At 44.6% G+C, this 57,352-nt stretch carries 51 protein-coding genes, 5 tRNA genes and 2 rRNA genes (1 of these 58 cut by a window edge); 39 read left to right on the forward strand and 19 right to left on the reverse strand.

Annotated features, from left to right (window positions below; translation table 11 throughout):
- The 3 genes from ACYQ4O_RS07955 to ACYQ4O_RS07965 form a co-directional block, all read left to right on the forward strand.
- Window positions 1-82 (forward strand): 23S ribosomal RNA (locus tag ACYQ4O_RS07955); the annotation flags it as partial.
- Window positions 83-203: 121 nt separating this feature from the next.
- A 5S ribosomal RNA gene (gene rrf, locus ACYQ4O_RS07960) occupies window positions 204-318 on the forward strand.
- A gap of 11 nt (window positions 319-329) precedes the next feature.
- Window positions 330-406, forward strand: a tRNA-Arg gene (locus tag ACYQ4O_RS07965).
- A 454-nt stretch (window positions 407-860) separates the two neighbouring features.
- Here ACYQ4O_RS07965 and ACYQ4O_RS07970 read toward each other — a convergent pair.
- Entirely contained in the window at window positions 861-2,525 is a 1,665-nt protein-coding gene (locus ACYQ4O_RS07970) for a carbon starvation CstA family protein (protein WP_460175263.1), read from the reverse strand.
- A gap of 15 nt (window positions 2,526-2,540) precedes the next feature.
- Complete coding sequence (locus ACYQ4O_RS07975; protein WP_460175264.1) at window positions 2,541-3,038, reverse strand: hypothetical protein; 498 nt, start codon at window positions 3,036-3,038, stop codon at window positions 2,541-2,543.
- A gap of 262 nt (window positions 3,039-3,300) precedes the next feature.
- On the opposite strand from ACYQ4O_RS07975, the gene ACYQ4O_RS07980 reads away from it, so the two are divergent.
- The 4 genes from ACYQ4O_RS07980 to ACYQ4O_RS07995 all read left to right on the forward strand — a co-directional run bounded on the left by ACYQ4O_RS07980 (window position 3,301) and on the right by ACYQ4O_RS07995 (window position 7,971).
- Window positions 3,301-4,764, forward strand: a complete 1,464-nt coding sequence (locus ACYQ4O_RS07980) for a helicase HerA-like domain-containing protein (RefSeq protein ID WP_460175297.1) — start codon at window positions 3,301-3,303, stop codon at window positions 4,762-4,764.
- 276 nt (window positions 4,765-5,040) lie between these two features.
- Window positions 5,041-5,349, forward strand: a complete 309-nt coding sequence (locus ACYQ4O_RS07985) for a hypothetical protein (protein ID WP_308514927.1) — start codon at window positions 5,041-5,043, stop codon at window positions 5,347-5,349.
- A gap of 38 nt (window positions 5,350-5,387) precedes the next feature.
- A complete protein-coding gene (locus ACYQ4O_RS07990) occupies window positions 5,388-7,484 on the forward strand; it encodes a heavy metal translocating P-type ATPase (RefSeq protein ID WP_460175265.1) in 2,097 nt (698 codons plus the stop codon).
- Window positions 7,485-7,503: 19 nt separating this feature from the next.
- Window positions 7,504-7,971 (forward strand): HMA2 domain-containing protein, encoded by a 468-nt coding sequence (locus ACYQ4O_RS07995; RefSeq protein ID WP_460175266.1) that lies wholly within the window; start codon window positions 7,504-7,506, stop codon window positions 7,969-7,971.
- 96 nt (window positions 7,972-8,067) lie between these two features.
- Here ACYQ4O_RS07995 and ACYQ4O_RS08000 read toward each other — a convergent pair whose 3' ends face one another.
- A complete protein-coding gene (locus ACYQ4O_RS08000) occupies window positions 8,068-9,174 on the reverse strand; it encodes a porin (protein ID WP_308514921.1) in 1,107 nt (368 codons plus the stop codon).
- Between the two features lie 276 nt (window positions 9,175-9,450).
- On the opposite strand from ACYQ4O_RS08000, the gene ACYQ4O_RS08005 reads away from it, so the two are divergent.
- The 4 genes from ACYQ4O_RS08005 to ACYQ4O_RS08020 all read left to right on the forward strand — a co-directional run bounded on the left by ACYQ4O_RS08005 (window position 9,451) and on the right by ACYQ4O_RS08020 (window position 14,043).
- The gene (locus ACYQ4O_RS08005; RefSeq protein ID WP_460175267.1) at window positions 9,451-9,696 is read left to right on the forward strand and encodes a FeoA family protein; all 246 of its coding nucleotides are present in this window, start codon (window positions 9,451-9,453) and stop codon (window positions 9,694-9,696) included.
- Between the two features lie 14 nt (window positions 9,697-9,710).
- Window positions 9,711-9,938 carry a FeoA family protein gene (locus ACYQ4O_RS08010; protein WP_066593054.1) on the forward strand — a complete coding sequence of 76 codons (228 nt, stop codon included), beginning with the start codon at window positions 9,711-9,713 and terminating at the stop codon, window positions 9,936-9,938.
- A gap of 8 nt (window positions 9,939-9,946) precedes the next feature.
- Window positions 9,947-12,322, forward strand: coding sequence for a Fe(2+) transporter permease subunit FeoB (gene feoB, locus ACYQ4O_RS08015; RefSeq protein WP_308514917.1), 2,376 nt, complete (start codon window positions 9,947-9,949; stop codon window positions 12,320-12,322).
- Between the two features lie 209 nt (window positions 12,323-12,531).
- Window positions 12,532-14,043: an FAD-dependent oxidoreductase gene (locus ACYQ4O_RS08020; RefSeq protein WP_460175268.1), complete on the forward strand. Its 1,512-nt coding sequence runs from the start codon at window positions 12,532-12,534 to the stop codon at window positions 14,041-14,043.
- A gap of 54 nt (window positions 14,044-14,097) precedes the next feature.
- Here ACYQ4O_RS08020 and ACYQ4O_RS08025 read toward each other — a convergent pair whose 3' ends face one another.
- From ACYQ4O_RS08025 to ACYQ4O_RS08045, 5 genes are all read right to left on the reverse strand, one after another.
- Window positions 14,098-14,520 carry a nitrous oxide-stimulated promoter family protein gene (locus ACYQ4O_RS08025; RefSeq protein ID WP_460175269.1) on the reverse strand — a complete coding sequence of 141 codons (423 nt, stop codon included), beginning with the start codon at window positions 14,518-14,520 and terminating at the stop codon, window positions 14,098-14,100.
- 315 nt (window positions 14,521-14,835) lie between these two features.
- A tRNA-Gly gene (locus ACYQ4O_RS08030) sits at window positions 14,836-14,911 on the reverse strand.
- Window positions 14,912-14,938: 27 nt separating this feature from the next.
- Window positions 14,939-15,014: transfer RNA gene (locus tag ACYQ4O_RS08035), tRNA-Gly, on the reverse strand.
- A gap of 2 nt (window positions 15,015-15,016) precedes the next feature.
- Window positions 15,017-15,090, reverse strand: a tRNA-Cys gene (locus ACYQ4O_RS08040).
- A gap of 38 nt (window positions 15,091-15,128) precedes the next feature.
- Window positions 15,129-15,204 (reverse strand) — tRNA-Gly (locus ACYQ4O_RS08045).
- A 541-nt stretch (window positions 15,205-15,745) separates the two neighbouring features.
- Between ACYQ4O_RS08045 and ACYQ4O_RS08050 the strand changes: the two genes are divergently transcribed.
- Complete coding sequence (locus ACYQ4O_RS08050; RefSeq protein WP_460175270.1) at window positions 15,746-16,174, forward strand: DUF1178 family protein; 429 nt, start codon at window positions 15,746-15,748, stop codon at window positions 16,172-16,174.
- Window positions 16,175-16,184: 10 nt separating this feature from the next.
- Here the strand turns inward: ACYQ4O_RS08050 and abc-f are convergent, their stop codons facing one another.
- From abc-f to queF, 6 genes are read right to left on the reverse strand one after another with little or no spacing between them, the layout of a single operon-like run.
- Complete coding sequence (gene abc-f, locus ACYQ4O_RS08055; RefSeq protein ID WP_460175271.1) at window positions 16,185-18,086, reverse strand: ribosomal protection-like ABC-F family protein; 1,902 nt, start codon at window positions 18,084-18,086, stop codon at window positions 16,185-16,187.
- Window positions 18,086-18,979 (reverse strand): 50S ribosomal protein L3 N(5)-glutamine methyltransferase, encoded by an 894-nt coding sequence (gene prmB, locus ACYQ4O_RS08060; protein ID WP_460175272.1) that lies wholly within the window; start codon window positions 18,977-18,979, stop codon window positions 18,086-18,088. The genes abc-f and prmB overlap by 1 nt, the downstream gene beginning before the upstream one ends.
- Window positions 18,976-20,124: a succinyl-diaminopimelate desuccinylase gene (gene dapE / locus ACYQ4O_RS08065; RefSeq protein WP_460175273.1), complete on the reverse strand. Its 1,149-nt coding sequence runs from the start codon at window positions 20,122-20,124 to the stop codon at window positions 18,976-18,978. The genes prmB and dapE overlap by 4 nt, the downstream gene beginning before the upstream one ends.
- Before the next feature lie 2 nt (window positions 20,125-20,126).
- Complete coding sequence (gene dapD, locus ACYQ4O_RS08070) at window positions 20,127-20,933, reverse strand: 2,3,4,5-tetrahydropyridine-2,6-dicarboxylate N-succinyltransferase (RefSeq protein ID WP_066593028.1); 807 nt, start codon at window positions 20,931-20,933, stop codon at window positions 20,127-20,129.
- Window positions 20,934-20,941: 8 nt separating this feature from the next.
- Window positions 20,942-22,129 (reverse strand): succinyldiaminopimelate transaminase, encoded by a 1,188-nt coding sequence (gene dapC / locus ACYQ4O_RS08075; RefSeq protein WP_460175274.1) that lies wholly within the window; start codon window positions 22,127-22,129, stop codon window positions 20,942-20,944.
- 27 nt (window positions 22,130-22,156) lie between these two features.
- On the reverse strand, window positions 22,157-22,576 hold the full coding sequence (gene queF / locus ACYQ4O_RS08080; protein ID WP_066593018.1) for a preQ(1) synthase: 420 nt from the start codon (window positions 22,574-22,576) through the stop codon (window positions 22,157-22,159).
- A gap of 434 nt (window positions 22,577-23,010) precedes the next feature.
- Here queF and ACYQ4O_RS08085 point away from each other — a divergent pair, with 434 nt between their 5' ends.
- The 3 genes from ACYQ4O_RS08085 (at window position 23,011) to ACYQ4O_RS08095 (ending at window position 27,226) form a co-directional block, all read left to right on the forward strand.
- The gene (locus tag ACYQ4O_RS08085) at window positions 23,011-24,330 is read left to right on the forward strand and encodes a hypothetical protein (protein WP_308513124.1); all 1,320 of its coding nucleotides are present in this window, start codon (window positions 23,011-23,013) and stop codon (window positions 24,328-24,330) included.
- Between the two features lie 95 nt (window positions 24,331-24,425).
- Window positions 24,426-26,480: an NAD-dependent DNA ligase LigA gene (gene ligA, locus ACYQ4O_RS08090; protein ID WP_460175275.1), complete on the forward strand. Its 2,055-nt coding sequence runs from the start codon at window positions 24,426-24,428 to the stop codon at window positions 26,478-26,480.
- 11 nt (window positions 26,481-26,491) lie between these two features.
- Entirely contained in the window at window positions 26,492-27,226 is a 735-nt protein-coding gene (locus tag ACYQ4O_RS08095) for an S-methyl-5'-thioinosine phosphorylase (RefSeq protein ID WP_460175276.1), read from the forward strand.
- 78 nt (window positions 27,227-27,304) lie between these two features.
- Here ACYQ4O_RS08095 and glnD read toward each other — a convergent pair whose 3' ends face one another.
- From glnD to map, 3 genes are all read right to left on the reverse strand, one after another.
- Window positions 27,305-29,863 (reverse strand): [protein-PII] uridylyltransferase, encoded by a 2,559-nt coding sequence (glnD, locus tag ACYQ4O_RS08100; RefSeq protein ID WP_308513121.1) that lies wholly within the window; start codon window positions 29,861-29,863, stop codon window positions 27,305-27,307.
- A 230-nt stretch (window positions 29,864-30,093) separates the two neighbouring features.
- Complete coding sequence (locus ACYQ4O_RS08105) at window positions 30,094-31,059, reverse strand: AEC family transporter (protein WP_460175277.1); 966 nt, start codon at window positions 31,057-31,059, stop codon at window positions 30,094-30,096.
- 143 nt (window positions 31,060-31,202) lie between these two features.
- Entirely contained in the window at window positions 31,203-32,012 is an 810-nt protein-coding gene (gene map, locus ACYQ4O_RS08110) for a type I methionyl aminopeptidase (RefSeq protein WP_460175278.1), read from the reverse strand.
- Window positions 32,013-32,364: 352 nt separating this feature from the next.
- On the opposite strand from map, the gene rpsB reads away from it, so the two are divergent.
- From rpsB to ACYQ4O_RS08190, 16 genes are all read left to right on the forward strand, one after another.
- Entirely contained in the window at window positions 32,365-33,129 is a 765-nt protein-coding gene (rpsB, locus tag ACYQ4O_RS08115; protein WP_066592994.1) for a 30S ribosomal protein S2, read from the forward strand.
- Between the two features lie 77 nt (window positions 33,130-33,206).
- Window positions 33,207-34,094 carry a translation elongation factor Ts gene (gene tsf, locus ACYQ4O_RS08120; RefSeq protein WP_066592992.1) on the forward strand — a complete coding sequence of 296 codons (888 nt, stop codon included), beginning with the start codon at window positions 33,207-33,209 and terminating at the stop codon, window positions 34,092-34,094.
- Window positions 34,095-34,110: 16 nt separating this feature from the next.
- A complete protein-coding gene (gene pyrH, locus ACYQ4O_RS08125; protein WP_066592990.1) occupies window positions 34,111-34,836 on the forward strand; it encodes a UMP kinase in 726 nt (241 codons plus the stop codon).
- Window positions 34,837-35,178: 342 nt separating this feature from the next.
- The gene (gene frr, locus ACYQ4O_RS08130; protein WP_308513118.1) at window positions 35,179-35,739 is read left to right on the forward strand and encodes a ribosome recycling factor; all 561 of its coding nucleotides are present in this window, start codon (window positions 35,179-35,181) and stop codon (window positions 35,737-35,739) included.
- 12 nt (window positions 35,740-35,751) lie between these two features.
- Window positions 35,752-36,504, forward strand: coding sequence for a polyprenyl diphosphate synthase (uppS, locus tag ACYQ4O_RS08135; RefSeq protein WP_308513117.1), 753 nt, complete (start codon window positions 35,752-35,754; stop codon window positions 36,502-36,504).
- A gap of 11 nt (window positions 36,505-36,515) precedes the next feature.
- The gene (locus ACYQ4O_RS08140) at window positions 36,516-37,370 is read left to right on the forward strand and encodes a phosphatidate cytidylyltransferase (RefSeq protein ID WP_460175279.1); all 855 of its coding nucleotides are present in this window, start codon (window positions 36,516-36,518) and stop codon (window positions 37,368-37,370) included.
- Window positions 37,371-37,374: 4 nt separating this feature from the next.
- The gene (locus tag ACYQ4O_RS08145) at window positions 37,375-38,544 is read left to right on the forward strand and encodes a 1-deoxy-D-xylulose-5-phosphate reductoisomerase (protein WP_460175280.1); all 1,170 of its coding nucleotides are present in this window, start codon (window positions 37,375-37,377) and stop codon (window positions 38,542-38,544) included.
- Between the two features lie 3 nt (window positions 38,545-38,547).
- Entirely contained in the window at window positions 38,548-39,909 is a 1,362-nt protein-coding gene (rseP, locus tag ACYQ4O_RS08150; RefSeq protein ID WP_460175281.1) for an RIP metalloprotease RseP, read from the forward strand.
- 36 nt (window positions 39,910-39,945) lie between these two features.
- A complete protein-coding gene (gene bamA / locus ACYQ4O_RS08155) occupies window positions 39,946-42,273 on the forward strand; it encodes an outer membrane protein assembly factor BamA (protein ID WP_460175282.1) in 2,328 nt (775 codons plus the stop codon).
- A gap of 42 nt (window positions 42,274-42,315) precedes the next feature.
- On the forward strand, window positions 42,316-42,816 hold the full coding sequence (locus ACYQ4O_RS08160; protein ID WP_066592972.1) for an OmpH/Skp family outer membrane protein: 501 nt from the start codon (window positions 42,316-42,318) through the stop codon (window positions 42,814-42,816).
- Window positions 42,817-42,959: 143 nt separating this feature from the next.
- Window positions 42,960-44,051: a UDP-3-O-(3-hydroxymyristoyl)glucosamine N-acyltransferase gene (gene lpxD, locus ACYQ4O_RS08165; protein ID WP_277037611.1), complete on the forward strand. Its 1,092-nt coding sequence runs from the start codon at window positions 42,960-42,962 to the stop codon at window positions 44,049-44,051.
- Window positions 44,052-44,054: 3 nt separating this feature from the next.
- Window positions 44,055-44,495, forward strand: coding sequence for a 3-hydroxyacyl-ACP dehydratase FabZ (fabZ, locus tag ACYQ4O_RS08170; protein ID WP_066592968.1), 441 nt, complete (start codon window positions 44,055-44,057; stop codon window positions 44,493-44,495).
- Between the two features lie 17 nt (window positions 44,496-44,512).
- Window positions 44,513-45,307: an acyl-ACP--UDP-N-acetylglucosamine O-acyltransferase gene (gene lpxA, locus ACYQ4O_RS08175; RefSeq protein WP_308513112.1), complete on the forward strand. Its 795-nt coding sequence runs from the start codon at window positions 44,513-44,515 to the stop codon at window positions 45,305-45,307.
- The gene (lpxB, locus tag ACYQ4O_RS08180) at window positions 45,307-46,461 is read left to right on the forward strand and encodes a lipid-A-disaccharide synthase (RefSeq protein ID WP_460175283.1); all 1,155 of its coding nucleotides are present in this window, start codon (window positions 45,307-45,309) and stop codon (window positions 46,459-46,461) included. The genes lpxA and lpxB overlap by 1 nt, the downstream gene beginning before the upstream one ends.
- The gene (gene rnhB, locus ACYQ4O_RS08185) at window positions 46,461-47,084 is read left to right on the forward strand and encodes a ribonuclease HII (protein WP_460175284.1); all 624 of its coding nucleotides are present in this window, start codon (window positions 46,461-46,463) and stop codon (window positions 47,082-47,084) included. The genes lpxB and rnhB overlap by 1 nt, the downstream gene beginning before the upstream one ends.
- A complete protein-coding gene (locus ACYQ4O_RS08190) occupies window positions 47,075-47,866 on the forward strand; it encodes a TrmH family RNA methyltransferase (RefSeq protein ID WP_460175285.1) in 792 nt (263 codons plus the stop codon). The genes rnhB and ACYQ4O_RS08190 overlap by 10 nt, the downstream gene beginning before the upstream one ends.
- A gap of 56 nt (window positions 47,867-47,922) precedes the next feature.
- On the opposite strand, the gene ppsR is transcribed toward ACYQ4O_RS08190, so the two are convergent.
- Window positions 47,923-48,789, reverse strand: a complete 867-nt coding sequence (ppsR, locus tag ACYQ4O_RS08195) for a posphoenolpyruvate synthetase regulatory kinase/phosphorylase PpsR (RefSeq protein WP_066592953.1) — start codon at window positions 48,787-48,789, stop codon at window positions 47,923-47,925.
- Window positions 48,790-48,883: 94 nt separating this feature from the next.
- On the opposite strand from ppsR, the gene ppsA reads away from it, so the two are divergent.
- From ppsA to ACYQ4O_RS08220, 5 genes are all read left to right on the forward strand, one after another.
- Entirely contained in the window at window positions 48,884-51,262 is a 2,379-nt protein-coding gene (ppsA, locus tag ACYQ4O_RS08200; protein ID WP_460175286.1) for a phosphoenolpyruvate synthase, read from the forward strand.
- An 83-nt stretch (window positions 51,263-51,345) separates the two neighbouring features.
- Window positions 51,346-51,771, forward strand: coding sequence for an NfeD family protein (locus tag ACYQ4O_RS08205; protein WP_066592946.1), 426 nt, complete (start codon window positions 51,346-51,348; stop codon window positions 51,769-51,771).
- A gap of 2 nt (window positions 51,772-51,773) precedes the next feature.
- Window positions 51,774-52,250 carry a hypothetical protein gene (locus tag ACYQ4O_RS08210; RefSeq protein WP_289640103.1) on the forward strand — a complete coding sequence of 159 codons (477 nt, stop codon included), beginning with the start codon at window positions 51,774-51,776 and terminating at the stop codon, window positions 52,248-52,250.
- Window positions 52,251-52,760 carry a hypothetical protein gene (locus tag ACYQ4O_RS08215; protein ID WP_308513107.1) on the forward strand — a complete coding sequence of 170 codons (510 nt, stop codon included), beginning with the start codon at window positions 52,251-52,253 and terminating at the stop codon, window positions 52,758-52,760.
- Between the two features lie 17 nt (window positions 52,761-52,777).
- A complete protein-coding gene (locus ACYQ4O_RS08220) occupies window positions 52,778-53,944 on the forward strand; it encodes an iron-containing alcohol dehydrogenase (RefSeq protein WP_460175287.1) in 1,167 nt (388 codons plus the stop codon).
- Between the two features lie 49 nt (window positions 53,945-53,993).
- Here the strand turns inward: ACYQ4O_RS08220 and smpB are convergent, their stop codons facing one another.
- Window positions 53,994-54,446: an SsrA-binding protein SmpB gene (smpB, locus tag ACYQ4O_RS08225; protein ID WP_308513105.1), complete on the reverse strand. Its 453-nt coding sequence runs from the start codon at window positions 54,444-54,446 to the stop codon at window positions 53,994-53,996.
- 347 nt (window positions 54,447-54,793) lie between these two features.
- Between smpB and ACYQ4O_RS08230 the strand changes: the two genes are divergently transcribed.
- The 3 genes from ACYQ4O_RS08230 to guaA form a co-directional block, all read left to right on the forward strand.
- Window positions 54,794-55,093 carry an RnfH family protein gene (locus ACYQ4O_RS08230; RefSeq protein ID WP_460175288.1) on the forward strand — a complete coding sequence of 100 codons (300 nt, stop codon included), beginning with the start codon at window positions 54,794-54,796 and terminating at the stop codon, window positions 55,091-55,093.
- A 74-nt stretch (window positions 55,094-55,167) separates the two neighbouring features.
- Window positions 55,168-56,634 carry an IMP dehydrogenase gene (gene guaB / locus ACYQ4O_RS08235; RefSeq protein WP_066592932.1) on the forward strand — a complete coding sequence of 489 codons (1,467 nt, stop codon included), beginning with the start codon at window positions 55,168-55,170 and terminating at the stop codon, window positions 56,632-56,634.
- 74 nt (window positions 56,635-56,708) lie between these two features.
- A protein-coding gene (gene guaA / locus ACYQ4O_RS08240; protein WP_460175289.1) for a glutamine-hydrolyzing GMP synthase crosses the window boundary here: on the forward strand, window positions 56,709-57,352 show its 5' end (the start). It continues 922 nt past the right edge of the window; only the first 644 of its 1,566 coding nucleotides appear in the window; its start codon is at window positions 56,709-56,711; its stop codon lies beyond the right edge, outside the window.

Genomic DNA, 57,352 nt, shown 5'->3' on the forward strand with positions numbered 1-57,352 from the left:
ACCAGGACGTCGATAGGTCAGGTGTGTAAGTGCTGTAAGGCATTGAGCTAACTGATACTAATTGCTCGTGAGGCTTGATCCTATAACCGTGAAGCTTAAAGCCTACGTTGGTTGTAGCAAGTAAAGTTAACAAAGCAGAGCTTAAATGCTCGTCAAGATTGATAAGAATTTCCGAGCATCGAAAGATGCAGAACAAGTTAAAGCCCGGAGGCCATAGCAGGGTGGAACCACTCCTTCCCATCCCGAACAGGACAGTGAAACGCCTCCACGCCGATGATAGTGAGTTGTATTTCTTGCGAAAGTAGGTAGCCTCCGGGCTCACATATATTGCGCCAGTAGCTCAGTTGGATAGAGTACTTGGCTACGAACCAAGGGGTCGTGGGTTCGAATCCTGCCTGGCGCGCCATAAAACAAAGTCTGAGAATCGTAAAATGGTTCTCAGACTTTTCTCATTTTTGAATCTTTTAATTCTTTCCCGGATTCAAACTCAAACATAGAAATTTCATCCTCCGTCACAATAACCATCACAAATTGTTCTGGCGTTCTAACATAATTTTTCTATCCAAGCGGCTGGAAAAAAATTTCGAATTTTGTGAGAACTTTAGAACAATGCCAAATTAATTTTTTCGGCGACTCTAGAAGGATTCTTATAACTAATCCTTCCTCGGTGTCCATCCTTTGGCATCGCCCAAATTATTTATTCTCTTTTATATGGCTAAATTCGGCTGATTTCACTTCTATGAGTGACCTCTCCGGCTCTTTCAGCTTTATTAATCAAAAATAAACGCCTCTAAAGGAGGCGTCTATCACTGTATAGAGAAGAAGGTTCTTTTACCATTCTTCTCTATGTAAGAATTAAGTTATTCCTGGCTTTGGCTTTGAAGGCCTTCTGCCTGGGAAGCTTCTTTCTTGTCATCACTGAAAACACGGAATGCTTCAACTGCCAGGGCGAGAGAAAGAACCGTCAGAAGAGCAGATACACCGACGATTAGCCAGTTTTTGCCTAAGTTGGAATAGATCAGTTGTCCAAGAGAAGTGAAAGTCACGGCGAACATGAAATACATTGGAATTGTGATCATGTATGTATCTCTACCTTCTTTCTTGAGCCAAGCGGTAATTGCCAACAAGGCGAGGGCAGCCAGCATCTGGTTTGCAGTACCGAAAATCGGCCAAATAGTCAGATAGGAGCCGGAAGCCATGTACCAGGCGGCAGCAATGGTAATCAGGGTTGCAACATAACGGTTGCTTAAGGCTTCTCTGACGGAGTTGGGCTTAACTTCTTTATTGCTTTCAGCTTGAGGGGCAATCATCTCTTGGAAAATGAATCTTCCCAAACGAGTTGCAGTATCAAGAGTTGTTAAAGCAAAAGCGGAGATAGTTAATGCAACGAATTCTTTAGAAAGAGAGAAATCTAAGCCTAAAGATGTCATGAATGTTGCCGTTCCTTGGGCGAAGGCATTAACCGGTCCTCCTTGTTTCAGCAACGCCGGAAGCTTGTCTGCAGCTACGTATGCAACGGAGATAATGGCGCAGATAGCTAAAAGGCCTTCAATCAGCATCGAACCGTAACCGATAAGTTTGGCGTTGCGTTCATTGTCAAGCTGCTTTGAGCTGGTTCCGGAAGAAACTAAGGAGTGGAATCCGGAGATGGCACCGCAGGCAACGGTAACGAATAAAACAGGGAACAGCCATTGTCCGCCTCCAAGATCGAAACCAACGAATCCTGCGATTTCCATTGTCGGCTGGTAGAAAATAATGCCCAGGAAAGCAGCAATCATCATTGCGTAGAGGAGGAAGGAGTTGAGGTAGTCTCTTGGTTGAAGCAGAATCCATACGGGAGCAATAGAAGCCACGAATACATAGGCTAACAAAATCAACAGCCAAACTTCTTTGCTAAGAGCAAGGGGGAAGATGTGTCCGAGCCAGAAGGACACCGCCATACCGATAATTCCGAAGATGGTACCGATAAGAAGCGGAATGCCGGAACGATAGACCGCATAACCGAAACCAACGGCAAGAACAATGAAGAGAAGAGAAGCGGTTCCGGCTCCTGGGTTGGCCACAAATGTTGAAGCCACAATATTGGCAAAAGCTGCCACAACCACAAGGAGAGTTACCCACGCAAAAATTGCAAATAGCAACTTGGCTCTTCTGCCTACGTTAGATTCAATGATCTGGCCAATACTTTGACCTTTATGTCGAATAGATGCAACCATTGAACCGTAGTCGTGAACACCGCCGAAGAATATACTTCCGACAATAATCCACAGAGAAACTGGAATCCATCCGAAGACTGCAGCTGAAATTGGGCCGACAATCGGACCGGCACCCGCAATGGATGAGAAATGGTGACCGAGAAGTACAGCAGGTTTTGTCGGAAGGTAGTCGATACCATCCTTTTGCGTATAAGCTGGGGTAGGTCTGGAAGGATCTACACCCCATTTCTTGGCTAACCAAGAACCGTATACGATGTAGGCGGCAATAAATATAACTGTCGCACCAAGCAATAAAGCAAGTCCGTTCATATTAGAAAAGTATTCCTAAAAAATTTGAAAATTAGCCGTTGAATTACTACCTTTCGGATTGGAAAAGACTTTCTGATCTTTCAGATCGACGACAAAAACTGCAAGGTCTGCCCAGCCTTTTAAGGTGAAGCAAAAGTCCTTGTGGAACTTATGCTTAGAAAGGTTATTCAGAGCTTTATCTTCAACTCCTGATTCAGTCAGTAAAACCAAATTAAAGAGAGAAGACATATGCCCTTCAGCAACTCTCATCGATGAAATGTAGTCGGAAAATGCTTTTTGGCATTCATCTAAGAATTCGGCGGTAAGTTGGTTGCTTACCAGCTTAAGACTTACATATTCATCATTGTTCATCGAATACAAGGAAATTTTCTTAGAAAGAAAGTATTTTTCATTCAATCTATTGTGAACCGCCCAAAGATCCGAGTAGTTACTTAAAGGCTTAGGCGGCTCCAAAATATCGAATGAACTTCTTAATCTGTTTTTTAAAATCTCTTTGTATTGATGACTGTCCATAAAAACCTCATTAGTACCAAATGATACTAATTATTTCTAATTTTAAATTTCTTACAAAAAAGAAAATAATATCTCGGATGGATATAACCCTAATACTTGCGAGATCAGAAGGATGCAATTCAGGCATTCACAGGCTTAAATAGTATGAAGGCTCAGGTGCAGCGGCTCTATAATGCTTTAAAACAACTAGGAGAAAATAATGGTAGAGCCTCTGTATTTTGGTGCTCCAATTGATGCTGTCGATTCATCTGCATCCTCAACAATGGAGCCCGGTTTAGCTAATCGCCACGGCTGTATTTCGGGAGCAACGGGTACCGGTAAAACAGTTTCTTTACAAAAGCTTGCTGAGGATTTTTCACGTATCGGTGTACCGGTTTTCTTGGCTGATATCAAAGGAGATCTTTCCGGTTTAGCAAAAGCTGCAGTTCCTTCCGAAAAACTAAAAGAAAGAATAATCAAGAAAAAACTGCAGGAGCCGGAGTGGAAAGGCTGTCCGGTAACCTTTTGGGATGTCTTCGGGGAGCAGGGCCATCCTGTTCGAGCCACCATCAGCGATATGGGGCCTCTGCTTTTATCTCGACTCCTGCAATTGAACGACACGCAAGAGGGTGTCTTAAATGCGGTTTTTGCTATTGCGGATGACAACGGACTGCTCCTTTTGGATCTGAAGGATTTGAGATCCATGCTTCAATTTGTTGGCGAACACGCCTCAGAGTTCAGACAAAAATATGGAAATATCTCTCCGGCCTCCATTGGTGCAATTCAGAGAGGTTTGTTAGCTCTGGAGAGCCAGGGTGCTGATAAATTTTTTGGTGAACCAATGCTCAATATACAAGACCTTCTCCAGACTGTCGGTGGGCAAGGAGTTGTCAATATTTTGGCTGCGGATAAATTGATGCAGGCTCCGAAGCTTTATTCAACATTTCTTTTGTGGATTTTGAGTGAGCTTTATGAAAATCTTCCGGAAGTCGGAGATTTAGAAAAACCGAAACTCGTATTCTTCTTTGATGAAGCTCATATCCTCTTCAAAGATGCTCCGAAAGTTTTACTCGATAAGATCGAACAAGTTGTCCGCTTAATTCGTTCTAAAGGCGTCGGTGTTTATTTCATTACACAAAATCCGCTTGATATTCCTGATTCTGTTCTCGGACAATTAGGAAATCGCGTCCAGCACGCTCTTCGAGCTTTCACTCCAAGAGATCAAAAGGCCGTCAAGGTTGCTGCTGAAACGATGAGGCCTAATCCGAAAGTAGACATCGGCAAAGCAATTACAGAGCTAGGTGTAGGTGAAGCTTTAGTATCCTTCCTTCAAGAGGGTGGCTTCCCTGGTGTCACAGAAAGAATTTGGGTTGGCTGCCCGGGAAGTCAGATAGGACCAATCACGGAGGCAGAACGTAAGCAATTAATGGCATCTTCTATTGTTGCTGGGGTTTATGACAAGCCAATCGACAGAGAAAGTGCGTATGAAGTGCTCCAGGCTCGTTCTCAACAGCCCTCTCAAAAGGATGCAAAAGGAACGGCCGGTGGAGCAGCTGTCCAGGAAGAGGAAGAACCGGGAATAGGAGATGCTCTTCTTTCCTCTCTGAAAGATATCATGTTTGGATCTACCGGTCCTAGAGGAGGCCACAGGCCCGGAGTTGTTGAGAATATGGCGAAATCCGTGGTTAGACAAGCAAGCAATCAAATTATCCGCGGAGTATTAGGTTCTTTACTCGGTAAAAAGTAATTCAAAGAGTTTTTCCTGACAGCGCCTCAGAATTTTTCTGAGGCGTTTGCTTAAGGGCACTTTTCCTTCATATTTGCTCCGGAGCATTCGAAGAAATCGATAACTTGGAAACTCCATGTCCCATAATGCGTGCGGAGCAATATTTGATTTCAATCTCCGCCTTCCGGAATCAATTAATTGAACTAGCATGAAAAAATTGAAGTTGAAGCCTTTTTCAAAGGGGTACAATTATCATTGTTGATTTTCATTCTCATTTGCATTTTTAAAGGAAAAGTTATGAAGGATTTCACAAAAGTAGCTTGGGGTGTTTTTGGAGGCGCTCTTTTAGGTTTCGTTGCATCTTCTGCAATTAGCAGAGGCAAACTCAGACCGTGCACAACAAAGCTGATGTCATACGGTCTGGATTGGAAAGATAAGTTGATTGAAGGCGCTGAAACCTTTAAAGAAGATTTAGAAGATATGACAGCCGAAGCGAAAGAAGAGGCGAAGAAACGCGCCGCTCGCAGACAACAAGAAGCCCGTGCTCAGAACGTTAGTTCTCAAGATGTAATTCTCCCGGAAGATACTGCTAAAGAAGGTAAATAGTATCTTTTCACTGCATTTGTTATTCAGTTTTTAAAATTATGAAATTTTCTGTGGTTTCCCACACTCAGGGAAGGATTAGGTTTGTCTCAGACTTTCCTTTCGGTTCAGAAGGGGCTGAAGAGCTGGCCGACAAATTGGATCTGATTCCTGGAATTGAAGGTGTGAGAATTAATCCTCGTACAAGAAGTGTTCTTCTTCTGTATATGGATAAGCAATCTCTGCAGGAAGCCAAATCTGTAATCGCTCGCTACATGAGGGCATTGGCATCTAAGCCGTTGGCAATTCCTCAAGGACAAAGCGTTATCTCTGATGTAGCTTTCTGGCCGATGGTTCGTTTTTTTACCAGACCGTTGATGCCTTTTCCAGCTAGCCTCGGAATGTTCCTTCACAGTTCTTGGGGAATATTTTCAGAAGGTTTTAAAAAGCTTTTCTCAGGCAAGCTTACTGTTGAAGTTTTGGACTTGAGCGCGATTGCGGCTTCTTTGCTGATGCGTGATTTTAAGACGGCTTCAACACTGGTTCTGCTTTTAGGATTCGGCGAAAAGCTCGAAGAGTGGACGAGAAGAAAGACGATGACGAACTTGACTCGATCTTTGGCCATGAACATCGATACGGTTTGGATTGTCAAAGACGGTCAGGAACTTGAAGTTCCTCTCTCCTCGGTAACAAAAGAAGATCTCTTGAAGGTGAGAGCCGGCTCAGCCATACCGGTGGACGGAAAAGTAATCGGCGGCTCGGCTACGGTTAATCAGGCGTCAATGACGGGAGAATCGATAGGAGTTCTTCGAACAGAAGGCAGTACCGTTTACGCGGGAACCGTTGTTGAAGATGGAGAACTTCTAATCCAGCCTACGGCCGTTGGGCAAGGGACTCGTCTTAATAAAATTATTCAATTTATTGAGAACAGTGAGAAGGTTAAAGCCAACGTTGAAAGCAAAGCCATGAAAATAGCTGACAAAGTTGTTCCATACAGCTTCTTGCTGTCGGGACTTGTATGGCTGTTTACGCGAAACCTTCAAAGAGCGGCTGCTGTCTTAATGGTGGATTATTCGTGTGCTTTAAAGATGTCTACACCGGTAGCATTTATGTCCTCAATGAGAGAAGGTGCTTCTCACAAGATCTTAATTAAAGGAGGAAGGTACATCGAAGAATTGGCTCAAGTTGACACTGTTGTGTTTGATAAGACAGGAACGCTTACCGAGTCTCATCCGAAAGTATCCGAAGTTATTCCTCTCGGAACATGGGATAGAGATACTGTTTTAAGGAATGCAGCTTGTCTTGAGGAACATTTCCCGCATCCGGTCGCTAAGGCGATTGTGCGAGCAGCGGCAGACGAGGAACTTCATCATGAAGAAGAGCACGCCGAAGTTAAATATGTCGTTGGTCACGGAATCTGTACGGAGTTGAACGGAGAAAAAGTTTTAATCGGCAGCCGTCACTACATTGAAGAAGATGAGGGAGTTGATTGTTCCGGAGCTGAGGAGGAAATCGAACGCATCGCTTCGAAGGGACACACGGTTCTTTATTTATCCAGGAATGGAAAGTTGGAGGGTTTGATTGGTATTGAAGATCCCATCCGAAAGGAATCTGCCGAAGTAATTGAAGAACTGAGGAACTTGGGTATTCAGAATATTGTTATGCTCACCGGGGACGGACCGAGAACGGCAAAGAATGTTGCTGCAAGACTCCATATCAAGGAGTATTACTGTCAAGTTCTGCCGGAAGGAAAAGCGCAGATCATAGAAAGAATGGTAAAAAGCGGTCGAAAAGTTCTGATGGTCGGCGACGGTATTAATGACTCTCCGGCACTTACTGCAGCCAATGTGGGAGTGAGCTTGTCAGAAGCAGCTGACTTAGCCCGTGAAGTTGCTGCTGTGGTGTTATTGGAAAACAACTTAAAGCATCTTCCCTTAGCAATTAAGCTTGGAAAGAGAACACTAAGCAGAATTCATCAGAATTTCCGTGCTTCCGTGGGGCTTAATACTGCATTCTTAGCCGGAGGCTTGGCTGGTGTATTACCGGCTGCTGTTGGAGCAGTGCTTCATAACGTAACGACAGTCGGTGTGACGCTTAACGCTGCCCGGGCCTACCTCCCGAATCTTTCTGAAGAAAAGACGGCCTCAGAAGTCTTATAAACAGCAAGGACTCTATACTATGGAACATTTACATGGAACTATTACTAGCAGAACCGAAGGCCGATTGAGGATTCGCTCGGAAAGTTTGAAGCTTGTTGATGGTGCAGAGCTTTTTGAGGCTTTAAAGCAGGTCAGGGGTGTTGAGGACCTTAAGCTGAATAAGATAACCGGCTCTTTATTAGTAAATTTTGAGCCTGCAGTTTTTGATGAAGCTCGTTTTGAAGAAGTTCTTAATTCCTCTTTAAATTCTCTGGCACTTTTTGAAACAACGAAGTTCGCAACAAAAGCAAAGTCTGCGAAGCAACGGAAACTTTCTGCCTATAGGGCAATGAGAAAGGTCGAAAATCAAACGATGGCTCTTGCCGGACCCCTCTGTCTTTTGGGCCTGAGCCTAAAGCTCTGGAAACTTCACTCCTTGGCTGGGTGGATATTTACAGCTGCCGCTGCCGCTCATACGCTCAGGTATAAGAAACAACTCTTAAGATAAGGCATTCGAGGAGTTGTTTATTCAGCAGTGCATACTTTTTCTTAATACACAGCAAAGGCCGGGGAATCCGGCCTTTGAACATGCTCACAGTCTTGGTTAGAAATTGTGGTGCAAACCTAAACCAACACTCCAGGACTTGAAGTTACCTTCAACGGCTTTTTCCTTAAAAAGTTTTCCGGCAGTAGCATAGGCGCCCCATCCGTAAACGAAAGTGCGTTTGGAAAGCGGATATTCGTAGGCTGCCCCGACTGTGAACCTGTTGAACTTGTCTTTGTTGAGATTAACTTTGTTATCACCGAAAGTGACTTGGTCTGCAGATTTCACTTTTCCGAAACCATAGTTGGCGGCCAACTTCAGCGTTCCGCCGGCTGCAGGGATTTCAGTACCTAAAGTAAAGGCATTTTGGTTCATGCCTTTTCCGCCGACAAAGGCGTCTTCAAGCTGATCAACTGTGTGGAAGCGGCTGGCATACTGATAGCCGATGAAGACTTTGGCGACTTCAAAGTCATAACTTGCGCTAAGACTGTAAATCATAGAAGCCTTAGTGTCTTCATCTCTAAATGACTTGTAGTCGTATCTTTCAACGATACCGGCTAAAGAAAGATTTCCGAGTTCATAAGTAAGACCGAGACCGTAGTAGTGGTCGTTTAAGGACCACTTCTTATCATCAGCTTGAGTACCGTTAGAGTATTGGACGTGAAGTTTTAAGCCGCCGAATTCCGGAGAAACATAGACGACGCTGTTATTGTTGATTTGTCCGGTGACAAACACATTGCCCAAACCTGCCTGAAGATAATCGGTTCCGATTGGGGAGGCATCCCAGATGGAATAACTGCCTTCATAAGAAGCAAGACCTCCCATCCTGCCGAAAGCTAACTCACCGAATCCTCCGGAAACGGAAAGAGAGGCTTGTTTGCTCCAACTCTTGCCTTCTTCGCCGGCTTCCCCGCTGTCCATAGAAAAACCGTTTTCAAGAAGGAATCCTACCGAGTATCCGTTACCTAAATCTTCGGTTCCCTCCAAACCCCAAACGCTTCCTCCTGCGATACCGTCTTCCATGGAAACTGTTGTGTCTGCACCTTTTGCTTTGTTGACTACAACTGCCCCATCTACGGTACCGTACAAAGTAATCTGAGATTCAGCAGCCGCCAAAGAGCCCAAAGAGAGAAGGGCGACGGCTAAAGAGGTCTTAACAAAATTCATTACTGCTCCAAAAAAAATAAATGAGAATGATTAGCATTATATTTTAAAAATGTCGCTTATTAAGGATTTCTGCAGATTTTTAACAATACCTTTTTAAGTGGTGGGTGAATAAAATCAATCGCTTGCAGCGATCAAGACTTCCAGCATTTTGGTATATGAGCAGTGAATTTAATACTTAAAAATAATGTAAACACTAATGAGAATAATTTTCATTAATGTTTACTTGGAGTAATATTTTTATAAATAATTTTCGTTTTCATTTTCATTTAATACTTTATGTCAGCTTCAAATTCCTTCCGCTTAAGCGGGTTGCCGTTAAATGTTAAATGCCGTGTAGCAAAATTCGGCGCTGTCCCAGACGAAGAGGTTAGAAGACTCAGAGATCTCGGACTGTACCGCGGGTCGATTGTATCCATCATCGCTTCAGTCGAAGAGGGACCGCTTTTAGTGGCTGTAGGTGACGCAAGAATTGCTATCAATCGGGAAATCGCAGCTGAAATAAAAGTACTCCAAACCTCTTAAACAGGAAGAAGAATATGCAGTTAAGAGACATGAAGCCGGGCCAAAAAGGCGTTATTAAAGGCTTTTTGCCGGGAAATTCAGAATACAGAAAGAAACTTTTCTCTTTGGGGGTCCTTCCCAATACGGAATTCGAAGTCACACGTATCGCTCCTCTTGGGGACCCGATTGAAATCAAACTTCGTAATTCTTTTATCAGTGTTAGAAAAGCGGAAATCGAAATCCTTGATGTTGAACCTCTCTAAGTAAAAAAATGACAGCTAAATCTACTATTGCCGTTGTTGGAAATCCCAACTGCGGAAAAACGACTCTCTTTAATGCATTGACGGGTTCTCATCAATCCGTGGGAAATTGGCCTGGGGTTACCGTTGAAAAGAAGGTAGGGCATTTCTCTCTGGAGAACAAAGATGTCACGTTGGTTGATTTGCCCGGCATTTACTCCATTCAGCCCAGTGCCTCTTCCAGCGAGGATGAACGAGTAGCCAGAAACTATATTCTTGAAGATGAAGCAGAACTTATCGTCAATATCGTCGATGCTTCCAATCTCGAAAGAAATCTTTATCTGACAGCTCAGCTCATCGAAATGCAAGTTCCGATGGTTGTTGCCGTCAATATGCTTGACGCCGCTAAACATCATGGGATTTCGATTGATTTAGAAAAATTATCAAAAGAACTTGATTGTCCGGTAGTCGGGCTTATAGCCTCTAAAGAGAAAGGAATTGAGAACCTTAAGAAATGTATTGAAGAGCAGCTAGTTAAAAAAGCCGTTCCTAAGAATCCTATCGTCTTTCCACAAGATATCAATGAAGAAATCCTGTCCATCGGTCAAGATTTGAATCGACAGGGTATCTCAAGAGCTTACTGGGTCGCTGAGCAAATCCTGGAAGGAGACAAAGAGCTTTTCAAAGTTTTCCCGGATAAGAATTTTGCCGGCGTTGAATTTAAAGCCAATGCTTTAAATGAAAAATATGACGGCGACGTTGATATGGTTATGGCCGATGTGCGCTATTCTTTCGTAGGAAGAGTTGCTCATGACTGTATCACCAGAAAGGGCGAGGCTACTCAAACTTTGACTGATAAAATCGACAAGGTTGTGCTGCATCGTTGGCTTGGTGTCCCGATTTTCTTGGGCGTCATGTATTTGATGTTCATTTTCTCAATTAATGTAGGTTCCGCTTTCATTGATTTCTTCGACATTTTATTCGGCGCCATATTTATCGACGGATTCGGAGAACTGCTGACCTCTATAGGTACTCCGGAATGGCTTAAGACCATTTTGGCTGATGGTATCGGGGGTGGTATTCAATGTGTAGCCACATTTATTCCTGTTATTTTCTGTTTGTTTTTAGCTCTGTCCTTCTTAGAAGACTCCGGCTACATGGCCCGTGCTGCTTTCGTGATGGATAGACTTATGCGCGCTCTGGGCTTACCCGGCAAAGCGTTTGTTCCGTTGATTATTGGTTTTGGCTGCGGGGTGCCGGCCATTATGGCGACCCGTACAATGGAAAAGAAGAAAGATCGCATAACAACTGTTTTGATGGCTCCGTTTATGAGCTGCGGTGCCCGTTTGCCGGTCTACGTTTTATTCGCAACAGCTTTTTGGCCGATGAACGGACAAAACCTTGTATTCGGTCTTTATCTCATTGGTATTTTGGCCGCTATTGCCACTGGCTTTATGCTGAAGAAGACTGTTTTACAGGGTGAGACCAGTGCTTTTGTGATGGAAATTCCTCCGTATCATTTGCCGACTTTCAAAAACATCATTCTTAGGACATGGGATAGATTAAAAGGCTTTATTTTCCGTGCCGGTAAAGTCATTGTGGTGTTGGTCGCTGTTCTTTGCTTCCTTAACTCTTTAGGTACAGACGGCTCTTTCGGTAATGAAGACTCGGATAAGAGTGTTCTTTCTCAAATCGGTAAGACAATCGTCCCGGTATTCAAACCGATGGGCGTATCCGAGGAAAACTGGCCTGCTGCTGTGGGGATTTTTACAGGTATTTTGGCTAAAGAGGCGGTTGTCGGAACTTTGGATTCCTTATACAGCGGTATGGGCGGCAAAGATGAAGAAACTGCAGCTGAAGGAGCCTCGGCTGCTGCCGTTGAGGAAAAGGCTGAAGCTGCTGAAGAAGAAGGAGGATTTAACTTTATGAACTCCTTAAATGAAGCCGTAGCCAGTATTGGTGAAGGTTTCGGTGATATCGGAGCATTCTTTACAGATCCGCTCGGTATTTCGGTAGACAGTGATTTATCGGACGTTGAAAAACAAGCTGAAGAACAAGAAGTTGCTGCCGGTACTATCCAGGCTATGAATAAACTTTATGACGGTGAGCTTGGCGCCTTTGCCTACTTGCTGATGGTTCTTCTTTACTTACCTTGCGGCGCAGCTATGGGCGCTGTTTACAGAGAAGTTGGAAGCAAATGGGCCTTGTTCGCCGCAGGTTGGACGACAGTGCTTGGATACTGTTCCGCAACTCTCGTTTATCAAGTAGGTCGATTTTCCTCTAATCCCGCTTATGCCTCTGTTTGTATTGCAGTATGCGTAGCTTTAATTGCTGCTGTAGTCGTAGGTTTGAGAATGGCGGCAAATAACGATGACAGGGGAACCGGAGAAGCGGTTTTAGCTAGATAGTCTGCATTCATACCTGTTGTTTATTTCTTCCTCCGGTGCCGGAACAAAAGCACCGGAGTTTTTTGTGCAGACAATGTTTTTTGTTCTTAGAAAATTTATCAACACGATTATTAAAGAAGCAACAATTTCTGTTTACATCCAGTAACACAGAACCTAGAATCCATATGATTCACCAAGACAAAAATTAGACTAACCATATGGAGAAGTAAATGAAATTATTCCGCAGAAACATGCTTCAAGTGATGGTTACCGGAGCTGTATGCGCCGGTGTGCCGTCATTAATTTGGGCCGCACCGCAAACCATTGCGCCTGAGTACGATGTTATTGTCATCGGTTCCGGTTTCGCCGGATTAGCTGCTGCAATTTCTGCTGCCGAAAACGGTGCCAAGGTAGCTGTTTTGGAAAAAATGCAGGTAGCCGGGGGAAACTCTTCACGTTCCGGCGGCATGATGGCCATCCCAGGTTCGTCAGTCCAAAAAGAACAAGGCATTGAAGACTCTCCGGCAAAACTTGCCGCCGATATGAAGAGAATTGGCCTGGGATTAGGCGATCCGGACCATATTAAAGTCGTTACTGAATTGGCAGCTCCAACTTTTGAGTGGACGAAAAAACAAGGCGTGGTTTGGCGCACTGATTTGACCGGTAAAGGCGGCCATTCCGCAAGACGCTGCTTGATCACTAAGGAAGGAACAGGTCAAGGAATTTTGATTCCTTTCATGGCTAAACTAAAAGAACTTGGCGTTCCCGTTTTCACGGGCGTTAAAGTAATTTCTCTCAATAAGAATAAAGACGGCCGAGTCATTGGTGTTACGGCACGTCAAGGATACAAATTCGGAAAAGAGGACTCAGGAAAAACAGTTGAGATCAAAGCTAAGGACGGCGTTATTTTAGCTTTCGGGGGATTCTCAGCTGATATCGCTTATCGCACATTGCTTGATCCTAAGTTAACGGCTAATTTGAAAACCACTAACCAGCCCGGTGCAACTGCTGAATTAATGCGTGAAGCAAGCCGTATAGGCGCAAATATTATTCAGGCCGATTGGATTCAATTCTTGCCGAATACCTCGCCGGATGAAGAAGGAATGGGCATGGGATCTCATTTCGCGAGCGTGGGCGGTTCTCTGTATGGTTTGTGGATCAATACCAATACTGGTAAGAGATTTACTGATGAATTCGGCGATCGTAAAACAGCAACCGACGCTATCTTTAAGGTATTGGATGCTAAAGGGAGAACAATTTCCGTAACAGATGCAGAAGGTGTCGAATCCTTCAAGAAAGTCCGTCCGGGCGCAATGGAAATTTTGAAAAAGAACGGCGCAGTCAAAGAGTATGCGGATTTAGATGCCTTGGCCAAAGCCTATGGAATGAATCCGGAAGTCTTAAAACAAACTTTTGCTGACTTTAACAAATCGATTGAAGCCGGGAAAGATGCGGAATTCAACCGCAAATTAGATAAAGGATTGAAGCCTCTTACCCACGCTCCTTATTATGTCTCTGAGATGAGTCCGAAGATTCACCACACCATGGGAGGTATTGCTACCGACACATCCACACGCGTTTTGTCCGTGGTTAACGATCAGCCGATTCCGGTACTTTATGCTGCGGGAGAATGTACCGGTGGTATTCATGGTGCAGTTCGTATCGGTGCTAATGCAGTTATGGACTGCTTAGTGAACGGAAAATTGGCGGGCGAAACAGTAATGAAAGACGCTAAGAAGTAAAGAGAGTTATATCGAGGCTCGTACGCAGAATCATAAAGATTTCAGCGTATCTGTCTATTTCTTTTTTTTAGCAACAGTCGGCCGCGGTTTCGCGGCCGTTGGTTTATCCGGAGCCGTTCTAAACAATGCTACTAAATGGCGGAAAGATAGGTAAGGGTGTTTCAGAATTAATCTTGGTCCGGAGAAAGCCATAATTTCTTTTGCTTTTTCTTTGTACCCTTTGCCGAAACAGTGAATTTTGCAGCTTCCGCAGACCGGTTTTTTCTCTCCGAAAGGGCAGCAAGCAAGTCTCTTAACGGCGTAGAGATAAAAGTCTTCGCATTCCGGACACATTCCTTCTTTAGTGTCATGGTGAGCATGACAGAAAATCTCGGTCATGATGCGAATAGTCTCAACATCCTTAGCAATATAGGGAAGTTTGACCTGCTGCTCTCTTTTCTCGCTGAGGTTTAACCTCTTTAATTCATATTCAAACATCTGTGCGATACCAAGCGGAATTTAGAAAGGAGAGTCTAGGCATGACTACTTAAAAAATTATTAAATATTGAGAATTAATCTCATTTGTACTCATTAATTTCCGATTCTTTACAGGTGGTAACGTTTGGAATCGGAAATGAAAAAATTACCAAAGGCATTCGGATGATGCACGGAAGCCAAGGAGACAATTTGGCAATCTAAAGTGTTGACTCAAAGAATTAACGAAAGGTATAGAGTCCAAAAGCTAATCCCGAAAAGTTCGATGACGAACTGAAGTTTTTGTGATGATGCAATCAGGAAAAGAAGATGGAAGAATGGAGCGGGAGACGAGTCTCGAACTCGCGACCTCAACCTTGGCAAGGTTGCGCTCTACCAACTGAGCTACTCCCGCATAGTTATCGGTTAGAGAAAGATTAGTTGGAGCGGGAGACGAGTCTCGAACTCGCGACCTCAACCTTGGCAAGGTTGCGCTCTACCAACTGAGCTACTCCCGCACTGGAGGCGCGAAGCGGAGTCGAACCGCTCTCAACGGATTTGCAATCCGGTGCATAACCGCTTTGCTATCGCGCCATCCAAAATCTATTCTCTAAAGAATAACTTTAAAATTCTGGAGCGGGAGACGAGTCTCGAACTCGCGACCTCAACCTTGGCAAGGTTGCGCTCTACCAACTGAGCTACTCCCGCGCTGAGAGAAACAGAACTATACAGGCAGAATTTTTGCTTGTCAAATTAGGCCTTCAAAAAATTTTTGCATATTTTGCGATCGTTGCAAAAATACGACATAAGTTAAGTTCCTTTTTATATTGTGATTAAGTAATGAAGGTGTAGATGTCTTTGTTTATTAAAGATTCTTTGAATGTTTTCCGATAACAAAAACTCATACAAACTCAAGCCTAAAGACTTTCTCTAACTGTAAATTTTTGCAAAAACTATTCAGGAATTTCTTTGTTCGACAGAGCAAAGAGAATATTGGCAGAAGAGGAAAACTAGAAAATGTCGGCGCAGCGCAAAATGGAGCACGTGTTCGCCTCCTTTTGATCTTCTGTGAAAAGATAACAAAAATGTATTGGGTGATAACGGGGCAAAGAAACCGTCGAGATTTACCATTATGGTCTCTGGAATTGTGAAAGTTTTTCCCAAGAGCTGTCAGACGACAGGCTTCAAATTTGAATATGCCGCTTTTCCTGGTTAACATAACAAGCGGACTAACAAAAAGGAATTTGGATTGGCTTTAAAAGTATTTAACTTCAAATGCAAAAATGGGCATCTATTTGAAGCGATGATTCCAAGCGTTAAGGAGTTCGAAAAGCAGCGGGACGCCGGTCTTTTCCTTTGTCCTTTTTGTGAGTGCAGGGAGGTAGAAAGAGTTCTTTCGGCCCCGCATGTTGCACGCAGCCGAAGCACTTCCGCCTGCGCCAGTGAAAAAGAAGCTCAAGAGCGTTTAGAAAGCTTGATTAAAGAAGTTGCCAAACAAATTGATTCGGCTGAAGATGTCGGAGAAAAGTTTGCCGCCGAAGCGAGAGCTATTCATTATGGTGACAGTCCCGAGCGCTCCATTAAGGGGACTGCGAAAACGGAAGAAGTCGTCGAATTGATTGAAGAAGGCGTTCCGATCGTCCCGTTGGGAGTAAAGAACGATCGGAAGGTTAATTGATGGTTTTGGCTTAAACGATGCTTTCAATTTGCTCGGATAAATCCAGCCACTGAAGTTCAAGTTCTTCCACTTCCGAGGCAAGCTCTCCTTGTTCTTTGATGGTTTTGCTGACAAGAGCGGAATCTTTTTGATAAAAATCTTCCTCAGCCAATTGAGCGTTAAGTTCTTTTAACTTCTTTGACTTTTTATCGAGAGCAGTTTCAACCTGTTTAAGCTGCTTTTGCAGAGGAGCTCTTAAAGCGGAAATGCGTGCTCTTTCTTCAGCTTCTAATTTTCGTTTCTCTTTTTTATTTACCGTAGAAGCTTCTTTGTCTTCGGAGGCGGATTCTTTGACTTTGTCCTTTTTGTCTTCAAGAACAATACGTGCGTAATCTTCCAAATCTCCTAAAAATTCACTGACCTGACCTTTATGAACAATCCATAAATCGTCACATACAGCTTTCAGAAGGTGCCGATCGTGAGAAACCAATAAGACCGCACCTTCGAAAGAGGACAAGGCTACGGTGAGAGCATCGCGAGTTTCCATATCCAAATGGTTGGTTGGCTCGTCAAGGACTAAAAGATTAGGTTTAGTCCACGCTATCAAGGCAAGGCAAAGACGGGCTTTTTCTCCTCCGGACATCGGACCGACAGGGTTGCAGGCCATCTCATTACTGAATTTAAATCCGCCGAGATAGTTTCGCAGTTCTTGTTCTCTGACATTCGGTGCGATGCGGGTAAGATGCTGCAAAGGAGATTCGTCTTCTCTGAGCTGATCGAGCTGATGCTGGGCAAAGTAGCCGATATTTAAGCCTGTACCGTAGCGAATTTCTCCGGATATCGCCGCAAGCTCTCCAATAAGCGTTTTAATTAATGTTGATTTACCGGCTCCGTTGACGCCTAAAACGCCGATTCGGTCTTGCGGTTCAACCTTAACTTTGACATTTGTCAAAATTGGTCTGCCGTCATAGCCGCAGTTTAACTCTTGTGCAAAGATGAGATGCTGAGGCATCTTCTCAGGTTCAGCAAAGTTAAAGCGCCATTCATTGCTTCCTTTTATCGGCTCAATGGCTTGAAGCTTTTCCAGCATCTTGATACGGGATTGAGCCTGCTTGGCCTTGGTAGCTTTATAGCGGAAACGGTCGATAAACTTTTGCAGATGACTGGCGGTTTTTTCGTAAGCTTTGGCAGCCGCTGCTTGCTGTTTAATCTTTTCAGCTCTGATTCTCTCGTAATCGGAGAAGTTTCCCGAATAACGATGAATGGTGCCGTCTTCAATAGACCAAATTGTTTGGGAAATCCGATCTAAGAATTCTCTGTCATGGGAAATGACGACGATAGTGGTTTGTTGAGCCTTCAACCAACTTTCCAGCCAAATGACGGAGTCGATATCCAAGTGGTTGGTCGGTTCGTCAAGCAGCATTAACTCGGCCGGTGTAAGCAGAGCACGGGCCAGAGAAAGTCTGTTTCTCCAACCGCCTGAGAACTCTGACACCTTTCTTTCGGAGTCTTCGTCCTTGAATCCCAGACCGTGAAGAATTTCTTTTGCTCTGGCAACTACTGCTCCTTCATTGATTTCAGTGTAAGCGGCTAGAGCTGAGGCGTAAGCTAAATCATCATGAGACTGTTCAGCCTTGGCTAAAGCACTCTTAGCTTCGATGAGAGGCTTATGTCCTTCAAGGACGTAATGCATGGCTTGCTGTTCAGGGTTTTCAATTCTCTGAGCAACGTGCGAAATGCGGTTGTATTCCGGAGTTGTGATGTCACCTGCTTCTGTGCCGATTTCTCCGAGAATGGCGGCAAATAATGTTGATTTGCCTGAACCGTTAGGTCCCACTAATCCGATTCTTTCTCCGGGGCTGCTGATGAGTGTTGCCCCGGAATAAAGAATTCTTGTTCCGCGGGCGACAGATACGTTTTGGAGTCTAAGCATTACGGAAGATCTTCCTTTCTGATCATGAATACCTGATCATCGCCTCCGCTGGTGGGAAGCCATACAACATTTAATTCGGGCCATCTGTTCTCAAAAGCCTCTTTGCCGTCACCCAGTTCTACAAACATTAATCCGCCGTCATTTAAATGTTCTTTAGCCTGCTCAAGGATAGTTTTAATTAAATCCATCCCGTCTTCGCCCGCAACTAAAGCCAGCTCAGGTTCGTGCCGGTATTCACCGGGCAAATGCTCCATAGCTTCTGTGGTGACATAGGGAGGATTTGTGATGATAACGTCGTACTTCTTACCGGCTAAGTTGGTAAATAAATCCGATTGAATAGGTCTTACAATACCTTCTAAACCGTAGTCGGCGATATTTTTTTCCGCAACTTCCAAAGCGCCTTCGCTGATATCAACCGCATCTACTTCCGCATTCGGGAAGCATTCGGAGGCGAGAATGGCAAGACATCCGGAGCCGGTGCACATATCTAATACGGAAGCAATTTCTTCAGGGTTCTTTACCCACGGCTGAATTTCTTCTTCAATTAATTCGGCAATAAAGCTTCTGGGAATTAGGACGCGATCATCGACGAAAAAACGATGGCCCGTCAGCCACCATTCTTTAGTTAGATAAGCGGTCGGTACCAGTTCATCGCATCTGCGGGATATCTGGTTGAGAATGAATTGCCTTTCGTCCTGAGTTAACGCTGCGTCTAAAAACTTATTTTCATATTCAAGTTCGATTCCCAAGGAACGGAGCACCAAAAATCCTGCTTCGTCGTAGGGATTGTCATATCCGTGAGCATAGGAGATGTTTGCTTTGGACAATTGAGTTGCAGCGTACCTGACAAAATCTCTAATTGTTCTTAGAGGGGCAGTGTTTTCTAAATTCATTTTGAACTTACCGAAAAAAGATTGACAAGTGTTTGGTAATAAATTTCTGTCAGCTTCGGAATATCCTTTAAAGGAATGGATTCGTTCGCTTTATGGATGAGATTGTTGACAGGACCGAATTCAACGACTTCCGAACACCACCGACTGATGAAACGTGCGTCGCTGGTTCCTCCCGAAGTTGAAAGCGTTGGTTTTATGTCTTGAACCTTAGAGATGGCTTTTTCTAAGCATCCGGTTAATTTCTTTCCTTCCGTTTTAAAAGGAAAAGCGCTGTGTTCCCAAGAAATATCGGCGTTTTCTGTAAATTCTTTAATAATGCCGTTAGCTTTATTTTCAATTTCTTGGCCGGAAGTTGCCGGGTTATAACGTAAATTAAAAACAAAACTGCAAGAACCGGGGACTATGTTGACGGCACCTGTTCCGGCAGTGATATTACTTACCTGGAAAGAAGTGGAGGGGAAGCCTTCGCAGCCCTGGTCCCACTGGGTTTGAGCAAGCTTGCTGATAATTTTGGACGCTGTATGAATTGAGTTTTCAACCTTTAACGGATAGGCGACGTGACCTTGTTCCCCATAAATAGTAACGCGGCAGTTGCAAGAGCCTCTGCGGCCGTTCTTAATGGTGTCGCCTAATTCTTTAGAGCAAGTCGGTTCTCCGACAATACAAAAGTCGGGCTGAATTCCTTCCTTCTTCAGTTCCTCGATGGCAAAAGCCGTTCCGTCTTTGCCGTCCCCTTCTTCATCACTTGTGAGAAGAAGGGCAATACGGCCTTTAAAGTTTGGAAAGTTTTTGACGAATTGCTTTGCAGCAGCTGCAAAGCAAACGTCAGAGGTTTTCATGTCCTGCGCGCCTCGAGCAACTAAGTTCCCGTCAACTTCTGTCGGAGCAAACGGGTCTGTATTCCAGCCGCAACCGGGAGGAACGACGTCAGTGTGACCGGCAAATAAAAACAATGGTCCGTCAGATCCATACCAACAGTAAAGATTGTCTGTTTTTCCACGGCGAATATTTTCTGATTCGAACCCGGCGTCACTAAGGAAACCGCTGATTAAGTTTTGACATCCTTTATCCTCCGGTGTGACGGAAGGACAAGAGAGGACTTCTTTCAAAAGCCGAAGGGTTAAGTTGTCTGAGGCGGCAGTCATGCTTAGTCTCTTAAAAGTTCGTTAATGCTGGTCTTGGCTCTTGTTTGGGCATCGACACGCTTAACGATGACGGCGCAGTTCAGGTTATATTTGCCGTCTTTGCTCGGGAGGCTTCCCGGGACAACAACGGAACCGGCAGGCACGCGGCCTCTGAAAATTTCGCCTGTAGTTCTGTCATAGATTTTCGTGCTTTGGCCGATAAAGACGCCCATAGAGATGACGGAGTTTTCTTCAACGATGACGCCTTCGACAATTTCACTGCGGGCACCGATGAAGCAGTTATCTTCAATAATGGTTGGGTTGGCCTGAAGGGGTTCCAAGACGCCGCCGATGCCGACTCCACCGGAGAGATGGCAGTTTTTGCCGATTTGTGCACAAGAGCCTACTGTTGCCCAAGTGTCGACCATTGTGTTTTCACCGACGTATGCACCGATGTTGACATAAGACGGCATCAAAACAGCTCCCGGAGCAATGAAGCTGCCTTCGCGGGCAATGGCTCCCGGAACTACACGGAAGCCGCCTTCCTTGAACATTCTTTCGTTGTAAAGAGTAAATTTAAGAGGAACTTTGTCAAAATAAACAAACTCACCTGCTCTGGAAACACGGCTTGGATTCATTCTAAATTCAAGAAGAATGGCCTTTTTGATCCATTGGTTGACTTCCCACTTACCGTCAATCTTTTCGGCTACTCTTAATTTCCCCTTGTTCAAAGACTGAAGAACTTCATCTACAGCGTTGTGTACTTCGGGGCCTAAATGTTCCGGCTTGAGGTCAAAAGCGCGTTCGATAATGTCTTTTATATATTGCATTTTTACTCCTATATCTTAAATTCAGCGATTCGTTGCGTCGCTTCTTTCACTTCTTCAGTTGTCGCTACGAGTGCAATGCGCACGTATCCGGAGCCCGGATTGATGCCGTTTGCAAGTACTCTTCCTAAAAAACTTCCCGGAAGAACCGTGATGCCTGCTTCCTCGTAGAGCCTCCTAGTAAAAACTTTATCATCTATTGGGGTCTTAGCCCAAAGATAAAATGAGGCATCCGGCATTTCTACTTCAAGGGTCTGCTGTACGAGCGGCAGACCGGCTTCAAATTTTTCACGGTAAAGACGTCTGTTTTCTTTAACGTGTTCTTCATCATTCCAAGCAATGATGCTTGCTTTTTGCAAAGGGCCGCTCATGGCGCAGCCGTGATAGGTTCGGTAAAGAAGATAGGGTTTCAAGAGCTTTGCATCCCCTGCCACGAATCCCGTTCTCATGCCCGGAATGTTTGAGCGCTTGGACAAACTTGAAAAAACCACCAACTTGTCAAAATCATCTCGGCCTAGAATCTTCGCGGCTTGTAGAGCACCAAGCGGAGGATTATTTTCGTCAAAATAAATTTCCGAATAACATTCATCACTGGCGATAATGAAGTTGTATTTATCGGCCAATTCAAATAATTTTTTCCAATGAGCCAGGCCGAGGACTTTCCCAGTCGGGTTACTCGGGGAGCAAACAAAAACCAGTTGGGCGCTTTGGAGTTCTTCTTCGGAGGCAGAGGACTCTAAGTCCATCACAAAGTCGTTTTCAGCAGTTGTCGGGATATAAACGGGTTTGGCTCCTGCCATGATGGCCGCTCCCTCATAGATTTGATAGAAGGGGCACGGCATTAAAACCGTTGGGTTCTTGGAGGAGTCTATGGCTGCTTGAGTAAAAGAAAATAGGGCTTCTCGGGACCCGTTAACCGGCAGAATTTGAGTGGCCGGATTAAGTTTTACTCCATGCCGTCTTAAGTTCCAATTGGCAATTGCCTCCCGCAGTTCAGGCATTCCATTGGTGGAAGGATATTTTTCAAACAGTTCGAAGTTGTGGTAGAGCTCATTTAATACAGATGAAGGAGCCGGATGTTTTGGTTCTCCGATTGAAAGAGAAATATGTTTTTTGCCGGCAGGCAGCTGAGCTCCTTCCAATAATTTTTTTAATCGTGAAAAAGGATAAGGTCTGGTCAGCGCTAAATCTGGATTCATGGAAGTTCCTTGGGATTGAGAAATTGATTAACCTCTTGTCGGGTCGTTTGTTTCAAATTCAGGAAGTTCTACCATCGGTTGCGGGGCCCAACCGGGCTTGCGATGTTCAGCAACCACCGTGGTATAGATGCCGCCTCTGACCCACCATTTTGCTTTCAGTCTCATGTAGCGCGGCTGAAGAGCTTCAACTAAATCATCAAGAATTTTGTTGGTGATGGCTTCATGGAAAGCGCCTTCTTCACGGAAGCTCCAGATGTAAAGCTTAAGGGCTTTCAATTCAACATTTTTCTTATCAGGAATGTAGTCAAGAAAAAGCGTTGCAAAATCAGGTTGCCCTGTCAAAGGACAGAGAGATGTAAATTCAGGAATCTCAATGTGAATGAGGTAATCTCTGTTCGGCTGAGGGTTATCAAAAGTTTCTAGTGTTTTACTAGGTTGAGTAGGCATTAAAGGAACACTCCTATAAACAGCTTGGAGCCTTTCAAATAGAGAGGCTACAAGCAACAAACTATTAAACCTTTAAGTCTAAGCGAATTTTCTATTAGTGCCCAAAAGACTGAGAAAAATGAGTAAGAAGTTGGAAGAAGAAGTTCAATTGAGAAGGAATTCCTGATAGCCGACGTCAAAATCATTCGCCGCTTCAAACGAGGCTTTTTGAGACTTTCCAGACAATTAAAAATCTCGTATATGCTCATTTCCGGCCAACCCGCCGGTCGGTGTTTTTCTGCGGAAAGTCTGTATTTTCAGCCGGATACTGATAATTTTCTCGATATTAGGAAAATTTATCTAATTAATTCTGAAATTCATTACCACAACAGCACCTTTAAACAATAAAATATCCGATCCAGTAATGCATAAGATTTAAAGAGAAGGGAAATCGGATGAGCTTTGTTCTTGGGATGACATTGACCGCTATTTTGCTTATCGGCTGCGCGGGCGGTGGCATCTGGTATTGGTTGAAAATTAAAGAAGCCCCGAAAAAAATTAAGCAGGATAATTCACCTCTGGCGGGAAACAAAAAAGAGCCTTTCTTACGTTCTGAGAAAGAAAAAGAGATTCAGTCGGTACGCCAATCTCCGGAAGCGGCGAACCCTTCTTCCTCCCAGAGTCCCGTGAAAGATACTGTTCAGAAACCTACCGCTCCAGTGCAGGCTACTCCTTCTCCTGCGCCTGTTAAGCCGGCTAAACCTGAAGAAAAACCTACTGCGGATAAAGTCCCTGAGGTCTATTCTTTTGAAAAAACAGCCAAAGCTCTTGAAGAATCGAAAAAACAACAAATGCAGGCTCAGGCTGCGGCACGGGTTGACACTTCCGGTTCTGCGTTGGATTTTCAACAAAACAGTCTTCCGTTTGATGAGGTCTTAAGATTTGAAGAAGTTGAAAAAAACGGCTGTCCTTCTCATAATCCGATGCTTGAGGTTTCTTTCAAAATCCAGTTTAAGAACCCGGTTACCGGCAGTGCGCTTTTAAATGAGCTTCTTCCGCTGAAAAACCTCCAGCCGAAAGGCAATTATTGGGTTTACGGGTACGATTCTTACACCAAGAGCTGGTACGTTCCGGAAGCTATCGGCCTCTATTCTTCCATCATCATCTTCGTTCAGTTGGCTTCCTCCAGAGGCGTGGTAAGTGAAGTTTCCATTTCATCCGTTCTGCAGATTAAGCAGCGTTTGGAAATGATGTTTGACGGAAGCAGCGACGAAGTGGAACAGTCTTTGATTTCAAACAAATCAAAAAATCTTACTCATTTGCTTCAGCAATTTGGGGCTCAGATTTCCGTTACTTTACGCTCCCGCAACGAAGTCAGCTTGGATGAGTTTGAAAAAGTGGCAAGCGATTTAGGCATGAAACGTATTAATTCCAAACTATATGAAAAAGTTGGGGAGTTAGTGCAGACAGCTGACGGAAAGAGAAGCCATAACAGAAAAGGTGCGATTGCGGCAGCTTGGGTTTCACCGAACTACGTTGTTATTTCCTTATTCGTCGCTTTGATGACTCCGGAATCTCAGCCGCTTCGCTCTTTGATGATAGCTGCAAATGCTTTCGCTGCTCCTTTTGAAGCAGAAATCGTGGACAATCAGGGCTACCCAATAAACGGTCAGATTCTTACTACGGTCAAAAAAGAGATTGATAATTTCTATCAGCAAATGAGAGACAAGGGTCTAGAACCGGGAAGTCCGACTGCGCACAAATTACTGGCGTAGCGGAGTATTGGAAAAAACGTTAACCATAGAAGAAGCCTCACTCATTCGAAGTTGAAGGCTTCTTTTGTTAGGCAGATAGATTTTTGGGAATGAATATGAGCGCCAAAAAAGACTCAGCAAAAGATTTAGAAATTCAGAAGCGGATGGAGCAGCTGGCTGATGAAATTAATAAGCATAATCAGGCTTATTACGTCGATAACAATCCCACTATTTCTGATGAACTTTATGATTCTCTCTTTCAGGAATTAGTTAGGCTTGAACAGCAATATCCTCAATTTAAAACCTTATTTTCTCCGACGGAAAGAGTCGGTGCTGCCGTAAGAACTGAGGCAGTCAAGGTCAAACATAAGATACCTCTGCTTTCCATTCACACGGAAACCGATTACACCGCCCAGGGTGCTTACGACTTTGACGGCCGCGTAAGAAGAGAGCTCGAATTGACGCCGCAAGATTCTCCTGTTGAATACGACTGCGAGCTTAAATTTGACGGTTTGGCTGTCAATATTCGTTATGAAAAGGGCATTTTGGTTCAAGCAACAACCCGCGGCGACGGATATGAGGGAGAAGATGTCACAGCCAATGTTCGTACCATCAAGACCCTTCCGCTGAAAGTTGAAAACTTCCCCGAAATTTTTGAGGTAAGAGGCGAAGTTATTCTCCATAAGTCAGAATTTAAGAGAATTAACGAAGAGCAGAAGGCAGAAGGGCAAAAGCTTTTTGCCAATCCTCGTAATGCGGCGGCAGGCTGCTTAAGACAGCTTGATCCTTCGGTTACTGCCAGAAGAAACCTATCTTTCTATGCCTATGGTTATGGAGAGGTTTCTGAAACGGTGGCCAATAAGCAATCAGAACTTTTGGACTACTTGAAATCCAAAGGATTCCCGGTTGCTGATACAAGAGTTCTAGCATATGGGCCGGAAGAACTTCAAAACTTCCATGTAAGAGTAGAAAAAATCAGAGATGATTTGCCTTTTGATATTGACGGAGTAGTTTACAAAGTCAACAGCTTTGCTTTGCAAAGATCTTTAGGCTTCGTCTCTCGTGAACCTCGCTGGGCGTGTGCGCATAAGTATCCTCCCCAAGAGGTTCAAACAGTGGTTCAAGACATTACCATTCAAGTCGGCAGAACCGGCAAGCTCACGCCGGTTGCCCGTTTAAAACCGGTCTTTGTCGGAGGGACCACTATCAGCAACGCTTCTCTTCACAATGAAGAGTTCCTTCAAAACATGGGAGTGAAGATAGGAGATACGGTCGTCGTAAGACGCGCCGGAGATGTCATTCCGGAAATTGTCAGAGTCATTAAAGAGCTTCGTCCGGATAATGCTCGCGATTTTGTCATGCCCGAGTTCTGCCCGGTCTGCGGTTCTCATGCCTACAAAGAAGAAGGGGAAAAAGATAGGAAGTGTACGGGAGGTTTGTTCTGTCAAGCTCAACGTGTCCAGTCCATTCTTCACTTTGTCTCTCGTAAAGCCATGGGTATAGACGGAATTGGAGAAAAACTGGCGGAACAATTAGTTGAGAAGGGCTGGGTAAAAAATATTTCCGATATTTACCGTTTGACTAAGGAGCAATTCGTCTCTTTAGAAAGAATGGGAGAAAAGTCAGCAGATAATCTTCTAGCTTCCATTGAGAAATCGAAGAGTACTACCTTAGAAAAATTTTTATATGCCATCAGTATTCCTGATGTTGGTGAATCCACTGCTAGAACTTTGGCGAATCACTTTAGAACGTTAAAAGCTTGTGAAGACGCGGGATTGGAACAGCTTTTAGAAGTTGACGATGTCGGAATGTCCACCGCTGAGAAAATTCTCCACTTCTTTGCAGAGCCCAAAAACCTGCAGGTTATCCAAGAGCTTCAGGATCTTGGCGTTCATTGGGAAGAAAAAGGAGAAGTTGATGCTTCTGAATTGGTATTTGCCGGCATGACATTTGTGTTGACGGGAACATTGCCGACCCTTTCCAGAGATGAAGCCAGCGATATGATCCGCAAAGCCGGAGGGAAAGTCAGCGGCTCAGTTTCTAAAAAAACAAGTTATGTTCTTGCCGGGGAAGCCGCCGGAAGCAAACTTGCCAAAGCGCAGGCTTTATCCGTTCCGATTATTAGTGAAGAGCAGTTTATGGCCATGTTGGTCCAAGGAAAAGAAGAATAATGGAGAGGTTTGTGATTATTGGAGGAAGCGTAAAGCTTTCTCAAGAAGAGCTGAATATAACTCGAACTGAAGCTATTCCTACTCCGTGGGGCGAGCCTTCAGCGCCCTTTGAATTTGCTGAAGTAGAAGATAAAGAAATTATTTTCTTTCCCAGACATGGCCGAGTCTGCCGGAAGCCTCCGCATCTAATCAACTATCGTGCAAATATGTGGGCGATCGCACAATTAGCACCAAAAGCGGTTGTTGCTCTTTGTTCGGTTGGCGGGATTGTGGAAGAGGACAAGCCAGGTTCTATTGCTGTTCCGGACCAAATCATCGACTATACCTGGGGGAGAGAAACTTCATATAACAAAGGTGACTCAGAGACCATTACTTTTATCGATTTCACCGAACCTTTCAGCGGACAGCTTCGGGAAAAACTTTTAGATGCGGCAGATGATCTTTTAATACCGGTTATAGACGGCGGAACGTATGCGGTTCGACAAGGTCCGAGACTCGAAACTGCGGCAGAAATCAAGAAACTTGCTCAAGACGGTGCCCATTACGTCGGTATGACTTTGATGCCGGAAGCTTGTTTGGCCAGAGAGTTAGGACTCAATTACGCGGCTATCTGCCAAATCGTCAACCCTGCTGCCGGAATCGGCCTTTCATCTTCTAAGATTGACATTAAGGCCTTTTCAGATGTGAGTGAAGAAGCGACCAAGAAGAGTCTCAAGATAGCACTAAAGGCTTTTGAAAGCTTTTAATGCTTTCAAAGTAGGCCTCTGCAGAAGAGGCCTCAAGGAGTTTTGCGCTTTCTGATAGTTCCCAAGAAGTACCGTGTCTTAAGACGGTCTCAGTTCTAAAATTTTTAGCAAAGCCGTTTCAAATTCTGCGGCAAACTGAGGATCTGCCAGCCGAGGATTTTCGATTACGAAAACGTCTTCGATTCTTTCTCCCAATGTAGCAATTCTTGCGGTGATGAGGTTAATCTTAAACTCGATAAAGACGCGGGCGATTGTGGCCAGAATGCCCAGTCTGTCTGTGGCTGCAACCGATAACAAATAGTGGCTTCCGCCGGCGTCGGCTCTAAGCTGAACCTCAGGCGTAATCGGGAAGTTTTTAGAGTGTCTCGACAGACGTCCTTTTATCGGAGGCTGCAGAGGCAGCTGATTATCAAGCCTATTAATTAAATCGGCTTTCAGCTCTTCAAATTTTTCCTCGCTTGAAGAGTTTAGGTTATTGTCAATGACCACGAAATGGTCTAAGACTCGTCCGGTCTTACCGGTATAAATTCTTGCTTCTAGAATTGAAAGGCGGTAGCTCTGGAAAGTGGAAACAATGCGGGCAAACAGCTCGTTCCGGTCTTCCGTCAAAACGACAACCTCATAGGCATTCGGAAGGCCTTTGACCGGTCTGTAAATTACATAGGAACTCTTTCTGTCCATGTGATCCAAAAGTTCTTTTGACTGCCAAAGAATGTTGTCGACGGAATGCCGCATGAAATAGCCGACGTCAAAGTCCTCCCAGAATTGCTCAAGCTTTTCTTTTTCTTTGGCGTTGAAGTTCCCGGCTTTGAGGACATCTTCCCGTCGGTTATTGACCAACATGGTCTTGGATAAGGATTTTCCTTGCAAGAAATTGGCGGTGGCGTAGAACAGTTCCTCCAACAATTTGGCTTTCCAGCTGTTCCAGACTTTCGGACCTGTTGCACGGATATCGGCAACGGTAATCAAGTAGAGCCCTGTGAGGCGGTCTAATGAAACGACTTTCTCAGCGAATTTTTTAATAACTTCGGGGTCAGAGATGTCTTGTTTTTGCGCAACTCTGCTCATTGTCAAATGTTCTCTAACGAGAAATTCAATATAGTCCGTTTCTTCCGGAGTTAAGTTATAGCTTTTAGCAAAAATCTTTACTTCTTCTGCACCTATGCGGCTATGGTCCCCGCCGCGGCCTTTGCCGATATCATGGAAGAGAAGGGCTGCTACGAGACGCCAATTGTCTTCCAATGACATCATCAGTTCAGTCATAAGCGGCATCTCATGAGCGTTCTCGCTTTTTGTAAAACGTCTCAAATAGCTAATGGCTAAAATCGTATGTTGGTCAACAGTGTAGGCATGGAATAGATCATGCTGAAGCTGGCCTACAATGCGGCCGAATGGAGGAATCAGTTTGGAAAGGATTCCGAGTTTGTTCATCTCCTTTAAGCAGTGGTAAACACCTTTTTTAGCTTTTAGAATTTTGAGAAAGCTGGACTTAACTTCATCAAGCGAAGCAAAGTTGTCGGGAATACGCTTGTCCAAGTTTCCGTATGCTCGATGAATAGTCGTAGAAAACTTGTTGATTTCTCGATGTTCGGTAGCCAAAACAAAAGGCATTAAGAGCATGGCCGGATCGTTTTGGTAGAAGTTTTCATTTTCAGTGTCAAGAACGTCGCCTTTAACTAGAAAGCCGTTGCCGATGCTGACTCCTTTTTGTTTCGTGACTGAGACGAAGTGTTCTTTTAGTGCCTGAAGGATGACGTCATTTAATAGTTCAATCGATGAAGCAACGGCGTAGTACTGCTGCATCAGTTTTTCGCTGGCTCTTCTGTCGGCGTCCGCTTTGAATCCAAGCTCTTTAGCTAAAGATTCTTGAATTTCAAAAAGCAGTCTGTCCTCATGACGATTTACAAGAAGATGCACATGAATTCGCAGCCAAAAGAGAGTTTTCATGTCTTCATGAATTTTTGTTTGCTCATAATTAGTGAGCAGACTCGGTATTTCTTTATTCTTTTTAGCGGCATCAAGGTAGGCGGCTTTAAGAATCCACGTTACGATGTGAAGATCGCGCAAACCTCCCGGAGATTCTTTGATATTCGGTTCGAGTGCATAGGTCGTTTCCTGGAAACGCAGATGCCTTTGCTGCTGCTCGATGAATTTGGCTCTGAAGAAGTCAACAAAATTCAGTTGGACTTCCATCCTTTCGGTGTATTTCTTGTATAGGCCGGCGTCGCCCATAAGAAAACGTGATTCCAACATGGCTGTCTGGGCGGTGATATCTTCTTCGGCTTGGGATATACATTCGTCGATAGTCCGGACGGAATGTCCAACCGTAAGTCCGAGTGACCATAGATCGTTTAAGACTTGTTCAATGACTTTTAGCTCTGAGTCTTTGATATCTTCCGGCAGGAGAAATAAAAGGTCTAAGTCAGAAAACGGAAACAGTTCACAACGGCCGTAACCGCCCACGGCAACAACCGCAATTCTGGGAGAAAGATTGTTGTCCGTGCAGATGGCCTCTATGGCTTCGTCCGCTGCATGGGTGTGCTTAAGAAGATACTCAAAGGGATCAGAATGTTCTTTGAATTCTTTGGCAAGAATTTGTCGTTCGTTAGTAAAGTCAGTGACGGCTTGTTGGTTCATTTTTTTGACTTCCAAAGTTTTCTTTCTTTGATTCTACATTTCCGGCTTTCTGTTTTAACTGAAAGATAGTTTTGCTTGTTGAGGTAAGAATCTTCCAGGAGAAAGAGAAAACTAGAAGGAGGAATGAACTGGGAAAAATCAGGCGAATCAGAAGACCTCAGAAAAGTCTTAACAAAAGAAGCAAATCTGCCGATAGGAATCTGCTGAGTTTCTGAAAAGAGGATTTCGCATTAAAACCATTTACCGACAATAGGCGTAATCCAGAGCCAGAAGGGAGCAGAAAAGGCAAACACCAAGGTGCTGACTGCCAAAGTAGATGCTCCGTCTTTGACGTAAATGTTGTATCTGCTGCTGATGATCAAACCTGAGAAGGCAGGAGGAAGGGCGCAAGCGAGAACCATCATAGAAAGGCTTTCAAGAGGAAGGTGATAGAAAGCTCCTGCAAGACAAACGACCAAAGGGCTTAAAAAGTTTCTGAAGAAAACATTCCAAATAATTTCAGGTCCTACGCTGAATTTAACTGTAGCTAGGGCTAAACCGGCTGCAAACACAGCTACGCCGGAATTCGCTTTTGCAATCAAATCTAAAGAAGGATATAAAGCATCGGGCATACGAATGCCGCATAGAACAATAGCGACGGCGAGCATAGGTGCCCAAACCACCGGCTGCTTAAGGGAGTTGATGATTGCCTTAATACTTGAGTTTGCTTGCTGACCGTTCGCACCTGCCGGTTGCCCCATATTCATTAGAAAGAATCCGATTGGAATCAACACAGCATTTGAAAGGATCGCTTCAATGGCTACGACTAATCCCGTTTGAGTGGAGGTGCCGAAGACCGGATCTAAAACGGCAAAGCCCAGGAAACCAACCGTCGGAGCACCGGTAATCAGCGCACATACCGCAGCTTGCTGGATGGAGTGCTTCCAAAACTTCTTGCAGATATAAAAGCAAAGAAGAAACATTCCTACTTGACCTGCAAAAGAGATGATCGTGAGAAGAAGATCTCCGGATATTAATTCGCGGTTGGCTTTGGTAATAGAGGCAAAAAGAGCAGCAGGCAAAGCAATATCGAGGACGACCTTGTTTAACGCCTGAGTTTGGTCCGGTGTAAAAGCATGAATTTTTGCCCCGGCGTATCCCAACATCATGATCACAAAAATCGGTGCAATATCGTTAACAATAATGTTGTAAAACATGTGTCGGGGCCTCTGCGTTAAATGTTAGGTATTTTCAAAGTTTTTATCCTCTAGCCCATTGTATTGACAACAATATTTAGCATTCTCACTAACATATGAAATCGGGTACAAAAAAGCCTCCGTTTTCGGAGGCTCATGAAAAATTACTTAACCCAGCTAGGAGGCTGCGGACATCCCGGGGAAACAGTTAAGACTTCATAACCGGTCTCAGTAACCAAAACCGTGTGCTCCCATTGTGCGGAGAGGCTTCTGTCTTTGGTTACAGCGGTCCAGCCATTAGGCATAATTTTCAAAGCGTGTTTGCCGGCGTTGATCATTGGTTCAATGGTAAAAATCATTCCCGGCTTCATTTCGGGGCCTTCACCCATCTTCCCAATGTGTGCGACAAAAGGTTCTTCGTGGAAACCTCTTCCTACGCCGTGACCACCGAATTCTCTAACGATAGAGCAGCCGGTAGGGCCAACATACTGCTGAATGGCGTAGCCGATGTCGCCGAAATGAGCCCCGGGCTTAACCATGCAAATGCCTTTCCACATCGCATTGAATGTGATCTCGCAAAGGCGCGATGCGGCGATAGATACAGGTTCTACCTTGAACATTCTGCTCGTGTCGCCATGGAATCCGTTCTTGATTACGGTGACGTCGATATTGAGAATGTCGCCTTTTTTAAGAACTTTTTGGTCAGGAATTCCGTGGCAAATCTGATGATTGACAGAGATGCAAGTGGCTTTAGGATAAGGAGTTTCACCGCCGGATGAATATCCAAGACAGGCAGAGACGTCCTTGAGTTCTTCGGTCATGTATTTGAGCATGAGATCGTCTAGCTCTTCGGTGGTGACGCCCGCCTTTACATAAGGTTCAATGAAATCCAATACCAGAGCAGCGTCTCTGCACGCAGCTCTCATTCCTTCAATTTCTTCAGGAGTTTTAATAACGATTTTTTTAAGTGACATTTTTAATTCCAAGTTTTCTGAATTCTAGTCATCCTAAGAAAGAAAAAAGTGATTTGTTTGCAAATTGTGCATAATTTTCTTAAGAGCTCGTAAATATTTATAACGGCGAAGGCCGAGGTCGGACGATGAAAGGTCCAAAAGCTCATCCAAACCCAAAGAGAGTCAATTAATTAAGCCAGGTTCCGATAATTACAATTCTTTGTAAAACCTTCGATTCTAGTGTCTTGTTTCTGATAGAATTCTGCCCCAATTGGCATAAGCCAAGAATATTTTTAAATAGCGCACCTCCTCTACTAGGGTTCCGTTCGGACGAGGGAAGAGGTGTTGGAATTAAACCCTAAAGGAAAAAAACATGACAACATTGAGCATGCGTGAACTTCTTGAAGCAGGCGCACACTTCGGCCATCAGACACGTTTCTGGTCTCCAAAAATGGCACAGTACATTTTCGGTTCCCGCAACAAGATTCACATCATCAATCTCGAAAAAACAGTTGAAGGCTTCAATGACGCCGCTAAGTTTTTGACAGATTTAGCTGCTAACGGCGGTACTATCCTTTTCGTAGGCACAAAGCGCACATCTCGCGAAGCTATCGTTGAAGAAGCTAAGCGCGCCGGTATGCCTTACGTTGATCAGCGCTGGTTGGGCGGCATGCTCACCAACTTCAAAACAGTTAAGGTTTCTTTGAAACGTCTCAAAGAAATGGAACAGACTGTTGCTGATGGTGGTCTCGACAAGATGACTAAGAAAGAAGCTCTTGACTTCACTCGTGAACTAGAAAAGCTCAACAAAGCAATGGGCGGTATCAAGGAAATGACTGTTGTTCCTGACGCTTTGGTTATCGTTGACGTCGGCTATCACAAGATTGCTATTCAAGAAGCTAACAAGCTCGGTATTCCAGTTGTTGGTGTTGTTGATACAAACCACAACCCAGCTGGTGTTCAGTACATCATCCCTGGCAACGACGACAGCGCACGTGCTGTTAAGCTCTATGCCAAGGGTTTTGCAGACGCCATTTTGGAAGGCAAGAACAAGAGACTTGACGAAACAGTTAAGGCTGCCGGTAAAGACGAAGACTTCGTAGAAGAAGTTCAAGTTGAAGAAGCTCCTGCTCAGTAATCAATCTTAGCAATCTAACTAGGAGGGGGCGTATTCAGCCCCTTTCTTTTAAAACTTTTACTTAAAGGATAAACATAATGGCTGCTATTAGTGCCGCAATGGTTAAAGAACTCCGTGAAAAGACTGATGCCCCGATGATGGAGTGCAAAAAAGCTCTTACAGAGGCTGAAGGCGATATGGCCAGAGCCGAAGAAATTCTTCGCGTTAAGCTTGGCAACAAAGCTACTAAGGCTGCTTCCCGTGTAACAGCTGACGGCGTAGTTGCTATCTATATCGACGAGCCAAAGACTACCGGTGCTATCGTTGAACTGAACTCTGAAACAGACTTCGTTGCCAAGAACGCTGATTTCATCGCTTTCGCAAATGACATCGCTAAGTTGATTGCTGAAGCTAAGCCGGCTGATTTGGCTGCCTTGTCTGAACTTCCGCTCAACGGTTCTACAGTAGAAGCTATTCGTAAAGCTCTTATCGGTAAGATTGGCGAAAATATTTCTATCCGCCGCTTCCAGCTTCTCACAGCTAAGGGCAAACTCCACAACTACATCCACGGCGGTGCCAAGATCGGCGCTATCGTTGATATCGTTGGCGGTGATGACGAAGTTGCTCATGATGTTGCAATGCACATTGCTGCTTCCAAGCCAAAAGCATTAAATGCTGAAGGCGTTGATCCTGAATTGATTGAAAAAGAACGCCGCGTCGCTTCTGAAAAGGCCCGCGAAAACGGCAAGCCCGAAGAAATGATTGCACGTATTGCTGAAGGTTCCGTCAACAAGTTCCTCAAAGAAGTTACACTTATGTCTCAACCGTTCGTTAAGGACGACAAGAAGACTGTCAGCCAGCTTCTTAAGGAACACAAAGCTGAAGTTGCTGCATTCGCCTTGTTCGTTGTTGGCGAAGGTATGGAAAAGCGTTCTAACGACTTCGCTGCTGAAGTCGCTGCTCAGGCCGCCGCTGCACGTGCTTAATTTTTAGGAGACTATGATGGCTGAAAACGAAACACCTAAATATAAGAGAATCCTTCTTAAACTTTCTGGCGAGGCCCTGATGGGCAACGCGGCTTTCGGTATCAATCGCGATACGCTTAGAGCCATTGTCGGAGAGGTAAAGAGCATCGTTGATTTAGGTGTGGAATTAGCCATCGTCGTCGGTGGAGGCAACATCTTCCGCGGTGTTGCACTCGGCAGTACCGGTATGGATCGCGCTACAGGCGACTACATGGGTATGCTGGCCACTTGCATGAATGCAATGGCTCTTCAAGACTGCCTCAGAAATGAAGGCGTTGAAACACGTGTTCAATGTGCTTTGGACATTGATCAGGTTGCCGAACCGTACATTCGCGGCAAAGCTCTCAGCCACTTGAGAAAGGGCAGGGTGGTGATTTTCGCGGCCGGTACCGGCAACCCGTTCTTCACAACCGATACGGCGGCTGCCTTGCGCAGTATTGAAATCGGTGCTGAAGTTGTTTTGAAAGCTACTCAGGTAGATGGTGTCTTTACGGCTGATCCGAAGAAAGATCCGACAGCTAAGATGTTTAAGAGCCTGACTTTTGATGAGGCTATTCAGAAGAAGTTAAAGATCTTAGACGCAACGGCATTTACTTTATGCCGCGACCAAAAGATGCCGATTAGAGTCTTCAATCTTCACAATCCGGGCGCATTAAAACGCGTTGTTCTCGGAGAAGATGAAGGAACTTTAGTTCACGTCTAAATAAAACCTTAAGGCTTTGATTTTTTTCAAGGCCTTTTTCAATTTCGGAGTTCTTCTTTCAATGCCTTGCACGCAGGAAAGAAGAGCTCCAAAATTTTTCCCCCTCCAAAACAGAGCTCCTTCGCTGGAAATTTTGATGAAGTGCTTCGAAAAAAGAAAGAACTGAGGATGGAATCTGCTGGTGAACAAAGCTTTTCTGCAAGGTGCCCGTAATCAAATGTTTTAGAGCAATTTTTCCGGAATGGTTATTTCTCTCTCGTGGTAAACTTAATAAATTAGCTTTCATTTTTTAAAACGCAGATTCCCTCAAGGGGAAACAACAAGATTTTTAATGGGTTAACTATGTCCACAAAAGATATTTACTCTCAGTCTGAACATCATATGCAGCGTACTATTGCTACGCTCAAAGAAAACTTCATGAAGATTCGCACCGGCCGTGCTCACACAGGTCTTCTTGAACATATCACTGTTGACTACTACGGTTCACCCACACCAATCTCTCAGGTAGCTCAGCTCGGTTTGGCCGATGCCAGAACAATTACCGTTCAGCCGTGGGAAAAGAAAATGGTTGCAGTAGTTGAAAAAGCTATTCGTAACTCCGATCTCGGCTTGAATCCCGCTACTTCCGGTGACATCATTCGCGTTCCGATGCCTCCTCTTACTGAAGAAAGAAGACGCGACCTTACTAAAGTCGTCCGCGGAGAAGGTGAAGAAGCTAAGGTTGCCGTTAGAAATCTGAGAAGAGACGCTAACAACAAGATTGCTGCCTTAGTTAAAGAAAAAGAAATTTCTGAAGATGAGCAGAGAAGAGCCGAAACAGAAATTCAAAAGTTAACTGACAAATACATCACTGAAGTTGATAAGTTAGTTGCTGAAAAAGAAAAAGAAATTATGACTGTTTAATTTCTTTCGATTATGGATATAAAAGAATTATCCGCTCAGCCACGTGAAGCGATTCCACGCCACGTGGCTGTTGTCATGGATGGCAATGGAAGATGGGCGAAAAAACGTTTTCTTCCTCGCGTAGCAGGTCATAAAAAAGGTGTGGATTCTGTCCGAGCCGTTATTCAAGCGGCCGCTGAATCAGGTGTCCGGCATCTTTCTTTGTTTGCTTTTTCTAGTGAGAACTGGAATCGGCCAGCAGATGAGGTCTCTGCTCTCATGAACTTGTTTCTGACGTCTTTGGCAAAAGAAACCTCTGCTCTGCACAAGGCCAATGTCCGTATTCGTATGGTCGGCGACCTCTCTCGTTTTCCGGAAGAGCTGCAGAAAAAAATTGCGGAATCGCATAAGCTGACAGAAAACAATACCGGTTTGACGCTCAATATTTGCGTCAATTACGGCGGCAGATGGGAAATCATTGAAGCTTGCAAAGCAATGATGAAGAAAGGAGTTGCTCCTGAAGATGTCACTGAAGAACTTTTTGCAAGAAATCTTCAAATCGGAGACTCAGGAGACGTAGACCTTTTTATCCGAACCAGCTCTGAAAGCCGCATTAGTAATTTTCTCTTGTGGGAGCTTGCCTATAGTGAGCTCTACTTTACCTCCGTTTTATGGCCGGATTTTGGTAAAAAAGAATTTAAAGAAGCATTATTGTGGTACGCATCAAGAGAAAGACGCTTTGGTAAGACCTCAGAGCAAATCTCGGAGAAAAATGCCAATAAATAGGAGGTAATAACATGCTTAGGCAAAGAATAATTACGGCTGTTATTTTATTTATCGTCATCATCGCGGCCTTGTGGATGGGCCCATGGGCTTTTACGGCAGTTGCGGCTATCGCCATGGGAGCCTGTCTCTGGGAGTGGCTGCGCTTGGCAAAATGGAATAACGCTCTATGCCTTCTGATCGGTTTTGCAGCAGCTGTATTTTTCTACTGGCTCGAAATGTTCCAGCCGATTGATGTGAACATGCTTCAGTCGGGAAATGGTCTGCTTATTATTTCTTCTGTCGGTACTGTCATTTGGACGGTTTTAACCTGTGTAGTTTTCTTTAAGAGAATGTCCGGCTGGAACGTTCCGAATCCTTTGGCATGGCTTTCGGCTTTAATTTTTGTTCCTTGCGCTTGGTTCTCGTTAATGTTCTTATACCGCGAGTTCGGTGCCGTCTACATGATCTCCGTTTTGGCTATCGTCTGGGTTGCTGACATTACAGCATACTTTGGCGGACGTGCCTTACAAGGCCCTAAGATGGCTACCGGAATTAGTCCCAAGAAAACATGGTCTGGGGCTCTCACAGCAGTTATTTGTGTTCTTGTTCTGAGCTACGTTTTGTATGCGGTTGCTCCGCAAGCCCCGTTCTGGACAAACACTATTATTTCTAAGCTGACTGTGTTTGCTTCAGCTGCCATTTTGTTCATTACCGTTCTTTTCTCTATTGCCGGAGACCTTTTCGAAAGCGCAGTAAAACGTACTGCCGGAGTAAAAGATTCGAGCAATTTGCTTCCCGGACACGGAGGTGTTTACGACAGATTGGATGCCCAGTTTGCCGTACTTCCTTTAGCCGTCTTTATTTTGCTTTTTATCCAAGGTTTGTAATTAGATGAAAAAAGTCTCAATTCTTGGAGCAACCGGTTCCATAGGCACCAGCACCATTGATGTTTTAAATAGGTATCCCGAAAAGTTTGCTGTTAGAGCAGTTACAGCTTATTCCAATGTCCAGAAATTAGCCGATGCGGCTAAAAAAACAAATGCGGAAGTTGCTGTGATCGGTGACTCCCGACTATTTGGGGAGCTTCAAGAAGCCCTTAGGGCCCGTCAATTAAAGACCATAGCTAAAGCCGGAGAAAAAGCTATCGTAGAAGAGGCTGCCGATCCCGAAGCAGAAATCGTTGTCGGTGCAATTGTCGGGGCGGCAGGTATTGCCTCTACTTTCGCTTCTGCGAAGGCAGGGAAACGTCTTCTTTTAGCCAATAAAGAAAGCGTAGTGTGCGGAGGCCGGCTATTGATGGACACCATTAAAGCGTACGGAGCCCAACTGCTTCCCGTTGACAGCGAACATAATGCGGTTTTTCAATGCTTGGAAAGCGCCTCAGAAAAAATGCGCCAAAGCCACCGTATTATTTTGACTGCTTCAGGGGGCCCGTTCCGTAAACGTATGGATCTTTCCACGGTGACGGTCGAAGAGGCAACCCATCATCCGAATTGGTCTATGGGCAAAAAGATTACCGTCGACAGTGCTACATTGATGAACAAGGGTTTAGAAGTTATTGAAGCAAGGTGGCTTTTCGACACTCCCGAAGATCGGATAGATGTCGTGGTTCATCCCCAGAGTATTATTCATTCCATGGTTCAGTACGAGGATGGGGTGGTTTTAGCCCAGTTGGGAGCGCCGGATATGCGTAATACGATTGCATATTGCCTCGGCTATCCGGAACGCTTAAATGCCGGCGTAAAACCTTTGGATTTTTCCTCCATTCATGAGCTGACCTTTGAAAAACCCGATACCAAGAGATTCCCGCAATTAGCGTATGCCTATGAAGCGCTTAGACGAGGAGGCTGCAGCTGCATCATGCTCAATGCCGCAAATGAGATTGCCGTTGAGAATTTCTTGAAAGGGAAGATACGTTTTATAGATATTCCTAAAATCTGTGAAGTCATGATGCTCAGCGCTTCTGAACAAGCTCCGAAGTCATTAGAGGATGTTTTGGAGGCCGACAAAGAGGCAAGAATTCTGACTCAAGAATACATCAGTGGTTATACAGGAGAGTAGAAGTTGAATTTGTTGACAACGCTTCTTGCGTTTGCCGTAACTTTAGGAATTTTAGTTGTCATTCATGAGTTTGGGCATTATTGGGTCGCTCGAAAGTGCGGCGTAAAAGTCCTTAATTTTTCCATAGGTTTTGGAAAACCTCTTTTTGTTTGGAAGAATCCCAAAGACCCGGATCAAGTCGAGTGGAGAGTATCTGCCATACCTCTCGGCGGATATGTCCGCATGCTTGATGAGAGAGATGAGTCGTGCCTGCCTATCAAGCCTGAAGACGCTAAGAGAACTTTCAACTCAAAAAATGTGTGGCAGAAATTTGCCATTGTTGCCGCCGGGCCTGCATCTAACTTACTTTTAGCGATTCTCCTTTACTCGATCATTTTCTTTGTCGGTACTACCGATCTTCTTCCGGTTGTTAAGGCACCTTTGCAGGGAACTCCGGCTGCTTATGCCGCCATTGAGGACGGAGATAAAATTCTCGCTGTGGGCGGAAAACCTGTCAGTACTTTCAGTGATATGCGCCTGGAAATGCTTAAGCATGCCGGACAGGTAATTAATCTTGAGGTCGAATCTTCCGATGGAAACGTCCGAGAAAAAAGAATTGACCTTGCAGGATTGAAGCTCGAAGAAGAGGAACCGGGTAAAGATTCTTTTGCTGATTTAGGTGTTGAGTTAAAAGTCGGAGATCCTTACATTCGAGATTTCGTTTCCGGATCAGTTGCTGAAAAAGCCGGTTTAAAGAAGGGGGACACCGTCCTTGCCATTGATGGAAAAAAGATCACAGATATCAAACAGCTGGTAAATCTCATTAGAGAGTATCCGAATAGAGAAGCTACTTTTACTGTTTTGTCTGCGGACGGGAAGAAACACGATGTAACTTTCACTCCCTTGGCTGTTGAAGATGAAAACGGGAAACAAATCGGCAGGATCGGAGCGGTTTTCGGAGTGGATCTACCCAAGACTACCGTTTCGTACGGCCTTTTTAGAAGCGTTTGGGAAGGAGCTAAGAAAACTTGGGATACGGCGGTATTTTCCGTTGAAATGATTTGGAAAATGCTGACCGGTGAAGTATCCGTAAAAAATATTTCCGGCCCGGTTACCATTGCGGATTACGCGGGACAGACAGCCCGCCTAGGGTTGGAGCCGTTTATTTCGTTTTTGGCGCTTGTCTCTATTAGCTTAGGAATATTAAATCTGCTACCTATTCCTATGTTAGACGGCGGCCATCTCCTGTATTATTCCGTTGAAATAGTGACGGGGCGCCCGGTCTCTGAAAGAGTACAAATGGCGGCCCAGAAGGTTGGAATCGCGGTGTTATGCGGTTTAATGTTTTTAGCTTTATTCAACGACTTAAATCGTTTAATGCCTTGATTTACAAACTAAAAATTTAATAATTCTTTTAACATGATGAGAATACCTCAAAAAACAGTCTGCGCTTGTCTGGTCTCTCTGGCGATGTCTTCGCCTTTTGCTCAAGGACATGTGATTAAAGACATAAGACTAGAAGGAATTTCACGTACAGAAGCAGGTACCGTGTTTTCTCACTTGCCGATTAGAGTAGGCGATACCTACACACCGGAATTAGGTGCTGAGGCCTTGCGTTCTCTCTATGCTTCCGGGATGTTCCGCGACATCGAACTGGATATGGACGGCAATGTGTTAGTTGTTCGTATTCAGGAACGTCCTACTGTTGCGGGTATTGCTACAACCGGCATTTCGGAATTCGATAAAAAAGGCGTTGAAAAATCGTTGAGAGACGTCGGACTTGCTGAAGGCATGATTTTTGACCGCTCCACTCTGGAGAGAGCCACTCAGGAATTGAGAAGACAATATTTGGCTCGCGGTCGTTATGCAGTTGAAATCAAGACTACCGTCACTCCGTTAGAAAGAAACAGGGTCCGTGTCAATATTGACGTTGATGAAGGAAACGTTTCGAAGATTCAGCAAATCCGCTTTGTCGGCAACACTGTTTACGACGAAGGCGATTTGCGTGACGAAATGCAATTAGGCACGCCTAACTGGTTCTCTTGGTACACCAAACGAGATCAGTACTCCAGAGAAAAACTGCAGGCTGACTTAGACGCTATTCGAGCTTTGTATAACAACAACGGATACCTGGATTTCAGAATTGACTCTACTCAAGTTTCCGTCAGCCCGGATAAATCCAGTATTTATGTCACCATTAACGTTTCTGAAGGTAAAAAGTACAAAATCAAAGATATACGCTTGACAGGCGATATGCTTGGGTTGGAACCGGAATTTGAGTCTTTAATTGATATCAAGCCGGGAAGTGTTTACAACGCTTCTGAAGTTAATGAACTGAGCAAAAAGTTTATCGACAAGCTTTCTACTTTAGGCTATGCCTTTGCGCGTGCCACTCCGGAGCCCTTAACAGAGGGTGCTAACAGCGATGAAGTTTCCTTGGTCTATACCATCGACCCGGGGCGCCGAGTGTACGTTCGTAAAGTCAACATTACCGGCAATACCAGAACTCGCGATGAAGTTATTCGCCGTGAAGTTAGACAGTATGAATCCAGCTGGTTTGACAGCGATAAGGTTGCAGTTTCAAGAGACAGAATCGACAGACTTGGTTTCTTCGAAACCGTTACAGCCGAGCCTCATCCTGTAACAGGATCTCCGGACGAAGTTGATTTGGAAGTGAAGGTTAAAGAAAGACCGACCGGTAATATTTCTTTAGGTGCAGGTTACTCTACTTCAGAAGGTATTATTTTGAGCGGTGGTTTTGCTCAGAACAATATTTTCGGTACCGGTAATTCTTTATCCGTTGAAGTCAATACGTCTAAGAGTACTCGCACTTATGCTGCGACCTTCACTCAGCCGTACATTACAACTTCCGGCATCAGCCAGTCTTTCGAAATTTACGACAGACGTATGGACCTGGATGAGCTCGAAATTACTGACGACGTTAAGTACGAGACCTATGGTGCCGGTGTTACCTACGGTATTCCAATTACGGAAAATGACCAAATCTTCTTAGGCGGCAAAGTTGAAATGACCGATGTTAAGGTCGGAAGCAGGGCTCCTCAAAGATATTGGGAATATGTGCGTGATTACGGCGACAAACCGAAATCTGTTGCTGCTACATTAGGATGGTCAAGGGATAGTCGAGACAATGTGTTGGCTCCGACAAGAGGCCGTTACCAGAGATTGTTCGGTGAAGTTTCTCTGCCGGTTTTAGACCTGAAGTACTATCGTGCGACTTATCAATTCCAGCAATTCGTTCCGGTTACTAAGTCCATTACTTTTGCCTTTAATACTGAAATCGGCTATGGAGATGGATATGCCGGCAAACCATATCCGTTCTTCAAGAACTTCTACGGCGGCGGTATCGGTTCTGTCAGAGGTTTTGAATCCTCTTCTCTCGGACCTAGAGATTCTGACGGTGATGCTTCCGGTGGTAATAGAAAGTTCAACTTCTCGCTCGAACTCTTGACGCCGATACCGGGTGCTGATAGAACTTTGAGAATGTTTACCTTCTTGGACGGCGGATGGGTTTGGGGCCGAAAAGCCGAGTATATTGGCTCAGGTGCTAACCGTACTGTTAGATACAAGAAAGATAAGCTAGACTTCGGTGATCTCAGATACTCCGTAGGTTTTGGTCTAGCTTGGATTTCACCGATGGGTCCGCTTAAGTTGAGTTTCGCAATACCTCTTAACAAGAAAGATAACGACGAACTTGAAAGATTCCAGTTCCAAATCGGAACAGGCTTCTAATATTTATGGCACAATTCAATAATTGTGTTGGAGATAATATTCATGCAAAAAAAATTGTTAACACTCGCATTGGTTTCTTCACTTTTTGCAGTTGGCGCAACAGCCGTCCAAGCTGCTGAAATGAAGATTGGTGTTGTAAATACAGAAGTTATTCTTCGTGACTCTCCTGCTGCCCAAGCAGCCAGCAAGAAGTTAGAGCAAGAATTCTCTAAACGCGACAAAGACATTAATGCAGCCGGTCAGAGACTTAAGAGCGATATCGAAAGATTCGAAAAGAACGCTTCCACAATGACCGAGCAGGAAAGAATCCGTAAGCAGAGAGACCTCGGCGAACGTGACAGAGACTTCCAGAGACGTCAAAGAGAGCTCAGAGAAGACTTTAATCAGAGACGCAACGAAGAACTCCAGAAGCTTTTGCGTCAAGCTAATACAGTCATTAAGAACATCGCTCAGCGTGAAAAATATGACTTAATTCTTCAAGAAGCCATCTACGTTAATCCGAAGATTGATATAACGGACGAAGTTCTTAAAGAACTCAAGTAATTCTCACCAATTGGCAGACTCTTGTCTGCCAATTGTGTATAAAGCCGGGGGCTTCCCTCGGCTTATGTCTTTCAGTAACGGATGTTTCAACTTTGCACGACATTAAGTTGAATGCAAAAGATTCTTTTTAGAGGTTCTAAATCATGATTCATAAAACAGGGCCAATTACTCTGATTGACTTAGTCGATCGTATTAAAGAGTTAAGCAACGATACGTTGCTTAGTACCATCTCTGCTAATGGCCAGAATGAAAAAATCAATATGATTGCTCCTTTGGAGACCGCAGGCCACGGAGACGTTGCTTTCTTGGCTTCTCCGAAGTACAGAGAAGAGGCAAAGAACTGCAAAGCTACGGCTCTTGTTCTGACTGAAGAAGACAAGCACGCTATTTGGGGCGATAAAGACCCGGAAAGAATCACCGTCATTACAAAAAATCCTTACGCTTGGTTTGCCTACGCTCTCCAAGTCATGCTTCCTGAAGTCAAGCCTGAACCGGGAATCAGCCCAAAAGCTACTATTGAAGACGGTGCTGTCGTTGATCCGACGGCTACCGTTGAGCCCGGTGTAGTTATCAAAGCCGGTGCAAAGATTGGTGCAAAAGCTTGGATCGGCGCAAATTCCGTCATTTCCGAAGGCGTTGAAATTGGTGAAGGAACACATCTTTATCCGAACGTCAACATCTACTACGGATGCAAGATTGGACGCAGAAACGTTATCCATTCCGGGGCAGTTATCGGGGCGGACGGATTTGGATTTGCTCCGTTGGATAAGATGTATGTAAAGATTCCGCAGGTTGGCACAGTTGTGACAGGAGACGATGTTGAAATCGGCGCTAACACTTGTATTGACCGCGGTGCTTTGAACAATACTACTATCGGAAACGGTACCAAGATTGATGACTTGGTTATGATTGGCCACAACTGTAAAGTCGGCAATAACGTTGTTCTTTCCGGAAGAGTAGGGATGGCAGGAAGCACTACGATTGGCGATAACTGTCAAGCCGGAGGCGGCGCCGGATTTGCAGGTCATTTGTCCGTTCCTGCAGGTACAATTATCGGAGGCGGTGCCGGAGTTCCAGGAACAATTGACACCCCGGGATACTACGCAGGATACATGCCTGCTTTGCCCCATAAAGAATTCTTTAACATTCTTTCTGTTATCAAACGTTTGCCGGAAATGAGAAGATCCCTCAAGCGAGTTGAAGCAAAGTTAGATTCATTAAATAAAACTGAGTAAGCAATGCAAGATATCAATGACATTATGAGGCTTCTGCCTCACCGTTATCCGTTCCTTCTGGTCGACAGAGTTTTAGAAACAAACGGTGTAGACAAGTTAATTGCAATTAAGAACGTTACTGTCAACGAACCCCAGTTTACCGGCCACTTCCCGGGCGTGCCTGTAATGCCTGGTGTCTTAATCATTGAAGCGATGGCTCAAGCCTGCGCAATGCTGGCTTTTGCACGCATGGGCGGCGAAAGAGATCCGAACAAGCTCTTCTATTTCGCAGCTATCGATAACGCCAGATTCAAACGTGTCGTCATCCCCGGCGATCAGCTCCGTTTTGAATGCACTTTCCTTAGAGAGAAAGCGGGTATGATCAAAATGCACTGCGATGCTACAGTTGACGGCGTTTTAGCAGCTTGTGCTGACATGATGTGCTCTTATAAGGCCTCAAGATAATTTTTTGGAAAATCTCTATGGCGCAAATTCATCCGACTTCTATTGTTGATCCGCGTGCAGAACTTGCAGATTCTGTCTATGTGGGTCCGTTTTGTACTATCGGTCCGGAAGTCAAAATCGGCGATGGCTGCTGGTTTCAGAGTCATATTGTCGTAACCGGCAAGACCACTATCGGCTCTAATAATAAGTTCTATGCATTTGCTGCTGTAGGCATTGAGCCCCAGGATAAAAAATACAAAGGCGAAGACACCTGCTTGGTAATTGGAGACAACAACGTTATCCGTGAACACTGCACACTTTCCGTTGGTACTGTCCAGGACAAAGGTCTGACGGAAGTCGGTAGCAATAATCTGCTGATGGCAAACGTGCACATTGCGCACGACTGCAGAGTCGGTAACAACACGATTATTGCTAATAACGTCGGTTTGGCCGGCCACGTAGTGGTATGTGACGATGCCATCATAGGCGGCCAGTCCGGTATTCATCAGTTCGTGCGCATCGGCCGCGGAGCGATGCTCAGCGGCGGCAGCATGATGAGACAAGACGTTTTGCCTTTCTGTAATTATCAAGGCTATCCCGGAGCTCCGTTCGGCGTCAATATTGAAGGCATGAAACGCCATGGTTACTCTCGCGATGCTATCCATACTGCGAGAGAGGTCTATAAATTGATCTTCAGAAGCAATTTGAATGTTTCAGAGGCATCAGAAGCTATCAAGACTTTATGCGCTGAAATAACAGACCCGCAGTCGGTCATGGTTGCTGACACAATGAGAGAATTTATGGAAACTTCTCCCAGAGGTTTGGCAAGGTAATGGAGAAACTGCCTGCACCCAACATTATTTGGTCAGCCGGGGAAAATAGCGGAGATTTCCTGGCATCCGAAGTACTGCCGTCCGTGATGCAGGAATTTCCTGAAATTGAAATGGACGGCATCGGCGGAGACCGGATGATTCAGTCCGGTCTTACTCCTTGGTTTCACGCAAAAGACCTTTCAGTTAGAGGTTATATCGAAGTCATCAAGCATCTACCGAGAATCTTAAAGATTCGTTCTCAGATGTTGAAGCGTGTGACCAAAATGCCTCCTAATGCCTTTATTGGAGTAGATGCACCTGACTTTAATCTAGCTATTGAAGAAAGAGCAAAATCAAAGGGAGTTCCTGTAATTCATATGGTTGCGCCTGCAGTATGGGCATGGCGTCCTAATCGTATTCATCAAATCAAACGAGCCGTTGATCATCTCTTACTGATCTTTCCTTTTGAAAAAGAGATTTTCGATAAGGCAGGCATTTCCAGTACCTATATCGGCCATCCTCTGGCGCGTTTGATCCCGTTGGAACCGAAGACGGAAGAAGCGAGAAGAGAGCTGGGGCTTCCTGTTCAGGGACCGGTAGTAGCAGTTCTTCCCGGAAGCCGAAAAGATGAGATCAGATGGTGCGGTCCTCAATTTTTTGGCGCCTGCGAGGTGATCCTGAAATCAGATCCGTCGGTTAAATTTATTGTTCCGGCCGCTGATGAGGCAAGAAAGGCAGAAATTTCCAAAATTTTGGATACTTTCCCGAAAGTCAAAGAGGCAACGGTATTGACCTTAGGAAATTCTCATAAGGCAATGGAATCGTCTGACGCCATTCTAGTGGCAAGCGGTACGGCAACGCTGGAAGCCGCTCTCTACAAAAAGCCTTTAGTTGTCGGTTATGCAATGCCTGCTCTTTCGGCTATGCTTATTCTTTCAAAGGGCCAGACGAAGTGGATCAGCCTCCCAAATATTCTTGCGCAAAAGACTTTGGTTCCCGAGTGCGTGCAGATGTTCTGCAATCCTGATATCTTGGCGTCTCATATCTTGCATGCACTTGAGCCTACCAGAGCTGAAATGCTTCGTGATGTTTTTACTGAAATGCATCATTCTCTGCTTCGAGATACACCTAAACTTGCTTCCGAAGCTATTGCGAAAGTTTTGCACAAAAGCTAATGGGCTATCTTTTTGATTCTTTTGATGAAGATTTACTCTGCGGAGTAGACGAAGCGGGAAGAGGGCCTTTGGCCGGTCCCGTGGTAGCGGCGGCCGTCATCTTTCAAAAAGCTCATCCTGTAGAACATGTTCGAGACTCTAAAAAGTTGAACGAACATCAAAGAAATGATCTCGAAGCCAAAATTAAAAAAGGAGCTCTCTGCTGGGCAATCGGGACTGCTTCCGTAGAAGAAATCGACTCTCTCAACATTCTGCAAGCTACCTTCTTAGCAATGAAAAGGGCTGTTGAAGGATTGAATCCGCAGCCGGATTTCGTTCTTGTTGACGGAAACCGGCTTCCCCGCTGGAATTACCGAAGCGAACCGATTATCGGCGGAGATGACATTATTCCTGAAATTTCGGCCGCATCAATCTTGGCTAAGACTTATCGTGACCGGTTGATGCTTGAGTACGCAGAGAAATATCCGCAGTATGGTTTTGAGCATCATATGGGGTACGGAACAAAAGAACATTTAGAGGCTTTGGAAAAGTTCGGCGCCTGTGAGATTCATAGGAAGACGTTCCGTCCGGTAACCAATGTTTTAACCCGCTCAAATAGTAAAGGAGTGGAAGGATGCAGTTAATCACATCTGAAAATAATGAATTAGTGAAACAGCTCAAAAGGCTTAATCAGTCAAATCGGTTTTGTAAGAAAGAAGGTTTGACGATTGCCGAGGGTGTCCATTTGGCCAAAGAACTAATTCATCGTCAAGATCTTATCAAGGCAGTAGTCATCAAAGAAGGGGCAGGGGAGAAGAGCGAAATTTCAGAGATTTTGTCTCAATTGCATGATTCTTCTATAAAGCAGTACGAGTTTAGTCAGGGCGTTTTTAATAAAGTCTGTCCTGTTGAAGAGAGCGCAGGGATTCTTTGTCTCATTCGAATTCCTTCTGAGCCGGAGATACCTCAGGATTCCGACTGGGTATTTCTGGATGACGTGCAGGATCCGGGCAACGTAGGAACAATTGCCAGAAGTTCTCTTGCCTCCGATGTTTCTAATCTGGCAGTAAGTAAAAACAGCGCCTATCCATGGTCGCCAAAAGTGCTGAGAGCCGGGATGGGTGCACATTTCCGAATGAGGATTTTTACCTCTCTATCCCTAGAAGATATCAAAAAACAGACGAAGAATGTCTGCTTAGTAGCGGACGCACGAGGCGGACAGTCTTTGTTTGACACAGTGTGGGGAGAGAACGGTCAGAAAACCATTTGGGTATTTGGAAATGAAGGACAAGGCGTCAGTGAGGAGACCTTAAAACTCTCCGACAAACGTCTCATTATTCCTTTAAATCCTGCGGTGGAGTCTCTTAACGTTGCGATGGCAGCGACGGTGTGTCTTTTTGAACAAAAGAGACGACGTGTGGTTTAATTTTCCTAGACAAAACAAAAGAGCCTCGAAAATGAGGCTCGTCGAAAATTCTAAATTTACATTCCCATATGCGGGTCTGCTTTGATCTTAAGTTTTAATAGAATCGTGGCAGAGATTTCTTCAATAGACTTAGACGTAGAAGAAAGGAAAGGAATTCCTTCTCTCCACATCATTTGTTCCGCTTCTCTGGTTTCATATTGGCAATTTTCCAGAGAGGCATATTTAGAGTCAGGTCTTCTTTCGTTTCTTATTTGAGACAATCTTTGTGGTGAAATTGATAACCCGAATACCTTGTTCTTGTGAGCCTCTAAAGCGGGAGGCAGGACGCCACGCTCAAAATCTTCAGGAATTAAAGGATAGTTTGCAGCTTTGATTCCGTATTGCATGGCAAGGTAAAGAGAAGTTGGAGTCTTACCGCTGCGAGAAACCCCGACTAAGATGACATCGGCTTGATCTAAGCCATTGTTTGTCTGGCCGTCGTCATGAGCTAAAGTGTAATTGATTGCATCAATTCTGCGGTTGTATCTTTCTTGGTCTCCAATTTCATGACTCTTTCCAACGGAATGGTCACTTGGAATGCCCAGTTCTCTTTCTAAAGGTCCAACGAAAGATCTAAATAATTCAATGACAAATGCATTGCAGTATTCATTGAATGTGGAGGCCAATTCTCTGGCCACCAATGTAGAGAATACCAGAGGACGAATTCCGGTCTCTTTACCTACCTCATTGATTTTTAATGCAGCTTCTTTAGCCTTATCCACTGTATTGATAAAGGGCATGCGGTAACGGGAATATTTCAAACCGTGAAACTGAGCTAAGACGGAATTAGCTAAAGTTTCTGCCGTAATAGCCGTAGCGTCTGAAACAAAAAAGACGGTTCTAATGTGCTCACTATTTTGAGAAGGTGTTTCTTCGGTTGTCATTTTCAGCCCAATTTGTGTTTACAAGGAATTTCCACAAAGATAAGGAAATAAAGTTAAAATTTACCAAATTTTCCTAAACCTTTTAGAGGTAAAAATGCAACAAGGACGTTTTGTCATCCCCTTTAGCAAATTACGTATGTCCGACGTTGAAATCGTCGGCGGAAAGAATGCGTCTTTAGGCGAACTTTTAAGTCAGCTTACAGAGGCAGGTATTCGTGTTCCTGATGGTTTTGCTACCACAGCTGAGGCTTTCAGAGTATTTCTTAAAGAAGGCGGATTAGATAAGCGAATCGAAGAAAGATTAAAGACTTTAGATGTTGATGATGTCAAGGAATTGGCAAAAGCCGGCGCTGAAATCCGCCAATGGATTGAAGAGGCTCCTTTCCCTGCACAGTTAGAGAAAGAAATTCGTGAACATTATGAATGGCTCAAAGGCGATCAAGAACAGATTTCCGTTGCCGTTCGTTCCTCCGCTACAGCTGAGGACTTGCCGGATGCTTCTTTTGCCGGTCAGCAGGAGACATTCCTCAACGTCGTCGGAATCGACCAAGTTTTTGCCCGTATGAAAGAAGTTTTTGCTTCTCTTTATAACGACAGAGCTATTTCATACCGTGTTCACAAAGGTTTTGATCACTCCGTAGTTGCATTGTCCGCAGGCGTTCAAAGAATGGTTCGCTCTGACAAAGGCTGCGCCGGTGTTATGTTCACAATGGATACAGAAAGCGGCTTTGATCAGGTTGTCTTTATTACCGCTAGCTACGGTTTAGGCGAAACAGTTGTTCAGGGTGCCGTTAATCCGGACGAATACTTTGTTCATAAGCCAATGCTTGAGCAAGGCAATTTCCCAATCATCCGTAAGGTACTTGGAAGCAAGAAGATCGAAATGGTCTTCGATACAGATAAAGCCTCCGGAAGATCCGTTAAAGTCGTTGACGTTCCCGAAGCCGAACGCAAGAAGTTTACTTTGAATGACAACGAAATCATTGAACTTGCCAAGTACGCAAGAATCATTGAAAAGCATTATGGTCGCCCGATGGATATTGAATGGGGCAAAGACGGTATCGACGGCAAACTCTATATTCTCCAGGCTCGCCCGGAAACAGTTAAGTCTCGTCAGAAATCCCAAGACGTTCAGGAAAAATTCGTTCTCCTTGGAAAGGGCGAAGTTTTAGTAACCGGCCGTGCTATCGGTCAGAAGATTGGCTCCGGTAAGGTCAAGATTGTTGACGGTCCTGAACAGATGCATTTGGTTCAAGAGGGAGATATCCTTGTTACTGACATGACAGACCCTAACTGGGAACCGGTCATGAAGAAGGCTTCTGCTATCGTTACAAACCGCGGCGGCCGTACTTGCCACGCAGCTATTATTGCTCGTGAATTGGGTATCGCAGCCGTAGTCGGATGCGGCAACGCCACAGAAATTCTGAAAGACGACCAAGAAGTTACCGTTTCTTGCGCAGAAGGCGATACAGGTTACATTTACAACGGTTTAGTTCCGTACGAAATTAAAGAAGTTAAGCAAGGTGAACTTCCGGAATGTCCGGTCAAGATCATGATGAACGTGGGCAATCCTCAGCTTGCTTTCGAATTCCAGAGCATTCCTAACAAGGGTGTTGGTTTGGCTCGCTTAGAGTTCATCATCAACAACAACATCGGAATTCACCCGAAGGCCTGCTTAGATTATCCGAATCTTCCTGAAGACTTGAAGAAAGCAGTGGAAGAAGCCAGCGCAGGCTATGCAAGTCCGCGTGAATTCTTCAAAGAAAAACTTGCTGAGGGTGTTGCTACTATCGGTGCCGCATTCTGGCCGAAGAAAGTTATCGTCAGAATGTCTGACTTCAAGAGCAACGAGTACCGTAAGTTAGTCGGCGGCAAGCAGTATGAACCGGAAGAAGAGAACCCAATGCTTGGCTTCCGCGGTGCAAGCCGTTATGTTTCTGACGACTTTAAAGAATGTTTCGCAATGGAATGCGAAGCATTGAAGAAGGTTCGCGATGAAATGGGTCTGACTAATGTTGAAATCATGATTCCGTTTGTCAGAACTCTCAGAGAAGCTAAAGAAGTCAACGACAGATTGGAAGAACACGGACTTAAGCGCGGTAAGAACGGTTTGCGTCTGAACATGATGTGTGAAATCCCAAGCAACGCTGTTTTGGCTGATCAGTTCTTGGAATACTTCGATGGATTCTCCATCGGCTCCAACGACTTGACTCAGCTTACACTTGGCTTGGACCGCGACTCTGGCTTGATTGCTCACTTCTTTGATGAGCGCGATCCTGCTGTTAAGAAGCTTCTTTCGATGGCAATCAAAGCTTGCCGTGAAAAAGGTGCTTACGTTGGTATTTGCGGTCAAGGTCCTTCCGACCATCCGGATCTGGCTCAGTGGCTCATGGAAGAAGGCATTGAATCCATCTCCTTGAACCCTGACACAGTGGTCAATACTTGGAGAAAGTTAGCCGCCGCTAAGAAATAATATTTCTAGTTAAGCTAATTTAGATATACTTAAACGGCTGTCAGCGAATGCTCGACAGCCGTTTAGCATATGAGAAGAGATTTATGAGTCTGACATTTTTTTGGTTTGTTGCAGCAGCGATTATTGGAATGTTGGATCTCTATTTCGTTAACATCCTGTTTTTAATTATTTCTGCTTCCTGTTTCATTGCGGGTTTCTCAAGTCTGTTTTTTACCTCCGTCTTCGTTCAATTGGCCATTCTGATTTTGTCCTCAGGTCTTTTCTTTGCAATTCTGCTGACGGTTAACTCCTTAGATAGAAATGAGGTCCCGGCTTCAGAACGATTAAAGCGGCAGATTGGAAAGAAAGTTGTGGTTCACGAATGGATGGATAACCGCTTTGCTAAAGTTCAATTTGACGGCAAAGTTTGGGAAGCGGAAATTGCATATACCTCAGGAGAATCTCTAACTCCCGGTCAATACAAGATTTGGAAGATATTACCTAACCGTCTTGTTCTAATTAGAGCGTAGCTATGGAAGAAAAACTTTCTCCCGAGCAGGCGAGCTTGCCTAGCTTGGATGACTCAAAGACATTAAAAGCCCTTTTTCAATCACAGGCTCATGCTATTGCCAATAGATTGAGTGAAGCGCAGAGAAAAAACGTTGCGCGCAGTGAGGTTGTAGAAACTGATAAGAAGGCAGCGGCATTAATGGCCTCAACATTATTGGGGCTGAACCCCGCGTTTGAAAAGCCTGTCGTCAATACTCCTGAAAAGTTTGAAAGAAATATCCGTTCCGGATTGGCGGAGGAACTTAAAAAGACCGGATTTAGTGAGAAAGACCTGGAAGACAGGACAGCTTTGTTCCAAATTGCCAGTTATATTTTCACTAATGAAGTACATCAATTAATCAATGAATTGTCCAAAGATCCGGACAATATTGAAACCAATGGAGCTAAAGCTCTGAATGATCTTTTAGAACGCTGGAGTTCTATTTTGGAGAGACAATAAATGGCAGGATGCGGCACATGCGGATCATGCAGACCCGACCACAGTTCAAAGGCTCCTCAAAGTCCTTCTTTAGTAAACCTGGAGGTTGTCAGATCGATTTTCAGCCAAGCCGTTATTAACATGATGAGACGGCATATTTCCAATGCCCAGGGAGAACTAGATACTGAGAAAATGCTGGAAAAAGATGCTTTTTTAGCACAGTGGCTCGGAGATACATTTACCGGAAAGAACCCTCACTTTGAAGTCGGTCCTGAAAATTGGAATCCGAATGGTCTGGCGGCCTTTTTAAGAGAAAACTTAGCACACCTTCCTCAAGCCAAGGACTTGCTCATCGGAGATGATGAAGAAGTTATCTACAGCATTTCCAAATTATTTAAAGATCAAGCTCAAGGCGCCATTTCCGGCTTTTTAGCCGAAGGAAATTTTTCTACCTATCCCGAGGAGCTCCCGCCTTATGCCTCTCAGTTTATTGAGGCATGGGCAATGCTTTACACCGGCGCTCCTTTATAACTTTTAAAGAGAAGAAAATGGAAAATTTTGAGTTCTATAACCCAACAAAATTGTTTTTCGGCCGTGGTCAAGAAACAAGAATCGGTTCTCTTTTAGTTGAAAAAGTTGGAACTGATTCACAGGTTTTAGTTGTTTACGGCGGTCAAAGCGCAAAGAAGAGCGGCCTTCTTGACAAAGTCACTTCCAGTTTAAAAGCGAGTGGAATCAACTTTGTTGAGCTCGGCGGCGTGCGTCCTAATCCAACTTATGAAAAAGTAAAAGAAGGCGTAGTTTTGGCCCGTGAAAAGAGCATTCAAGCAATCGTGGCTGTCGGAGGTGGCAGTGTTATTGATACTGCTAAAGCTATCGCAATTTGCGTTCCGTACGAAGGCGAAGGCTGGGATTTCTTTGAAAAAGGAGTTGTGCCTAAAAAAGCACTTCCAGTGGCTTGTGTCTTGACACTTCCTGCAGCCGGCAGCGAACAGAGCAAGCGCATTGTTATCTCTCATCAAGGTAGAAAGCTCGGAACCGGCAGCGACATTGTCAGACCTTTCGCCAGCATTATTAATCCTGAGCTTTTCTTTACACTGCCTCCAAAACAGGTTAGAGCCGGTGTTATAGACATGATGAGCCACATCATGGAAAGATACTTCACTCAAACTCCTAATACGGATTTTATTTCCGGACAAGCAGAAGCTGCCTTAAGAAGCATCATGAAGAACGGCCTAATTTTGAGAAAAGATTCTCAAAATTATGAGGCCTGGAGTCAGATCGGTTTGGCCGGCTCCTTTGCACATAATGGTTTCTACGGCTTGGGACAGAAGGAAGACTGGGCATGCCACGGCATGGAGCATGAGATCAGTGCTTGGGACGAAACAATTACACACGGTGAAGGACTGGCTGTAGTGACTCCGGCTTGGATGACTTATGTTTGGAAGGAGAATCCGGCCCGCTTTGTCCAGTTCGCTCAGAACGTGATGGGAGTGAAAGAAGATACTGAAGAAAAGACAGTATTAGCCGGCATTGCAGCGTTAAAGAATTTCTTTAAAGAAATGGGAGCTCCGGTTACATTAGCAGAGCTCCATGCTGAAAATCTGGATCCTAAAGAATTAGCTGAGAAAGCAGTCAAGATTCCCGGAACCTTAGGTAACTTCAAGAAACTTCACTCCGAAGACATTGTCAAGATTTTTGAGTTAATGCGTTAATTTCTGAAATCTTGAAGGAAGGCCTGCGTAGTTCAAAGCTCGCAGGCTCTTAATTTCTCATCTTCTTTTTCATTAATCTTTGTTGTTCCCGCTTCCAGTCGCGTTTGCTTTCCTCAGCTCTCTTCTCGAACTTTCTCTTGCCCTTGGCCAGCCCGATAGTTAATTTAACTTTACCGCCTTTGAAGTGCATGTCTAAAGGAACCAAGGTATAACCGGCTCTTTCAATCAAGCCGATAATGCGCATGATTTCTTTTTTGTGCATCAGCAGTTTTCTTGTGCGTGTCGGCTGGGGCTTTTCATGTGTGCTGGCGGTACCAAGAGGAACTACCTGAGCATTTAAAAGAAAAAGTTCACCTTCGCGAACAAAGATATGTGCTTCTGTGATTTGTGCTCGACCCTCTCTAATGGATTTGACTTCCCAACCTTGAAGCACAAGTCCTGCTTCATACTTATCTTCAATGGTGTAATCAAAGCGAGCTTTTTTATTTTGAATAAGTGCCACTTTTAAACCTCTTATGAATCCATGACGGCGCAAAATTGTGCCTCATGTCGAAAAATTACAGTCGAATTTTAACAAAATCGAGAAGTTATCCTAGGCTAATTAGCAAAGGTGGGCAGTGGCGGTGTAATAAATCAACTTGAAAATGTTTAAATCGCCGGCAGAATCGTATGCTCACCTCTAGTTCATAGTAATCAGATCGGAACACACTTTCGAAAGGCAACTACATTTGCCCATTCTTTTGGGCGGAGGCTTTTCGGAGAATGAGCTAAAATCCAAAGCGACTATTGGAAATATCAAAAGTTTTGCACAAGATATTTCTTCCAATTACTTTTCTTTCCGAGGTATTCGTGCGCATTTTCTTAGTTAATCAATCAGACAACGGATTAATAAAAAAAGAACTTGTTTGTCCGGACAGACTTCATCTTTCCGAATTCAAGGATCAGTACATCTCTCCATTAAAGGAAGGATGGAATGTCAGCGTCTGGGACGAAAACCGCAGTGACGGTTACGAGTTAAAGGACGGCGATAGGGTAGAAGTCTGCGGCCCGCTTCTTGTGGATCCAAAGATTGCAAGAATGAAGAGGGCCGAAATCAAAAGACAGTCCCATGTCAGTAAAAGAAGGCATGCCGGTAATCGTAAACCATAACTTGTTAGAAAAGTGAATTTCGATTTTGAGTTCTCTGTCTAGGTATAATCGCTTTTTGTGTTTAGAGGTATAGTATGCGACTCCTTCAAAAGGCACTCACTTTTGATGACGTGCTTCTCGTTCCGGCTTACTCAAACGTTCTTCCAAGAGAAACCGTCCTTTCTACTCAGTTCACACGTAATATCCGATTAAATCTTCCGCTTTGCTCTGCTGCTATGGATACAGTTACTGAATCCAAGTTGGCTATCGCACTTGCTCAAGAAGGCGGTATCGGTATTATTCACAAAAACATGACCGCTAAGGCACAAGCTGCTGAAGTTGCCAAGGTCAAGAGACATGAAGCAGGCATGGTTGCTGATCCAATTACAATCGGCCCTGACATGATTGTTGCAGACGTTCTCAGACTGACAAGAGAACATCACATTTCCGGCCTTCCAGTCGTCTTAGAAGGTAAAGTTTTAGGTATGGTTACCAACCGTGACTTAAGATTTGAAGAAAGACTGGACGCCAAGATCAGTGAAATCATGACTCCTGCCGAGAGACTTGTCACCATCAAAGAAGGCGGCACTCTCGAAGAAGCCAAAAACCTCATGCACAAACACAGACTGGAAAGAGTTTTAGTTGTTGACGACGACTTTAACCTTAAAGGTTTGATGACGGTTAAAGACATTACCAAAGCTACAGAACATCCATACGCAGCCAAAGATTCTCACGGCAAACTTTTAGTCGGCGCTGCTGTTGGCGTTGGCGCTGGTACAGAAGAAAGAGTCGAGCTTCTAGTTGAAGCCGGTGTGGACGTTATCTGTGTTGATACAGCTCACGGACACTCTCAGGGAGTTTTGGACAGAGTTGCTTGGGTGAAGAAGCACTATCCGCAGATTCAGGTTATCGGCGGCAACGTTGCAACAGCCGCTGCTGCGTTAGCTCTCGTTGAATACGGTGCAGATGCTGTTAAAGTCGGTATCGGCCCAGGCTCTATTTGTACAACTCGCGTTGTTGCCGGTGTTGGTGTTCCTCAAATCACAGCTATTTCCAACGTTGCCGAAGCTCTTGCAAATTCCGGCGTTCCATTAATTGCCGACGGCGGTATCCGTTTCTCAGGCGACCTTGCTAAAGCCATTGCTGCCGGTGCTAACTGCGTAATGATGGGCGGTATGTTTGCAGGTACTGACGAAGCTCCGGGCGAAATCATTCTTTACCAGGGCCGTTCTTACAAGAGCTACCGCGGCATGGGTTCCCTCGGTGCTATGAAGAGAGGTTCAGCCGACCGTTACTTCCAGGACAATAACAACGGAAACGTTGACAAATTTGTACCAGAAGGTATCGAAGGTATGGTTCCTTATAAAGGCAGCGTCTTAGCCATCATCTACCAAATGGCTGGGGGTCTGAGATCTTCCATGGGCTACTGCGGATGCGCAACAATCGATGAAATGAGAACAAGAGCTCAGTTCGTTGAAATTACTTCAGCAGGTATGAGAGAATCTCATGTCCACGATGTGAAGATTACAAAAGAAGCTCCAAACTATCGTTTAGAGCATTAAACTCACATGAGGTAGACGAAGGACCGTGGCGGATTACCAAAACGGTCCCTTTTGTTATTTGAAGAGTAAAGCTAATGAAACACGATCGAATTTTAATTCTGGATTTTGGAAGCCAGGTCACTCAGTTGATCGCCCGCAGAGTGCGTGAAGCTCATGTTTACTGCGAAGTACATTCCTGTGAGGTGACTAATGACTTCATCAGAGATTTCAATCCGAAAGGCATCATTCTTTCCGGATCTCATATGAGTGCCTATGAAGAATCTACTGATGTTGCACCAGCAGCCGTTTTTGAACTCGGAGTTCCTGTTCTTGGCATCTGTTACGGTATGCAGACCATGGCAGAACAGCTCGGAGGTAAGGTTGAAAGCGGAGCCCAGAGAGAATTTGGTTACGCTGAAGTCCGTGAACACGGCCATACAAAATTGTTAGAGAAAATCTCTGATTTTACAAATGAAGAAGGTCAGAGCTTCTTAAAAGTTTGGATGAGCCATGGTGACAAAGTCACCAAGATGCCTGAAGGCTTCAAACTCATGTGTTCTACACCGAGCTGCCCGATCGCCGGTATGGCTGACGAAAAGAGAGGTTTCTATGCCGTTCAGTTCCACCCGGAAGTTACTCATACGGTGAAAGGTAAAGAAATTCTCAATACTTTTGTGTTGGACATCTGTAAAGCCAAACCTGACTGGATTATGGGCAACTTTGCTGAGGAATCCGTTCA

This window comes from Turicimonas sp. TL08 (assembly GCF_054660695.1).

Bases quoted from the DNA above. Each gene is read 5' to 3' on its own strand.
- ACYQ4O_RS07970 (WP_460175263.1), bottom strand. From the start codon at position 2,525: ATGAACGGACTTGCTTTATTGCTTGGTGCGACAGTTATATTTATTGCC.
- ACYQ4O_RS07975 (WP_460175264.1), bottom strand. From the start codon at position 3,038: ATGGACAGTCATCAATACAAAGAGATTTTAAAAAACAGATTAAGAAGT.
- ACYQ4O_RS07980 (WP_460175297.1), top strand. From the start codon at position 3,301: ATGGAGCCCGGTTTAGCTAATCGCCACGGCTGTATTTCGGGAGCAACG.
- ACYQ4O_RS07985 (WP_308514927.1), top strand. From the start codon at position 5,041: ATGAAGGATTTCACAAAAGTAGCTTGGGGTGTTTTTGGAGGCGCTCTT.
- ACYQ4O_RS07990 (WP_460175265.1), top strand. From the start codon at position 5,388: ATGAAATTTTCTGTGGTTTCCCACACTCAGGGAAGGATTAGGTTTGTC.
- ACYQ4O_RS07995 (WP_460175266.1), top strand. From the start codon at position 7,504: ATGGAACATTTACATGGAACTATTACTAGCAGAACCGAAGGCCGATTG.
- ACYQ4O_RS08000 (WP_308514921.1), bottom strand. From the start codon at position 9,174: ATGAATTTTGTTAAGACCTCTTTAGCCGTCGCCCTTCTCTCTTTGGGC.
- ACYQ4O_RS08005 (WP_460175267.1), top strand. From the start codon at position 9,451: ATGTCAGCTTCAAATTCCTTCCGCTTAAGCGGGTTGCCGTTAAATGTT.
- ACYQ4O_RS08010 (WP_066593054.1), top strand. From the start codon at position 9,711: ATGCAGTTAAGAGACATGAAGCCGGGCCAAAAAGGCGTTATTAAAGGC.
- feoB (WP_308514917.1), top strand. From the start codon at position 9,947: ATGACAGCTAAATCTACTATTGCCGTTGTTGGAAATCCCAACTGCGGA.
- ACYQ4O_RS08020 (WP_460175268.1), top strand. From the start codon at position 12,532: ATGAAATTATTCCGCAGAAACATGCTTCAAGTGATGGTTACCGGAGCT.
- ACYQ4O_RS08025 (WP_460175269.1), bottom strand. From the start codon at position 14,520: ATGTTTGAATATGAATTAAAGAGGTTAAACCTCAGCGAGAAAAGAGAG.
- abc-f (WP_460175271.1), bottom strand. From the start codon at position 18,086: ATGCTTAGACTCCAAAACGTATCTGTCGCCCGCGGAACAAGAATTCTT.
- prmB (WP_460175272.1), bottom strand. From the start codon at position 18,979: ATGAATTTAGAAAACACTGCCCCTCTAAGAACAATTAGAGATTTTGTC.
- dapE (WP_460175273.1), bottom strand. From the start codon at position 20,124: ATGACTGCCGCCTCAGACAACTTAACCCTTCGGCTTTTGAAAGAAGTC.
- dapD (WP_066593028.1), bottom strand. From the start codon at position 20,933: ATGCAATATATAAAAGACATTATCGAACGCGCTTTTGACCTCAAGCCG.
- dapC (WP_460175274.1), bottom strand. From the start codon at position 22,129: ATGAATCCAGATTTAGCGCTGACCAGACCTTATCCTTTTTCACGATTA.
- queF (WP_066593018.1), bottom strand. From the start codon at position 22,576: ATGCCTACTCAACCTAGTAAAACACTAGAAACTTTTGATAACCCTCAG.
- ACYQ4O_RS08085 (WP_308513124.1), top strand. From the start codon at position 23,011: ATGAGCTTTGTTCTTGGGATGACATTGACCGCTATTTTGCTTATCGGC.
- ligA (WP_460175275.1), top strand. From the start codon at position 24,426: ATGAGCGCCAAAAAAGACTCAGCAAAAGATTTAGAAATTCAGAAGCGG.
- glnD (WP_308513121.1), bottom strand. From the start codon at position 29,863: ATGAACCAACAAGCCGTCACTGACTTTACTAACGAACGACAAATTCTT.
- ACYQ4O_RS08105 (WP_460175277.1), bottom strand. From the start codon at position 31,059: ATGTTTTACAACATTATTGTTAACGATATTGCACCGATTTTTGTGATC.
- map (WP_460175278.1), bottom strand. From the start codon at position 32,012: ATGTCACTTAAAAAAATCGTTATTAAAACTCCTGAAGAAATTGAAGGA.
- rpsB (WP_066592994.1), top strand. From the start codon at position 32,365: ATGACAACATTGAGCATGCGTGAACTTCTTGAAGCAGGCGCACACTTC.
- tsf (WP_066592992.1), top strand. From the start codon at position 33,207: ATGGCTGCTATTAGTGCCGCAATGGTTAAAGAACTCCGTGAAAAGACT.
- pyrH (WP_066592990.1), top strand. From the start codon at position 34,111: ATGGCTGAAAACGAAACACCTAAATATAAGAGAATCCTTCTTAAACTT.
- frr (WP_308513118.1), top strand. From the start codon at position 35,179: ATGTCCACAAAAGATATTTACTCTCAGTCTGAACATCATATGCAGCGT.
- uppS (WP_308513117.1), top strand. From the start codon at position 35,752: ATGGATATAAAAGAATTATCCGCTCAGCCACGTGAAGCGATTCCACGC.
- ACYQ4O_RS08140 (WP_460175279.1), top strand. From the start codon at position 36,516: ATGCTTAGGCAAAGAATAATTACGGCTGTTATTTTATTTATCGTCATC.
- ACYQ4O_RS08145 (WP_460175280.1), top strand. From the start codon at position 37,375: ATGAAAAAAGTCTCAATTCTTGGAGCAACCGGTTCCATAGGCACCAGC.
- bamA (WP_460175282.1), top strand. From the start codon at position 39,946: ATGAGAATACCTCAAAAAACAGTCTGCGCTTGTCTGGTCTCTCTGGCG.
- ACYQ4O_RS08160 (WP_066592972.1), top strand. From the start codon at position 42,316: ATGCAAAAAAAATTGTTAACACTCGCATTGGTTTCTTCACTTTTTGCA.
- lpxD (WP_277037611.1), top strand. From the start codon at position 42,960: ATGATTCATAAAACAGGGCCAATTACTCTGATTGACTTAGTCGATCGT.
- fabZ (WP_066592968.1), top strand. From the start codon at position 44,055: ATGCAAGATATCAATGACATTATGAGGCTTCTGCCTCACCGTTATCCG.
- lpxA (WP_308513112.1), top strand. From the start codon at position 44,513: ATGGCGCAAATTCATCCGACTTCTATTGTTGATCCGCGTGCAGAACTT.
- lpxB (WP_460175283.1), top strand. From the start codon at position 45,307: ATGGAGAAACTGCCTGCACCCAACATTATTTGGTCAGCCGGGGAAAAT.
- rnhB (WP_460175284.1), top strand. From the start codon at position 46,461: ATGGGCTATCTTTTTGATTCTTTTGATGAAGATTTACTCTGCGGAGTA.
- ACYQ4O_RS08190 (WP_460175285.1), top strand. From the start codon at position 47,075: ATGCAGTTAATCACATCTGAAAATAATGAATTAGTGAAACAGCTCAAA.
- ppsR (WP_066592953.1), bottom strand. From the start codon at position 48,789: ATGACAACCGAAGAAACACCTTCTCAAAATAGTGAGCACATTAGAACC.
- ppsA (WP_460175286.1), top strand. From the start codon at position 48,884: ATGCAACAAGGACGTTTTGTCATCCCCTTTAGCAAATTACGTATGTCC.
- ACYQ4O_RS08205 (WP_066592946.1), top strand. From the start codon at position 51,346: ATGAGTCTGACATTTTTTTGGTTTGTTGCAGCAGCGATTATTGGAATG.
- ACYQ4O_RS08210 (WP_289640103.1), top strand. From the start codon at position 51,774: ATGGAAGAAAAACTTTCTCCCGAGCAGGCGAGCTTGCCTAGCTTGGAT.
- ACYQ4O_RS08215 (WP_308513107.1), top strand. From the start codon at position 52,251: ATGGCAGGATGCGGCACATGCGGATCATGCAGACCCGACCACAGTTCA.
- ACYQ4O_RS08220 (WP_460175287.1), top strand. From the start codon at position 52,778: ATGGAAAATTTTGAGTTCTATAACCCAACAAAATTGTTTTTCGGCCGT.
- guaB (WP_066592932.1), top strand. From the start codon at position 55,168: ATGCGACTCCTTCAAAAGGCACTCACTTTTGATGACGTGCTTCTCGTT.